The 57,671-nt window shown below is 66.7% G+C and carries 50 protein-coding genes and 1 pseudogene (2 of these 51 running past the window's edge); 17 read left to right on the top strand and 34 right to left on the bottom strand.

The window, feature by feature from the left end:
* The 8 genes from ACQPW1_RS13000 to ACQPW1_RS12965 all read right to left on the bottom strand — a co-directional run.
* Positions 1-571, bottom strand: partial view of an FAD-dependent oxidoreductase gene (locus ACQPW1_RS13000; RefSeq protein ID WP_433662968.1) — the 5' end (the start) only. Its footprint begins 1,055 nt before the window's first position; 571 of the gene's 1,626 nt are visible here — the first part of the coding sequence; its start codon is at positions 569-571; its stop codon lies off the left edge, out of view.
* Position 572: 1 nt separating this feature from the next.
* Entirely contained in the window at positions 573-1,577 is a 1,005-nt protein-coding gene (locus ACQPW1_RS12995; protein ID WP_433662967.1) for an AurF N-oxygenase family protein, read from the bottom strand.
* A 225-nt stretch (positions 1,578-1,802) separates the two neighbouring features.
* The gene (locus ACQPW1_RS12990) at positions 1,803-3,014 is read right to left on the bottom strand and encodes an Hsp70 family protein (protein ID WP_433662966.1); all 1,212 of its coding nucleotides are present in this window, start codon (positions 3,012-3,014) and stop codon (positions 1,803-1,805) included.
* A gap of 814 nt (positions 3,015-3,828) precedes the next feature.
* Positions 3,829-4,824, bottom strand: a complete 996-nt coding sequence (locus tag ACQPW1_RS12985) for a sulfate/molybdate ABC transporter ATP-binding protein (protein ID WP_433662965.1) — start codon at positions 4,822-4,824, stop codon at positions 3,829-3,831.
* A complete protein-coding gene (gene cysW, locus ACQPW1_RS12980) occupies positions 4,821-5,627 on the bottom strand; it encodes a sulfate ABC transporter permease subunit CysW (RefSeq protein WP_433662964.1) in 807 nt (268 codons plus the stop codon). The genes ACQPW1_RS12985 and cysW overlap by 4 nt, the downstream gene beginning before the upstream one ends.
* On the bottom strand, positions 5,624-6,502 hold the full coding sequence (gene cysT, locus ACQPW1_RS12975) for a sulfate ABC transporter permease subunit CysT (RefSeq protein WP_433662963.1): 879 nt from the start codon (positions 6,500-6,502) through the stop codon (positions 5,624-5,626). The genes cysW and cysT overlap by 4 nt, the downstream gene beginning before the upstream one ends.
* Positions 6,503-6,533: 31 nt before the next feature.
* Positions 6,534-7,580: a sulfate ABC transporter substrate-binding protein gene (locus tag ACQPW1_RS12970; RefSeq protein ID WP_433662962.1), complete on the bottom strand. Its 1,047-nt coding sequence runs from the start codon at positions 7,578-7,580 to the stop codon at positions 6,534-6,536.
* Positions 7,581-7,782: 202 nt separating this feature from the next.
* Positions 7,783-7,872: an Ms4533A family Cys-rich leader peptide gene (locus tag ACQPW1_RS12965; protein WP_379282534.1), complete on the bottom strand. Its 90-nt coding sequence runs from the start codon at positions 7,870-7,872 to the stop codon at positions 7,783-7,785.
* 71 nt (positions 7,873-7,943) lie between these two features.
* Between ACQPW1_RS12965 and ACQPW1_RS12960 the strand changes: the two genes are divergently transcribed.
* Complete coding sequence (locus tag ACQPW1_RS12960; RefSeq protein WP_433662961.1) at positions 7,944-8,999, top strand: M48 family metallopeptidase; 1,056 nt, start codon at positions 7,944-7,946, stop codon at positions 8,997-8,999.
* Between the two features lie 73 nt (positions 9,000-9,072).
* Here the strand turns inward: ACQPW1_RS12960 and ACQPW1_RS12955 are convergent, their stop codons facing one another.
* Positions 9,073-9,339, bottom strand: a complete 267-nt coding sequence (locus ACQPW1_RS12955) for a hypothetical protein (RefSeq protein WP_433662960.1) — start codon at positions 9,337-9,339, stop codon at positions 9,073-9,075.
* 137 nt (positions 9,340-9,476) lie between these two features.
* Here ACQPW1_RS12955 and ACQPW1_RS12950 point away from each other — a divergent pair, with 137 nt between their 5' ends.
* The gene (locus ACQPW1_RS12950) at positions 9,477-11,474 is read left to right on the top strand and encodes a glycoside hydrolase family 15 protein (protein WP_433662959.1); all 1,998 of its coding nucleotides are present in this window, start codon (positions 9,477-9,479) and stop codon (positions 11,472-11,474) included.
* Positions 11,475-11,486: 12 nt separating this feature from the next.
* Here the strand turns inward: ACQPW1_RS12950 and ACQPW1_RS12945 are convergent, their stop codons facing one another.
* A complete protein-coding gene (locus ACQPW1_RS12945; RefSeq protein WP_433662958.1) occupies positions 11,487-13,322 on the bottom strand; it encodes a dynamin family protein in 1,836 nt (611 codons plus the stop codon).
* 76 nt (positions 13,323-13,398) lie between these two features.
* A complete protein-coding gene (locus tag ACQPW1_RS12940; RefSeq protein ID WP_433662957.1) occupies positions 13,399-15,639 on the bottom strand; it encodes a hypothetical protein in 2,241 nt (746 codons plus the stop codon).
* Between the two features lie 384 nt (positions 15,640-16,023).
* Here ACQPW1_RS12940 and ACQPW1_RS12935 point away from each other — a divergent pair, with 384 nt between their 5' ends.
* From ACQPW1_RS12935 to ACQPW1_RS12925, 3 genes are read left to right on the top strand one after another with little or no spacing between them, the layout of a single operon-like run.
* Positions 16,024-16,395: a hypothetical protein gene (locus ACQPW1_RS12935; RefSeq protein WP_433662956.1), complete on the top strand. Its 372-nt coding sequence runs from the start codon at positions 16,024-16,026 to the stop codon at positions 16,393-16,395.
* Positions 16,396-16,418: 23 nt separating this feature from the next.
* The gene (locus tag ACQPW1_RS12930) at positions 16,419-17,108 is read left to right on the top strand and encodes a response regulator transcription factor (RefSeq protein WP_433662955.1); all 690 of its coding nucleotides are present in this window, start codon (positions 16,419-16,421) and stop codon (positions 17,106-17,108) included.
* Complete coding sequence (locus tag ACQPW1_RS12925; RefSeq protein ID WP_433662954.1) at positions 17,105-18,460, top strand: sensor histidine kinase; 1,356 nt, start codon at positions 17,105-17,107, stop codon at positions 18,458-18,460. Before ACQPW1_RS12930 ends, ACQPW1_RS12925 begins: the two co-directional genes overlap by 4 nt.
* A 3-nt stretch (positions 18,461-18,463) precedes the next feature.
* Here the strand turns inward: ACQPW1_RS12925 and ACQPW1_RS12920 are convergent, their stop codons facing one another.
* Together ACQPW1_RS12920 and lepA are read right to left on the bottom strand one after the other, a co-directional pair.
* Entirely contained in the window at positions 18,464-19,048 is a 585-nt protein-coding gene (locus ACQPW1_RS12920) for a Uma2 family endonuclease (protein WP_433662953.1), read from the bottom strand.
* Between the two features lie 109 nt (positions 19,049-19,157).
* Positions 19,158-21,071 carry a translation elongation factor 4 gene (gene lepA / locus ACQPW1_RS12915; RefSeq protein ID WP_433665219.1) on the bottom strand — a complete coding sequence of 638 codons (1,914 nt, stop codon included), beginning with the start codon at positions 21,069-21,071 and terminating at the stop codon, positions 19,158-19,160.
* Between the two features lie 234 nt (positions 21,072-21,305).
* Between lepA and ACQPW1_RS12910 the strand changes: the two genes are divergently transcribed.
* On the top strand, positions 21,306-21,857 hold the full coding sequence (locus tag ACQPW1_RS12910; RefSeq protein ID WP_433662952.1) for a type II toxin-antitoxin system PemK/MazF family toxin: 552 nt from the start codon (positions 21,306-21,308) through the stop codon (positions 21,855-21,857).
* Positions 21,858-21,932: 75 nt separating this feature from the next.
* Here the strand turns inward: ACQPW1_RS12910 and ACQPW1_RS12905 are convergent, their stop codons facing one another.
* The 4 genes from ACQPW1_RS12905 to ACQPW1_RS12890 form a co-directional block, all read right to left on the bottom strand.
* Positions 21,933-22,718 (bottom strand): aquaporin, encoded by a 786-nt coding sequence (locus ACQPW1_RS12905; RefSeq protein ID WP_433662951.1) that lies wholly within the window; start codon positions 22,716-22,718, stop codon positions 21,933-21,935.
* 98 nt (positions 22,719-22,816) lie between these two features.
* Entirely contained in the window at positions 22,817-23,659 is an 843-nt protein-coding gene (locus ACQPW1_RS12900) for a transglutaminase family protein (protein WP_433662950.1), read from the bottom strand.
* Positions 23,656-24,627, bottom strand: a complete 972-nt coding sequence (locus tag ACQPW1_RS12895) for an alpha-E domain-containing protein (RefSeq protein ID WP_433665218.1) — start codon at positions 24,625-24,627, stop codon at positions 23,656-23,658. Before ACQPW1_RS12895 ends, ACQPW1_RS12900 begins: the two co-directional genes overlap by 4 nt.
* 7 nt (positions 24,628-24,634) lie before the next feature.
* On the bottom strand, positions 24,635-26,332 hold the full coding sequence (locus ACQPW1_RS12890) for a circularly permuted type 2 ATP-grasp protein (RefSeq protein WP_433662949.1): 1,698 nt from the start codon (positions 26,330-26,332) through the stop codon (positions 24,635-24,637).
* Between the two features lie 326 nt (positions 26,333-26,658).
* Between ACQPW1_RS12890 and rpsT the strand changes: the two genes are divergently transcribed.
* Both rpsT and ACQPW1_RS12880 read left to right on the top strand, forming a co-directional pair.
* Positions 26,659-26,919: a 30S ribosomal protein S20 gene (gene rpsT / locus ACQPW1_RS12885; RefSeq protein ID WP_396989280.1), complete on the top strand. Its 261-nt coding sequence runs from the start codon at positions 26,659-26,661 to the stop codon at positions 26,917-26,919.
* A 163-nt stretch (positions 26,920-27,082) separates the two neighbouring features.
* Entirely contained in the window at positions 27,083-27,334 is a 252-nt protein-coding gene (locus ACQPW1_RS12880; protein WP_150403050.1) for a hypothetical protein, read from the top strand.
* Here the strand turns inward: ACQPW1_RS12880 and ACQPW1_RS12875 are convergent.
* A complete protein-coding gene (locus ACQPW1_RS12875) occupies positions 27,318-28,244 on the bottom strand; it encodes a helix-turn-helix domain-containing protein (RefSeq protein WP_433662948.1) in 927 nt (308 codons plus the stop codon). The genes ACQPW1_RS12880 and ACQPW1_RS12875 overlap by 17 nt on opposite strands.
* Positions 28,245-28,368: 124 nt before the next feature.
* Here ACQPW1_RS12875 and ACQPW1_RS12870 point away from each other — a divergent pair, with 124 nt between their 5' ends.
* The 3 genes from ACQPW1_RS12870 (at position 28,369) to ACQPW1_RS12860 (ending at position 30,745) form a co-directional block, all read left to right on the top strand.
* Positions 28,369-29,439: an aldo/keto reductase gene (locus ACQPW1_RS12870; RefSeq protein ID WP_433662947.1), complete on the top strand. Its 1,071-nt coding sequence runs from the start codon at positions 28,369-28,371 to the stop codon at positions 29,437-29,439.
* 89 nt (positions 29,440-29,528) lie between these two features.
* On the top strand, positions 29,529-30,209 hold the full coding sequence (locus ACQPW1_RS12865) for a maleylpyruvate isomerase family mycothiol-dependent enzyme (protein ID WP_433662946.1): 681 nt from the start codon (positions 29,529-29,531) through the stop codon (positions 30,207-30,209).
* A 62-nt stretch (positions 30,210-30,271) separates the two neighbouring features.
* On the top strand, positions 30,272-30,745 hold the full coding sequence (locus tag ACQPW1_RS12860) for a GNAT family N-acetyltransferase (protein WP_433662945.1): 474 nt from the start codon (positions 30,272-30,274) through the stop codon (positions 30,743-30,745).
* A 213-nt stretch (positions 30,746-30,958) separates the two neighbouring features.
* Here ACQPW1_RS12860 and ACQPW1_RS12855 read toward each other — a convergent pair.
* The 4 genes and pseudogenes from ACQPW1_RS12855 to ACQPW1_RS12840 all read right to left on the bottom strand — a co-directional run.
* Positions 30,959-32,155 (bottom strand): annotated as a pseudogene (locus ACQPW1_RS12855) (LCP family protein); the annotation flags it as partial.
* Positions 32,156-32,951: 796 nt separating this feature from the next.
* Positions 32,952-33,920 carry a DNA polymerase III subunit delta gene (holA, locus tag ACQPW1_RS12850; protein ID WP_433662944.1) on the bottom strand — a complete coding sequence of 323 codons (969 nt, stop codon included), beginning with the start codon at positions 33,918-33,920 and terminating at the stop codon, positions 32,952-32,954.
* Positions 33,921-34,183: 263 nt separating this feature from the next.
* A complete protein-coding gene (locus tag ACQPW1_RS12845; RefSeq protein ID WP_433662943.1) occupies positions 34,184-36,775 on the bottom strand; it encodes a ComEC/Rec2 family competence protein in 2,592 nt (863 codons plus the stop codon).
* A 307-nt stretch (positions 36,776-37,082) separates the two neighbouring features.
* Positions 37,083-38,747, bottom strand: a complete 1,665-nt coding sequence (locus tag ACQPW1_RS12840) for a ComEA family DNA-binding protein (protein WP_433662942.1) — start codon at positions 38,745-38,747, stop codon at positions 37,083-37,085.
* Between the two features lie 153 nt (positions 38,748-38,900).
* On the opposite strand from ACQPW1_RS12840, the gene ACQPW1_RS12835 reads away from it, so the two are divergent.
* Positions 38,901-39,683, top strand: a complete 783-nt coding sequence (locus ACQPW1_RS12835; protein WP_433662941.1) for a DUF5984 family protein — start codon at positions 38,901-38,903, stop codon at positions 39,681-39,683.
* A gap of 175 nt (positions 39,684-39,858) precedes the next feature.
* Here ACQPW1_RS12835 and ACQPW1_RS12830 read toward each other — a convergent pair whose 3' ends face one another.
* From ACQPW1_RS12830 to ACQPW1_RS12780, 11 genes are all read right to left on the bottom strand, one after another.
* Complete coding sequence (locus tag ACQPW1_RS12830; protein ID WP_433662940.1) at positions 39,859-40,698, bottom strand: DegV family protein; 840 nt, start codon at positions 40,696-40,698, stop codon at positions 39,859-39,861.
* 3 nt (positions 40,699-40,701) lie between these two features.
* On the bottom strand, positions 40,702-41,418 hold the full coding sequence (gene octT / locus ACQPW1_RS12825) for a diglucosylglycerate octanoyltransferase (protein WP_433662939.1): 717 nt from the start codon (positions 41,416-41,418) through the stop codon (positions 40,702-40,704).
* 538 nt (positions 41,419-41,956) lie between these two features.
* Positions 41,957-42,616: a histidine phosphatase family protein gene (locus ACQPW1_RS12820; protein ID WP_357382963.1), complete on the bottom strand. Its 660-nt coding sequence runs from the start codon at positions 42,614-42,616 to the stop codon at positions 41,957-41,959.
* A gap of 49 nt (positions 42,617-42,665) precedes the next feature.
* Complete coding sequence (gene rsfS / locus ACQPW1_RS12815) at positions 42,666-43,082, bottom strand: ribosome silencing factor (protein WP_396967624.1); 417 nt, start codon at positions 43,080-43,082, stop codon at positions 42,666-42,668.
* Between the two features lie 107 nt (positions 43,083-43,189).
* Entirely contained in the window at positions 43,190-43,831 is a 642-nt protein-coding gene (nadD, locus tag ACQPW1_RS12810; protein ID WP_150403063.1) for a nicotinate-nucleotide adenylyltransferase, read from the bottom strand.
* Positions 43,832-43,920: 89 nt separating this feature from the next.
* Positions 43,921-46,353 (bottom strand): hypothetical protein, encoded by a 2,433-nt coding sequence (locus ACQPW1_RS12805; protein ID WP_433662938.1) that lies wholly within the window; start codon positions 46,351-46,353, stop codon positions 43,921-43,923.
* A gap of 3 nt (positions 46,354-46,356) precedes the next feature.
* Positions 46,357-48,207, bottom strand: a complete 1,851-nt coding sequence (locus ACQPW1_RS12800) for an HSP90 family protein (protein ID WP_433662937.1) — start codon at positions 48,205-48,207, stop codon at positions 46,357-46,359.
* Between the two features lie 91 nt (positions 48,208-48,298).
* Entirely contained in the window at positions 48,299-48,640 is a 342-nt protein-coding gene (locus ACQPW1_RS12795) for an MmcQ/YjbR family DNA-binding protein (RefSeq protein ID WP_433662936.1), read from the bottom strand.
* Positions 48,641-48,649: 9 nt separating this feature from the next.
* Positions 48,650-50,077, bottom strand: coding sequence for a vWA domain-containing protein (locus tag ACQPW1_RS12790; protein ID WP_433662935.1), 1,428 nt, complete (start codon positions 50,075-50,077; stop codon positions 48,650-48,652).
* A gap of 4 nt (positions 50,078-50,081) precedes the next feature.
* Entirely contained in the window at positions 50,082-50,981 is a 900-nt protein-coding gene (locus ACQPW1_RS12785) for an AAA family ATPase (RefSeq protein WP_433662934.1), read from the bottom strand.
* A gap of 44 nt (positions 50,982-51,025) precedes the next feature.
* The gene (locus ACQPW1_RS12780) at positions 51,026-52,291 is read right to left on the bottom strand and encodes a glutamate-5-semialdehyde dehydrogenase (RefSeq protein WP_433662933.1); all 1,266 of its coding nucleotides are present in this window, start codon (positions 52,289-52,291) and stop codon (positions 51,026-51,028) included.
* 81 nt (positions 52,292-52,372) lie between these two features.
* On the opposite strand from ACQPW1_RS12780, the gene ACQPW1_RS12775 reads away from it, so the two are divergent.
* The 5 genes from ACQPW1_RS12775 (at position 52,373) to ACQPW1_RS12755 (ending at position 57,547) form a co-directional block, all read left to right on the top strand.
* A complete protein-coding gene (locus ACQPW1_RS12775) occupies positions 52,373-52,588 on the top strand; it encodes a DUF2510 domain-containing protein (RefSeq protein WP_433662932.1) in 216 nt (71 codons plus the stop codon).
* A 10-nt stretch (positions 52,589-52,598) separates the two neighbouring features.
* Positions 52,599-53,477, top strand: coding sequence for a ribokinase (locus tag ACQPW1_RS12770; protein ID WP_433662931.1), 879 nt, complete (start codon positions 52,599-52,601; stop codon positions 53,475-53,477).
* A gap of 313 nt (positions 53,478-53,790) precedes the next feature.
* The gene (locus ACQPW1_RS12765) at positions 53,791-55,161 is read left to right on the top strand and encodes a glutamine synthetase (protein WP_433662930.1); all 1,371 of its coding nucleotides are present in this window, start codon (positions 53,791-53,793) and stop codon (positions 55,159-55,161) included.
* Between the two features lies 1 nt (position 55,162).
* Positions 55,163-56,233 carry an amidohydrolase family protein gene (locus ACQPW1_RS12760; RefSeq protein ID WP_433662929.1) on the top strand — a complete coding sequence of 357 codons (1,071 nt, stop codon included), beginning with the start codon at positions 55,163-55,165 and terminating at the stop codon, positions 56,231-56,233.
* 90 nt (positions 56,234-56,323) lie between these two features.
* Positions 56,324-57,547, top strand: a complete 1,224-nt coding sequence (locus ACQPW1_RS12755) for an RtcB family protein (RefSeq protein WP_433662928.1) — start codon at positions 56,324-56,326, stop codon at positions 57,545-57,547.
* Between the two features lie 39 nt (positions 57,548-57,586).
* Here ACQPW1_RS12755 and ACQPW1_RS12750 read toward each other — a convergent pair whose 3' ends face one another.
* On the bottom strand, positions 57,587-57,671 hold the final stretch of the coding sequence (locus tag ACQPW1_RS12750) for a hypothetical protein (RefSeq protein ID WP_433662927.1). The gene runs 398 nt beyond the window's last position; 85 of the gene's 483 nt are visible here — the last part of the coding sequence; its start codon lies beyond the right edge, outside the window — the gene reads right to left on this strand; its stop codon occupies positions 57,587-57,589.

Here is a 57,671-nt window from a genome sequence, read left to right as displayed (position 1 = left end):
GGTACGAACCGAAGCCGTGCTGGGCCGAGATGATGTCGAACAGCTCGCTGACCTTGCGGGTCTTGTCGTGATCCGGCGCGACGCCGTGCCGGGCCAGGCCATACGGCACCGGCAGGCGGTCGAACACGGTCACCGACACGTCGGGCTGGGTCAGCAGCTCGTCGGCCGCGTACATCGCCGACGGACCCGATCCGACGATCGCCACCCGCATGGGCTGTAACGACCCACCCCGCCGGCTCCGCCGGCTGCCGTCCCCCAGCCGCTCGGTGCGAATCTCGGCCGCGGGCACCGGCTTCGCCAGCAGCGGCCGCGGCCGGGTCTGCCGGTAGAAGTCGGCGTTGATCTCGATGAACGGCTTCTGCTCATCGGTCAGCTTCTTCGCCGACACGATCGCGTCGACCGGGCACGCGGTGGCGCAGGCGCCGCAGTCGACGCACGCCTGCGGGTCCACGTACAGCATGTCCGCGGTCAGGAAATCGGGCTCATCCGGCGTCGGATGGATGCAGTTCACCGGGCAGGCGTACACGCAGGACGCGTCGCTGCAACAGGACTGCGTGACGATGTAGGGCACGTCAGCCGGCCTTGGCCGCGCGCAACGGCTCCGAACGGTAGCGGGTGGTGTGGCCGTCGATCTTGAGCAGCTTCCAGACTGCCTTGGAGATCGGGTTCATCAGGCCGATGTCCTTGGCCAGCGTGCGCACGTCACCGAAGAAGTCGCTGAACTCCTGCTTGGATTCCTTCGACCCGTAGAACAGTTCCTTGCGGACGTAGTCCGGGATGTCGAATTCGCGCCAGAAGGACCGCGGCGGGGTGAAGATCGAGCGGCCGAGGATGTACATGACGATCGGCATCGCGATCGACAGGATGAACTTGCTGCCCGGCTTCGCCTCGGGCACATGGATTTTCAGGAATTCGTGCGCGAAGGAGATGTGCCGCGCCTCTTCGGCCACGTGAATGGCCATCACACCGCGCATGATCGGGTGCACGTCCTCGCCGGAGCGCAGGATCGCCTTCTGGATGTGGTCGATCGGCTCCTCGCCGGCCAGCACCGCCATGAAGAACAGGTTCGGGAAGAGCGCGGCGACGGGGGCGCCGAAGTACTTGAACTTCCGGACGAGCGGGCCCATGCCCGGTACGTCCTCACCGATCCGGTTCACCATCTCCTGGAACATCAGGGTGTGGTTGTGCTCCTCGATCATCTCGTGGGAGCAGTAGCGGAATTCGGGGGAACCGTTGGGCAGGCCGAAGTTGTGCGTGACCATGCCGCTGATCAGGATCGTCTCGAACTGCAGACCCACCTTGGCGACGTTGGCCTGGCGGTACTTGCCGATCGCGATCTTGCGCTCGTCGGTCTGCGCGAGGTACCACGGGTGGCGGCCGAGCGGGTCGGCCGAGACCGGGAGGATCCACCGCTCCGGGCCCGCTTCGGGGGCGAAGTCGGGGTTGTCCCAGTCGATGTCCTCGAACGGGTCGAAGTGCTTGTTGACCGAGCCTTCGGAGAGCAGTAGCAGCGTCGAGGCGTACTCCTGCGCCTTCGCCAGATCGGAATCGACCGGGGGCGTCACGGCTGTAGACATCGTCGTCGCTGCCTCTCCTCGTAGTGCGTTTATCTGTATCCCATAGTTACACCTACGGGCAGGCACGTCAAGCGAGGAAGACATACGCGTCGGAACGCGAGAGGCCGCCGCCACCGATTCCCCCCACGGCGGGGAACCAGTGGCCGCGGCCTCACTCGACGCAGCCGGCTGGCCAGGTGGATCCGGCGGCGGCCGCCCTCGTCACTACCGCCACTGGATCACCCGTCAATACAGCCCGAGCTGCGCCAATCCCACGACAACGCCGTCGGCGGGCAACGCGAGCGCCATGCCGACACCGGCGACGGACAGCCCCGCCGCCAGCGCCACCCTGGTCAAGCGCTGCTTGGTCCGCTGCGACAACACCATCGCCCTGGTGGCCGCGCGCCGATGTGCGCCGGGGCGGCGCTTGCCGTGGTGCTTGCCCGCCGATTCCTCGGCGGCGATGGCAGTACTGCGGCCGATGAGCGCCGCGCCGTCCGCGATGGTGCGCTCCGGATCGGGCGCGGTGATCACCGGCCGGGCCAGCTCGCCCGCCAGTACCTGGGCCACCTCGACCGGCCGGGCCGCGCCGCCGACCACGAGGACGCAGTCGACGTCGGCCATGGTCACATCCGCCATGCGCAGGCAGCGGTAGACGAGTTCCAGCGAAGCCCGCACGTGTTTGGTGCGTAACTCGTCCGCGGTCGTGCCGGTGACCGAACCGGATATAGAGGCCGACGGCAATCCGTGCCCGGCACGCGAAGCGACCAGCGCGCCGAACGCCCGGCCGCCGTACTTGGCGGAACGCATCGGCTCGCCGACGATCGGGTTGGTCGGACAGCCCGCGCCGACCCGGACCAACGTGACATCGAGGCTTGCGCCACCTAGGTCGTAGACCAGCGCTAACCCAGGCATGAGCGGACCGCGGTCGGCTTCCAGCCAGGTCGCCGCCGCGATCGGTTCGGCGACCAGCTCGACCTGGTCGAGGCCGATGGCGTCCAGCGACGCCCGCAGATCGCCGACGTGCGTCTCGGTGTAGCGCGCCGGATAGGTCAGCACGATCCCGACGCCGGAGCTGTGCCCGTCGTAGTGCGGATGGTCCAGCAGCGTCTCGGTGATCAGGCTCTCGGCGACCACCGCCACCAGGTCCGCGGGCGAAAGGGCACGGTGGCCGACTCGCGCCGACATGATCGAACGCTGGGTGAGATCGGCGAATTCGATGATGGCGCGCCCGTGCCGCGGGATCATGCCGACCCGGGCCAGACCTGTGCTGTCGAAAGTGAGTGTCGTTCGGCGGGTGATGGATTGGGAGCGTTGGGCCCACCGGCGACCCGGTGGAGCTGAGGGGGATGGCAGCTGGCGAAGCCAGCGGGGCGGGTAAGCGCCGTCTGAACCCTCCTCCGCGAGCGCAGAAACCGTGTTCACCGTGCCGATGCTCAAACCGAGACCAACCGCCATCGCAATCCTCTGATCGCCGAGCCGATTTGCTTCGAACTCTGTCCACGCAACCACTCCGCGACCGGCCTGCCAACCACCGGACACCCTGTTGTCCGCAGCCCGCCTGTTTTGGAACAGGTTGCATAGCATAAGCATCCGTCCTGGTCACCTGCCCTGGACGGCGGCGAATGCGATGGCGGCCGGATCTCACTGCGACACGCCGATATTCGAGGGTGTCCCGTCCGTGTTTGCGGAGGTTCCGAACAACCGCCCAGACGTCAGGCATCGCTCGCGAATACACGTTCTCACATGCTGCGATAGCCCCTAACAATCCCCCGAACGCCTGACACGCGACCGCTGGAGGCGGATACTGTCTCGACTCGCCGGGGGTGAAATGGCGACACACCGCGCGGCGCATCCTCGATGCCCGCCCGGATTCGGGCTCCAGCGCAACTTTGTACCCGGTGTCGCGGCCGCAATCGCTCGAGAGAACCGACGGATTTCCTTGCGCCAGCACAAGATCAGCAACGTTTCAGCAGCCGGATGATCTACCGGACCGGCGCGGCCTGAATTCGCACTGTCCGACCGGTTGCTGTCTCCCACAAGATCCACAATGCCATCGGCCTACTCCTGCCACTGCGCGTAGAGCGTCAGAAGCGGACCGCATGCGCCGACCGATCCAGATCGTCCGATGCACGAAAGATCAAGGCGTCCAGGAACTTTCCGGTCACGCACCGACGATCGGTCATCCGTTCTGGCGCAACCGCTTTCGAAGTCGGATGCCGAGCCGAAACCTATCGGTTCGACTGCGGCAGTAGAGAATTGACCGTCTCCCCTACTGTGCGGGCAACTCCGGGATTCGGGTAGCCCGCGCGTAAACCGTTTCACCATCGGACAGCCGCAACGCCTCCGCGTCACCACGGGTCACCTGAGCCGCGAACAGATCACCGGTCGCCGCGTTCCGCAGCTCGACCCGCACCTCGAATCCGAGGTGCACAACCCGTTCAACGGTCGCCCGGGTGACACCCGCCGAATCGGCGGTCCCCTCGTGCTCGGCCTGCGACATGCTCGGCTCCCGACCGACCCGAATGTCGTGCGGCCGCACCAGATGTCCATTGAGCCGCGCCACAGCACCGAGGAAGGACATGACGAACTCGTTGGCCGGTCGGTCGTACACGTCCTCCGGCGTACCGATCTGCTCGATACGCCCCTTGTTCATCACCGCGATCCGATCGGCTACGTCCAGGGCCTCTTCTTGATCGTGCGTGACCAGCACAGTGGTCACATGGACCTCCTCGTGCAGCCTGCGCAGCCAGGTGCGCAGATCGGCGCGCACCTTGGCATCCAGCGCGCCGAACGGCTCGTCGAGCAGCAGCACCTGCGGGTCGACGGCCAGCGCACGGGCCAATGCCATCCGCTGCCGCTGCCCGCCGGACAACTGGGCCGGATAACGGTGCTGGAAGCCGTCCAGACCGACGATGCCGAGCAGTTCGTCGACCCGCTTGGCGATCTCGTTCTTGGGACGCTTACGGATCTTCAGGCCGAACGCGACGTTGTCACGCACGGTCATGTGCTTGAACGCGGCGTAATGCTGGAACACGAAACCGATATCGCGCTTCTGCGGCGGCACCCGGGTCACGTCGTTCCCGGCGATCAGCACGATGCCGGAGTCGAGCGATTCGAGCCCGGCGATCGAGCGCAGCAGCGTCGACTTGCCGGAACCCGAAGGCCCGAGCAGCGCGGTCAGCTCGCCGGTCGGGATATCGATGGTGACGTCGTCGAGCGCGGCGAACGAACCGTAGTTCTTCTTCGCATTGGTCACGGTGATCATTTAGTGCCCCGTTTGCGTTCGAGGAGGGTCATCAGCAGGAGTGTCACGAGGGCGAGGCCCATCAGCAGGGTCGCGGCGGAGTAGGCGCCGAAGGTGTTGTGGTCGTTGATGTATCGGCCGTGCACCAGCAGCGTCAGCGTCTGCGATTTGCCGGGCTGCGCGGACGACACCATGATCACCGCGCCGAATTCGCCGAGTGCGCGCGCCACGGTGAGCACCACGCCGTAGGTGAGGCCCCAGCGGATCGCGGGCAGGGTGATCCGCCAGAACGTCTGCCAGCGGGTGGCGCCGAGGGTGGCGGCGGCCTGTTCCTGGTCGTCGCCGATCTCGTGCAGCACCGGCTCGACCTCGCGCACCACGAACGGCAAGGTGACGAAGATGGTGGCGATCACCATGCCGGGCAGCCCGAAGATCACCTTGAAGCCGGCACCCTCCAGGCCGCCGAACCAGCCGTGCGCACCCCACAGCAGGATCAGCGCGACGCCGACCACCACCGGCGAGACCGCGAACGGCAGATCGACGATGCCCTGAACGAGCGTGCGGCCAGGGAACTTTCCGCGCACCAGTGCGAGCGCGGTGAAGATACCGAAGATGACGTTCAACGGGACCACGATCGCCACGATGATCATGGACAGCTGGAACGCCGAGATGGCCGCGGGCGTGGTGATCGAGTCGAAGAACGCGCCGATGCCCTTTTCGAAGGTGCGCAACAGAATGATGATCAGCGGCAGCACCAGCAGCACCGCCAGGTAGCCGAGTGCGATGACCCGCAGCGAAATGCGGGAGGGCCAAGACAGATTCATCGCGATTCCTGTTCCTTGCGCACGCTACGCTCGGCCAGCAGTCGCAGAATCAGCAGCGATGCGAACGAAATGGCCAGCAGTGCAACCGAAACCGCGGCCGCGTTGATCGGCCGATCGATCTCGATCTGCTTCTGAATGTACTGCGAGGCCATCTCGGTCTTGCGCGGAATCGCGCCGCCGATCAGCACCACCGAGCCGTATTCGCCGATGGCACGGGCGAAGGCGAGCCCACCACCCGAGATGATCGCCGGACCCAGCGTGGGTAACACGATGCGGCGGAAGGTGGTCCAGTTGTCCGCACCGAGCGAGAGCGCGGCCTGCTCGACCTCCCGGTCGGCCTCGATGAGCACCGGCTGCACCGAGCGCACCACGAACGGCAGCGTGACGAACGCCAGCGCGACGATCAGGCCGGGCTGAGTGGCGTTGAGGTGGATATCAATTGGGCTCTGCGGACCGTAAAGGGACAGCAGCACAATGCTGGCCACGATCGTCGGCAGCGCGAACGGCAGATCGATCAGGGCGTTGACGATGCCCTTGCCGGGAAACTCGTCGCGCACCAGCACCCAGGCGATGAGCGTGCCCATCACCACATTGATCACCGCGACCACGATCGAGACGAGCACGGTGATCCGCAGCGAGTCCACCGCGGCGGGCGCGCTGATCGCGTCCCAGAAGCCGGACCAGCCGTCGTCGAACGAGGTGACGGTGAGCGCGGCCAACGGGAGCAGCACGATGATGCTGAGCCACAGCACCGCGATGGCGATGCCGAGCGGACCCACCGAGCCGGTCACCCGCAGCCAGGACCAATTGAACCGGCCTGCGGCGGGGGAACCGCCGGGAGTCGGCTGGCTCCCGGCGGTGCTGCTGTCAGTCACAGTCGTCCAGTATCCCGTGCGCCGGAGCCGGTTACTTGGTGGCCTTGTCGTAGATCACCGCGACGGAGCCGGTGTTCGGGGTGAACAGCTCCTTGTCCACGGCCTTCCAGCCGCCCAGGTCGGCGATGGTCCAGAGCTTCTGCGGGGTCGGGAAGTCCTTGGCGAAGTCGGCCGCCACCTTCGGGTCGACCGGGCGGAAACCGGCTGCCGCCCAAGCCTTCTGCCCCTCGGTGGTGTAGAGGAAGTCGCGGAAGGCGATGGCCTTCTCCTGGCTCTTGCTGTTCTTGAGTACCGCGACCGGGTTCTCGATCTTGAACGTGGTCGGCGGCACGAAGTGCTCGATCGGGTCACCGTTGCGCTCGGAGAAGATCGCCTCGTTCTCGTAGCTGAGCAGCACGTCACCGGTGCCCTGCAGGAACGTTTCGGTGGCTTCGCGGCCCGACTTCGGCTGCACCTTCACGTGGTCCTTGGTCACCAGCTGGCTGAGGTAGTCCAGGCCCGCCTGCGCGTTCTTGCCGCCGTCGGACTTGGCCGCGTACGGGGCGAGCAGGTTCCACTTGGCCGAGCCGGAGCTGAACGGGTTCGGGGTGACCACCTCGACGCCCGGCTTGAGCAGGTCGTCCCAGTCCTTGATGCCCTTCGGGTTGCCCTTGCGGACCACGATCGCGACGACCGAGCCGAACGGGATTCCCTTGGTGGCGTCGGCATTCCAGTTCGCGTCGACCAGGCCCGCGTCTACCAGGCGGGTGATGTCGGGCTCGACCGAGAAGTTCACGATGTCGGCCTCGGCGCCGTCCTTGACCTTGCGGGACTGATCGCCCGACGCGCCGTAGGAGCCGTTGACGACGACGTTCTTGCCCTTGTCGGTCTTGTTGAACTCGGGCACCACCTTGTCGAAGCCGGGCTTCGGGACGGCATAGGCGTAGAGGTTCAGCGTGCCGCCGCTGCCGTCGGCGCCACCACCCCCGGCGGTGTCACTGGCTCCACCGCCGCACGCGGTGAGGGCGACCGCCGCGAACGCGGTGAGTGCGGCGACGGCGGTACGTCGGCGCGGGGAGAGCCAAGATTTGCGAGACATCGGGGTGGACCTTTCCTACGGACCGCCGACTCGGGACCTCGAGCCGCGGAGAGAACTGCTGTTGGATCGGTAGACCTGCCGCATCGATGCGAGCGGTGGCGTGACGGTCGGCCGGGTAGGCCGTCGGGATTCGGGGACGTCTGCGAAAAGGTTGCACGCCAGTCTACGAGGGAGGGACGCGCAAACGTGCCCGGTCAACCGATCAGCGACAGAGAATGTCGGCGACCGCGAGATTGCCGACCGCGATCAACGCCAGTTCATGGCGGACCTGCGGGACGCAACTCGAAGACACGGGCAGACTGTAGCAGAGGCCACGGCCCGAGTTCGAATCACAGAGTTCCAGGAAGACGGGGGTTTCATCCCATGACTAACAGCCCGGATCGCGTACGTACGAGGTTCCCCGGCATCAGCACTCGGGCGTGGGAGCACCCCGCCGACCGCACCGCGTTGGTCGCGTTGCGAACGCTGCCGGGTTTCGACACCGTGCTGCGCACATTGTCCGGTTTGCTGCAAGAACGCCAGCATCGACTTCTGTTCCTCGCGGCGGCCGTTCGAGTCGACGAACGACAGTTCCGTTCGCTGCACCAATTGCGCGAAGACTGCGTCGCGGTCCTCGACGCCCGCACCACGCCGGAAATGTTCGTGATGCAGACGCCGGAGGTGAACGCCCTCACCATCGGCATGGACCAGCCGTTCATTGTGCTGACCACCGGTTTGATCGAGCTGATGGATACCGAGGAGTTGCGTTTCACCATCGGCCACGAGCTCGGCCACGCGCTGTCCGGGCACGCGGTGTACCGCACCATGCTCATGCATTTGCTACGAATCTCCGCCAGCCTCGGCTGGATGCCGGTGGGCGGCTGGGCTTTACGCGCGATCGTCGCCGCGCTGATGGAATGGAGCCGCAAATCCGAGTTGTCCGGCGACCGGGCCGGACTGCTGTGCGTCCAGGATGTCGATGCCTCGGTGCGGGTGCACATGAAGCTCGCGGGCGGCACCTGGATCAAGGAGATGAACCACGGCGCGTTCCTGGCCCAGGCCGACGACTACGAGCGTTCCGGCGACCTGCGCGACGGTGTGCTGAAGCTGCTCAACCTGGAATTGCGGAGCCACCCGTTCTCGGTGCTGCGCGCCGCCGAGCTACGCCGCTGGATCCAGAGCGGTGACTACGACCGCATGCTGGCCGGCGACTACCCGCGCCGGGACCAGGACAAGAACACCAGCATTACCGAGGAGATCAAGGAAGCCGCGCGCACCTACCGCAACAACTTCGACCAGTCCGAGGACCCGCTCATCCGCACCGTCCGCAACCTCGGTAAGGACGTCGGCTCCGCGGTCGGCACGGTCGGGCAGGAGGTCGGCGAGACCGTCTCCAAGATCGGCAAGCGGTTCAACGACTGGCGGGCCGGCGAGAACTAGCGGGTGACGAGCCAGGCGACGACGACGAGGACGAGCAGGGCGATCAGGGCCAGCTGGACGCGCGAACGAGGCATCAGCGGGCGCCGCTCTGCACGGTCGGGCGGTTGTCGCCGGTCGTGAGGTCGGCGGGCACGGTGTCGGGCACCGCAGGGATCGCCTGCCCGAGGCCGTGCTTGCGATCGATCACCCGTAGCAGCGCGCGTAGCGTCCGGTCCAGCAGGTAGGCGATGGCGAAGCTGACCGGGACCATGCCCACGAGCACGACGAGGAACTGCGGGATGAACGGGAGTCCCGCGACCCACAGCTCGAAGCTGTCCCACCAACCTGCGATCTGATGCACCAGGCCAGCCTAGTGCGTCCACCTGAGAGCTCTGCAAGGTCAAGTTTCGGTCACGGACGCGAGCCCGAACACGCCGCATCGCAGGCGCGACGATACGCACAGTGGACGTGAGGCTCGGCGGGGCCCGAAGATGAGGTATGGCGTCTCCCGAGTCTTCCAGCGATCTCACCGTCGACGAACCGTACGACCTGCCGGTGCTCAGCCACCTGACCGAATCACGGAAGCACGGCGCCTTCCCGCCGATCGACGACTACGCGTTCCTGTCCGACTGCGAGACCAGCTGTCTGATCGCCAGCAACGGCTCGGTCGAATGGATGTGCGTGCCCCGCCCGGACTCGGCGAGCGTCTTCGGCGCGATGCTGGACCGTAGCGCGGGCCACTTCCGGATCGGCCCCTACGGCGTCAATGTGCCCGCCGCGCGCCGCTACCTGCCCGGCGGGATGATCCTGGAAACCACCTGGCAGACCGAGACCGGCTGGCTGATCGTGCGCGACGCGCTCGTGCTCGGCCCGTGGCACAACAACGACCAGCGCTCCAAGACGCACCGGCGCACCCCGATGGACTGGGATGCCGAGCACATGCTGCTGCGCACGGTGAAGTGCGTGAACGGCACCGTCGAGCTGGAGATGAGCTGCGAGCCCTCGTTCGACTACCACCGCGCGGCGGGCCGCTGGGAGTACACCGGCAAGGTCTATGAGGAGGCCACCGCCGTCCGCACCGACGACCCGACCGCGGGGCCGAGCCTGGTGCTGACCACCGATCTGCGGCTCGGTCTGGAGGGCCGGGAGGCCCGCGCCCGCACCAGGATGGCGGAGGGCGACGAGAAGTTCGTCGCGTTGACCTGGTCGGAATTGCCCGCGCCCAAGACCTACGAGGACGCGGCGCAGAAGATGTGGCAGACCACCGAGAGCTGGCGCCAGTGGATCACCCAGGGCAACTTCCCGGATCACCCGTGGCGCAACTATTTACAGCGCAGTGCGCTGACCCTGAAGGGCCTTACCTACGCCCCGACCGGCGCGCTTCTCGCCGCCTCGACCACGTCCCTCCCGGAAACCCCTGGCGGTCAACGTAATTGGGACTACCGCTACACCTGGGTACGCGACTCCAGCTTCGCCCTGTGGGGCCTGTACACGCTCGGCCTCGACCGCGAGGCCGACGATTTCTTCTCCTTCCTGCGCGACGCCACCACCGGTGAGAACGGCGATGCCGTTCCGCTGCAAGTCCTTTACGGCATCGGCGGCGAACGCGAGATCAGCGAGGAGACCCTCGATCACCTCAGCGGCTACGACCGGTCGCGGCCGGTGCGCATCGGTAACGCCGCGTACAACCAGGACCAGCACGACATCTGGGGCACCATGCTCGATGCGGTGTACCTGCACGTGAAGTCGCGCCAGCAGGTGCCGGAAACGTTGTGGCCGTTGCTGGAACGTCAGGTCCGCGCGGCCATCGCGCATTGGCGCGAGCCCGACCGCGGCATCTGGGAGGTGCGCGGCGAGCCACAGCACTTCACCTCGTCCAAGGTGATGTGCTGGGTCGCGCTCGACCGCGGCGCGAAACTCGCCGAGCTGCACGGCCAGTACGAGCACGCCACCGAGTGGTACACCATCGCCGACGAGATCAAGGCCGACGTGCTCGAGCACGGAGTGAACGCCAACGGCGTCTTCACCCAGACCTACGGCGGCGAAACCCTGGACGCCTCACTGCTTTTGGCGGTGCTGACCCGCTTCCTGCCGCCGGAGGACCATCGGATCCGGGCCACCGTGCTGTCCATCGCGGACCGGCTCACCGACAACGGCCTGGTGCTGCGCTACCGCACCGAGACCACCGACGACGGATTGTCCGGTGCCGAAGGCGCTTTCACCATCTGCTCGTTCTGGCTGGTGTCCGCGCTGGTGGAGATCGGCGAGCTGCAGCGCGCCAGGCACCTGTGCGAGCGGCTGCTCGGCTTCGCCAGCCCGCTGCGGCTCTACGCCGAGGAGATCGATCCGCGCAGCGGCCGCCACCTCGGCAACTTCCCGCAGGCCTTCACCCACCTGGCGCTGATCAACGCGGTCACCCACGTGATCAGGGCCGAGGACTACCGGAATGCGGGCGGCTTCCAACCCGCCCACTCCCCCGCGAACAACCCTGGGTAGCAGGGCTTTTCGTCAGACGGTCAGACTGTCGGCCTGTTCCCGCAGGCCGCGCAGTTTGCCGAGCTGCTCGTCGACGTCGGCGATCCGCGGGCCGCTGTTCTCGCCGTACTTCTGATAGGCGGCCTCGGCCAGGCGGAGCGCCTCGTCGGCCTGCTTGGCGACGTCGGCGGCGATCTCGGTGAAGTGGTCACGCAGCACCCGCTGCATGGCGCGCAACCGATTTCGCGATTCCTTGCTCACCTGGAAGATGACGTCGTCCATCAACCGGGCCACCGCGACCTTCGCCTCGGCGCGACGACGGGAGGTGCGATTCTTGCGGTCGTCCCACAGCACGTTGATGCCGAGCAGCACGCCCGCCGCGCCCGAATACCAGTTCACCAGGCCCAGGCCGCTGAACGCCTCGACAATCGGCGGATTACCACTGCCGAGCAGGCTGGTGGCCAGACCGACCATCAAGATGCCGCCGTAGGAGCCGCGCAGGCTGGTCAGGAACTGCTGGGTGACACCGGCTTTCGTGCTTTCCAGCGGCTCGAGCGGCTGCACCGCCTCGAGTACCTCACCGGGGTTGTCCAAGCGCAGATCGGGCAGCGGCGCGGCTCGGTTGTCCGCCAGGAACTTCGAGGCCACCTGCTCGCACAGTTCGACCGAGCGATAGTGCGCCATCACGAAGTTCTCTTCGACCGCCTCGCAGATCCGGGCGTCGAGGTCGGTGCCGAATTCCTTCCAGCGGCGGGCCGGATCGGTCTTCATGATCTCGGCCTCGGCGTCGCGCACCAGGCTGCGCAGCCGGTGCCGCAGGTCGTGTTCGATGTCGGCCATCAGCTCGGTGCTGCCGTCGACCAGGGTGACCTGCCAGTTCGCCGTGCGCTGGCGCAACTGGTCGGCCCCGTCCCTGGCCCGGACCAGCTGGTCGGTGATCTCGTCCCGGCGGCGCGGATCGCGCAGCGACTCGACCTCATTGCGCAACGTCAACGCGAGATGGTCGCTGACCAGCCGGATATCCTGCACCGCCGCTTCCAGCGCGACGCTGTCCGCGCGGGCGACCACATAGTCGCGAAGGTGGTCGATCAGTTGCGGCACACCGGATTCGATGTCGCGCTGGTAGTTGCCGGACAGTCCGGCCTGCCGGTGCAGTTCCGCGGACACCGGCGCCACCGCGAAGCCGAGGCCGGCCGCGTCGAGCAGTTCCCGGTTGCGCTGCTGGGTGTGCGACCAGTGGGAGAACTGGTCGATCTTGTTCAGCACGCAGATGACGGTCGGGCAGATCTGCTGGATGCGCTGCAGGTAGGCGATCTGATCGACGGTGAGCTCGGTGGCCGCGTTGGTGACGTAGAGCACCGCGTCGGCGGCGGCGACCATCGACCAGGTGGTGTTGTCGGCGCCGCGGGTACCGGGCGCGTCCATCACCACGACCCCGTCGGCGAGCAGCGAACTCGGCTGGGTGAACTCGGCCCGGATCACGCCGAAGCCGGAGATGGCCGGACCGGGATCGAGCGGATCCACCGGCTGCCGCTCGGTGCGGCCGTCGACCGAACGGACCAGCGTCGCAGTCGGTTCCGGCCCGTACTCGACGATGACGGGCACGCTCAGGTCGCTGTCGGTCGCGCTGACCGACGCGCCGACCAGGCTGTTGACCAGCGTGCTCATGCCGTTCTTCGGCTCGCCGACGACAACGAGGCGGACCCTGGGGTCGCTGACCCTGGCCCGGACCATGCTCAGGCGACTGCCCAGATCGTCCCGGCCCGCGAATCGGGTGGTCTCCCGCAGTTCGTCCAGAATCCGGATCAGCGGCGCCATCGCGTCCGGATGTTTCACCGTCGCGGCCTTCAGCCCGGCTGCGGCAGACAACCTGCCTCCTTACATGCGTTTGCTCTTGATCGACATGGACGCCCCCTTCACCCCTTGATCATCAAAAAGCCCCGGGTTACATCAACGCTATGTCCAAGCCGCCCGGCACCATGTGGTGGGTCTCGGCCATCGTCGATTCCGGCATCAGACCACCGGAGAGGCCGCCGCCCGAGGCGACCGCCAGGGTCGAGTGGTCGGTGTAGAAGGCCTGGTCCTGGATCGGGACCATGGTCGAGTCGACCATGTGCGTGCTGTTGATCGGATCCGCGATCGCGTGCGGCTTCGGGTCGATCGTGGTCGGTGGCTTGTAGGTCGGCACCGGCGCCTGCGTCGGGGGCTGGTAGGTCGGCACATCGTGGGTCGGCACCGGCACGTCGTGCGTCGGGACCGCGGTCGGTACGTCGTGCGTCGGCACGTCCGCGGTCGGTATGTCGCGGGTCGGCACCGACGGCTCCGGCTGGGTGGCCGTCGGCACGTCCCGGGTCGGCACGGTCGGCTGCGTGGTGACCCCGCCCGTTCCGGTCCCGCCGCCGTTACCGGTGCTCGGTCCGGTGCCCGGCGTGGTCACGTCGTCGCCATCCGACGGCGTGGTCGGCGGGTGCGTCGGCTGGCTGCCCGTGGTCGGCGGAATCTTGGTGGTCGGCACGTCCGGACCGGTGCTGATGCCGCCGGGGGACGTGGACGGGTGGCCCGCGCCCGGCACCTTCGTCGTGATGTCCGGGGTCTTCGGCACGCTCGGTGTGCCATCGGTCGGCACCACCGGGACCGGGACGGTCTTGGTAATGGTCGTCGGGTTGTTCGGCGTGGTGACCGAAACATCCGAGGGCTTCGTCGGATCGGTCACCGGGGTCGGCTTCACGATGGGCGTCGGCCGGGCCTGATCGAACAGCGCGGGCGTGGCGGCCGCGGGCACGGTGAGCACCGACGGACCTTCCGGTGCCGTAAAGACATTCGCGATCGGGGTGCTCGCGACGTCCGGCTGGATCGTCGTCTGCAGCGGGGTGGCCGCCACCGGCTGCGCGGCGCTCGCCATGGGGGCCACGACGACCGGTGCGACCGCGGCGGTCGCCACGGGTGCGGCCGCCATGATCGGAGCGGGCGCGGCGAGCGGCTGCACGACCGGCTGTGGCGCGGCGGCGGTCGGTGCAGGCGAGTGGTTCGCGTGATTCGAGTGGGTCGAGGAGGTGCCCGGGGTGGTGAGCCCGCCGAGGATCCCTGGATTGCTGTGCTGGCCGTAACCGGCCATGGTCGGATCGGTCACCGCGTTGCCGGTGCCATCGGGCACATGCCCGAGGCCGCTGCCGAGATAGTCGGTGAACTGGTCGAGCTGGTCGCCCACGTGGCCGACGCCGACGTCCACCTTCATCTCGGAATTGAAGTAGATGCCCTGCGGGCCGATGCCGAAGTCGACGGACCACTGCGTACCGGCGAAGATCCCGACGGGATCACCGCCGCCGTCGCCGACACCGTCGAACGGGCCACCGGCGGTCGGGCTCGCTTGCGATCCGGGCAGGTCGAAGGCGCCGGAGCCCGGCGCGACGAAGCCGTTCGCACCCGGCAGGCCGAAACCGTGCCCGGCTTGGCCGAGACCGTGGCCGGGCAGGCCGAAGCCGTGGCCGCCGGGCTCGTCGAGATCGTTCGAGACACCGCTGGTACCCGGCAACTGCATACCTCTGAACGCACCGGCATCCGCACCGGGCAGGCCGATGCCGCCGGGCGCTTCGGGCAGTCCCATGCCCGGCTGGGTCGACGCGCCGGTTCCGGGCAGGCCGAATCCGGACTGGCTCGACGGCGTGGAGGTGCCGGGGAGTTCCATGCCGTGCTGGCCCGACGCACCGCCGGGCAGGCTCGGCAGTGCCATGCCGGACTGGCCCGCGTCGGTGCCCGGCAGCTGGAAGCCCGCGTCGGTGCCGTTGTAGTCACCGTCGAGGGTCGGCAGCGGCAGGCTCGCGCCGTGATCGGTGCCGGGCAGGGCGAAGCCGGGGGTGTTGGTGGCGTGCGCGACGGTCGAGTTGCTCGGGTGCGGCGGGTTCAGCGGCGCGGGCTCCACGACCTGGTCCGGGAAGGTGATCACCGGCGAGGGGATGTCGGAGTCCGGATCGGTGTTGTGCGCCCAGCCCGCGTTCCTGCTGTCCGCGTGTGAGGAGCCGGGATGGGCCGGGACGCCGCCGCCGTTCGCGGCCACCAGCGCGCCGCCGGTGACGTAGGCGCCCGCCCGCGCGACCCGCGCGACGCCGGTGGCTACTCGATAGGCGGTGTCACCCGTGCGCTCAGCTGCCTCGGTGGTGTCGTCATCGAAGGGCAGGTCACGCGTCATGAAAGCTCCATCTCGGGTTTCCAGCAGCCATCCTCACATGCCGGCCAGGCCGAGTGAAGATCACCTAACACTATTTCGGGAAAACCCGACTGTCACATTCTCCAGGACTGTAGAGACTCCACCGGTGGCGAGCAACACAACCCTGCCATCCCGAAAACCAGAACGGAAGCCCCATTTCTAGTGGGTTACCGAACCGGACGCGGGCTCCAATATGCACCATGACCTGGTCAGATTCTGCCGCCCTTCCATCGCGCCGCACCGAGGCCTACGGGACCCTAAGAGTTCTCTAACGATTGCTCAACAAGTGGTGAAGATCCTTTGCCTACCGTCGATTTCATCGGACCAGTCGGACCGACAAGCATCGATCTGAAGGAGTCACCCCTCATGACTGCACTCATCGGACGCCGCATCGCGGCCGTGCTCAGCGGGACCGCGCTCACCGGCGCCTTGGTCGCTGGCATGGCGGGCGCCGCCTCGGCCCAGCCGGGACCGCCGCCCATGCCGACGCAGCCCGGTCCGCGCATCGCGATCGACCCGGTGCCCGGCGAACCTATCGTCTGCCCGCAGATCGGTCCGGACGGCTCGGTGGTGATCACCCACGGTGCAGGTGAAGAGGGACCGTGGGTCACCATCGAGCGCGATTTGCCGCCGGGTGCCGTGCCCGCGACCCCGCTCGACACCTTCCCCGGCGTCCCGGCCGACGCGGTGCCCGCGTACCCGGCCGAGCCGGGGTGCGTCGTCGCCAGCGTCCGCTGACCGACCGGGACTAATGTTGATCCATGACCGGACACCGGATCTTGGTCGTGGACGACGAGGTTCGTGTGCTCGCGTCGCTGCGACGCGGGTTGGAACTCTCCGATTTCGAGGTGGTCACCGCGGCCGACGGCGCCGAAGCGCTGGCGATGGTTCGGACTGCGGCGCCCGACGCCATGGTGTTGGACGTGAATATGCCGACGCTGGACGGTGAAGGCGTGGTCACGGCATTGCGCGCGATGGGCAACGACATCCCCATCTGTGTACTCAGCGCGCGCAGCGCCGTGACCGATCGCATCGCCTGCCTAGAACGTGGCGCCGACGACTACCTGACCAAACCCTTCGACCTCGGTGAACTGGTCGCCCGGCTGCGCGCACTGCTGCGCCGCCGGGTCACCACCGAACGGCCCGGCGCGCAGGTGCGGGTCGGCCAGGTGCAGATCGACCTGGCCGGGCACCGGGTGCTGGCCGCGGGCACGCCCGTCGACCTGACCAAACGAGAATTCGAGGTGCTCGCCATGCTCGCCGACAACCCGGGCATCGTGCTCGGCCGCGAGCAAATCCTTTCCACGGTATGGGGTTACGACTTCGCCACCGACACCAATGTGGTGGATGTGTTCGTCTCCTATCTGCGGCGCAAGCTGGAAACGCCCGGCGCGCCACGGGTGGTGCACACGGTGCGCGGCGTCGGCTTCGTCTTACGGGAGCAGCCGTGAAACGCTCGCCGTCGCTGCGTACCCGGGTGGCCGTGGTCTCCGGCGTGGTCGCGGCGCTCGTCGCGCTCACGCTTACCATCACCTTCGCCGCGTTGTTGAACGCGACGGGTGAGCGGCAGTTGGATGAGACCGTCTCGTCGATGGCAGTGCGAGTTGCGCCGCCGTTCAAAGGCGTTCCGGCGGAACGGATCCCGGGCCCACCGGCCGCCGCGCCACCGCTGGCCGCCCCGCTACCGTCGGCAGGCGCGCCGCCCTCCCCCGCCACGACCGAAGCCCCCTTCGCGACCGAAGCGCCTTATGCGGCAACAGACATTCCCGATGAGGCCACCGTCGCCCGGCGCGGCGACCTGCCACCCGACGTGGCGATCACCCGCGTCGACGGGCTACCCGGCGTGCTCGTCTCGCTGGACCCCAACCGCGATGTCGTCGCCTCGGCCATCCACCGCAGCCAGCTCATCGGCCTCGGCATCGGCGTCGCGGGCGCACTGACCGCCGCCCTGCTCGGTTGGTTCCTGGCCGGTTACGCCGCCCGGCCACTGCGCAGGCTGGCCACCGCCACCCACGGCATCGACACCCTCGAAGAACTGCCGCCACTATCCGGCCGAGGTGCACGAGAGGCGGAGGAACTCTCCGACGCCATCACCCGCATGCTCACTCGACTCGAAGCCGCGCACCGCGCCACCAACCACGCTCTCACCAGCGCCCGCGACTTCGCCGCCGTCTGCGCCCACGAGCTGCGCACTCCGCTCACCGCGCTGCGCACCGACCTACAGGTGTTGGCCACCAAGGAGATTCCCGCCGAACAACGCGGCACCATCCTCACCGAGGTGCTCTTCGCCGAACAACAGATCGAGAACACACTCACCGATCTGGAGCGGCTCGCGATAGGCGAACTCACCGAGCCCGACATCTTCGAACCCTTCGACCTCTGCGAAACCCTCGACCGCGCAGCCCAAGACGCGCAACGCCGCCACCCCGACGTCCGCATCGACCTCACCGACTGCGAACCCGTCACGGTTACCGGCACCCCCGGCGGCCTGATGCTGATCGTCACCAACGCGGTAGCGAACGCCGTCCAACACGGTCACGCCGACACCGTCACCATCTCCGTCCACCCCGCGACGGACAACATGGTGGAGATTCTCATCGATGACGACGGCACCGGCATACCGGAAACCTTGTGTCCCAAAGCCTTCGATCGTTTCGTCAAAGGCCCCGGCTCCCCCGGCTCCGGCCTGGGCCTTGCCTTGGTCCGCCAACAGGCCGAATTACATTCCGGCACAGCCGAACTCGCTACGAGTCCGTTGGGAGGTACGCAGCTACGCGTACGAATCGAAATACGAAGTACCTGAACCTCAGTCGGCCAGATCTTTCAGCTCTTCTGTATCAAGAGTGATACCAACCGGCGCTGGCAATGCCACCTCGAGCCCAATGGCATAGCTGTGCACGTCTTGGTAGCCGTTATCTTCAGGTTGGCTGTAGACGACAACTGCGCCCGCGTCGCGGTCGATGAGCAGGTAAATCGGGATCCCTGCCTGGGCGTAGGCAATGGGCTTGTCCACTCGATCGCGCCGGTTGGTGTCCGAATCGTGTGATGTCACCTCGACCGCCATCAGGACGTCCTCGGTCGATGCCCATTCACCCGCCCCTCGAAATGCGTGCAGAGGCGCCAGAATGCCGTCGGGGCGTGCGCGTCCCTTCCGGTACGGCCCGACCGCCAGGCCCTGTCCGATGACATGCAGAAACATCTTCGGATGCAGCGGCATCAGCAGCAGAAGCAACCAGTTGAGAATCTCACCATGGTCGCCGTCAGGCATTCGTTTGACCCCCAGTCGTCCGCCGATAAATTCGAGCTGAACACCCTCGAGTTCATGAGCCACCGCACGTGCGATCGCCTCGAACTCCTCGGTCAGGAATGTGTCCTCATGCACCGCAGTCATCGCCATCCTCCCTGGTTCAGCACCGCTCGCCGACGCATTCTGCCTCATAGCTCACCACCTACTAGGCATTATCGCTCGATTCGCCGACGCATGCCGGATCCAAGGCCTACTACTTGCCCTTCGGCTTGTCCGACGCGGCGTCCGAGGACAGCGCAGCCACGAAGGCTTCCTGCGGAACCTCCACGCGCCCGATGGTCTTCATCCGCTTCTTGCCTTCCTTCTGCTTCTCCAGCAGCTTGCGCTTACGGCTGATGTCGCCGCCGTAGCACTTGGCGAGCACGTCCTTGCGGATGGCGCGGATGTTCTCGCGGGCAATGATTTTCGAGCCGATGGCGGCCTGGATGGGCACCTCGAACTGCTGGCGCGGGATGAGTTCGCGCAGCTTGGTGGTCATCTTGTTGCCGTAGGCCTGCGCGGCGTCCTTGTGCACGATGGCGCTGAACGCGTCGACCGCCTCGCCCTGCAGCAGGATGTCGACCTTCACCAGCGCCGCGTCCTGCACGCCGGACTCCTCGTAGTCGAGGCTGGCGTAGCCGCGGGTGCGTGACTTCAGCGAGTCGAAGAAGTCGAAGATGATCTCCGCCATCGGCATGGTGTAGCGCAGCTCGACGCGGGTCTCGGACAGGTAGTCCATGCCGCCGAGCTCGCCGCGGCGGCTCTGGCACAGCTCCATGATCGAGCCGATGAACTCGCTCGGCGAGATGACGGTGCACTTCACCATCGGTTCGTAGACGTGCCGGACCTTGCCCTCGGGCCAGTACGACGGGTTGGTGACGACATGCTTGCTGCCGTCTTCCATCTCTACGGTGTAGACCACGTTGGGCGCGGTGGAGATCAGGTCCAGGTCGAACTCGCGCTGCAACCGCTCACGGGTGATCTCCATGTGCAGCAGGCCGAGGAAGCCGCAACGGAAGCCGAAGCCAAGGGCCACAGAGGTTTCCGGCTCATAGGTGAGTGCGGCGTCGTTGAGTTGCAGCTTCTCCAGCGCGTCGCGCAGGTCCGGGTAATCGGAGCCGTCGACCGGGTAGAGACCCGAGTACACCATCGGGCGCGGCTCGCGGTAGCCGACGAGCGGTTCGGTGGCACCGTTGCGCGCCGCGGTCACCGTGTCACCGACCTTCGACTGGCGCACGTCCTTCACGCCGGTGATCAGGTAACCCACCTCGCCGACGCCGAGACCCTGGGTCGGCTTGGGCTCCGGCGAGACGATGCCGATCTCCAGCATCTCGTGCGTGGCGCCGGTGGACATCATCTTGATCTTCTCGCGCGGCGTGAGCCTGCCGTCCACCACGCGGACATAGGTGACGACACCGCGATAGGTGTCGTAGACCGAGTCGAAGATCATCGCGCGAGCGGGCGCGTCGGCGTCGCCGACGGGCGCGGGCACCGTCTTGATGACCTCGTTGAGCAGCTCGGTCACGCCGACACCGGTCTTGCCCGACACCCGCAGCACGTCGTCGGGTTCGCAGCCGATGATGTGCGCGATCTCGCTCGCGTAGCGGTCCGGATCGGCGGCGGGCAGGTCGATCTTGTTGAGCACGGGAATGATCGTCAGATCCTTGTCCAGCGCCAGGTACAGGTTCGCCAGCGTCTGCGCCTCGATGCCCTGCGCCGCGTCGACCAGCAGCACCGCGCCCTCACAGGCCTCCAGTGCGCGCGACACCTCGTAGGTGAAGTCGACGTGGCCCGGCGTATCAATCAGGTGCAGCACGTAATCCGTGCCGTCGACCTGCCACGGCAGCCGCACGTTCTGCGCCTTGATGGTGATGCCGCGCTCGCGCTCGATGTCCATCCGGTCCAGGTATTGGGCGCGCATCGCCCGCTCCTCGACCACACCGGTCAGTTGCAGCATCCGATCGGCCAGCGTCGACTTACCGTGATCGATGTGCGCGATGATGCAGAAGTTCCGGATCCGAGACGGATCGGTGAACGTCGTGTCGGCGAAGCTGGCGGGCACTCCACTCCTCAGGGTATTGGCAAACTGCCGTCTATCGTCCCATGAGCAGTGCGAAGCTTCCGCCAGCGGTGTGCTCGAGCGCGGCAGGCCTGGCGTTTCCCTGCCGATAACAGTGGGCGCTCACACACTTGGTGTCACCTTGCTATAGACCAGTTCCGCGCCATGAATCGCTTCCATCCCTGCTCGCGAGGGCCTTGGCCGGACCTGGCCGTCCGATGCGGCATAGCAAGCCCAAATCAGCAAATTCGTAGTTGCCGCGGGGCAGATGAGAAGACGGCGGTGCGCCGTTATATTGCGAATATGGCCCGAAGTTGGAACTCCCTCGGCAAGCAGCTCGGACTTATCGCGAAGGAGCAGGGTCCCAAGATCGTCAGGCAGCAGGGACCGAAGCTCGTCGAGCGCTTGGTCGGGTCGCTGGCTTCGCGGCGGACGCCCGCGGTGAAGGTGCGCCCGACCGCGTCCACCCCGGTGCCGACGGCCGAGCGCGCCCGCCAGATCGTGTACTCGCCGCAGCTGGACGGGCGGGCCGATCCCGGCGAGATCGTGTGGACCTGGGTGCCGTTCGAGGAGGATCCGAGCAATGGCAAGGATCGGCCGGTGCTGGTGGTCGGGCGGGATCGCCGGACCCTGCTCGGGCTGATGCTGTCGTCGAAAGCGGACCGGGCGCACGACCCGAACTGGGTCGGCATCGGCAGCGGCAGTTGGGATCCCGAGGGCAGGCCGAGTTGGGTTCGATTGGACCGGGTGCTGGACGTACCGGAAGACGGCATCCGCCGCGAGGGAGCCATCTTGGCCCGCAAGACATTCGACCTCGTCGCCCACCGGTTGTGCGCCGAATATGCCTGGCACTGAATCGAATACGTGAATCGCGTGGCGGAATAGCAACGGGCCCACCGACAGCCTTGTCGATGGGCCCGTCGCGTCAACTCAAGAGAGCAGGTTGCGCGAGCGGCCGAACAGCAGGCCGTACACCAGCGCGCCGAGCGCGCCACCGATCAATGGGAACACCACGAATGCCCAGACCTGACCCATCGCACCGTCCTGATAGGGCGCGACGGCGAGGCTGCGGGCCGGGTTGACCGAGGTGTTGTCCACCGGGATCGAGATCAGATGGATGACCGCCAGCGTGACACCGATCGACAGACCGGCCAGCGGCACGTCGGAGAGCTGATCGGTCGAGGCGAGCACCACGAAGACCAGCAGCGCGGTCAACATGACCTCGATGATGATCATCGCGGCCATGCCGTATCCGTTCTGCAGCACGATCTCGCCGAGCGGACCCTTTTGCGCCGACGGGCTGTGATGCCCCCAGCCATTCGCGCCGAGCCCGTCGACGGCGCGGTCATAGGACGGCAGATTCTTCGCCAGCGCGAACAGCACCAGCCCGGCCAGAAATCCGCCGATCAACTGCGCGATCCAATACCCGACCGCCGTGACCGCGCTGATCCGGCCGAGGAGCAGATGCCCCACTGTCACCGCGGGATTCACGTGACAACCGGAGATCGGCCCGATCGCGTAGACGAGGAACAACAGCGTGAGCCCGAAGGCCAGCGCCACCCCCAGCGCCCCGACCCTGGTCCCCGCCAGCACCGCGGTACCGACACCACCCATCACCAGAACAAAGGTGCCGAGTGCCTCCGCGCCCCATTTCTTGGTGTCGGGAATCGGTCCGTATTCGGCGACCTCTTCGACAAACTCTTGAGCCGTTGACATCTGTCCACCTTCCGCGTTCGGAGACAAGGAGGTATTGCCAGCCGTGGTACCGCTGAGAAAACAGTGCCGTTCAAGATCAACGGGTTTCATTACGGACGCTACGCGAGTCGGGTGATCTCTACAACGACCTCGAGATCCGTGGAGCCACCTCCGGAGAATATGCCTTTCAACGGCGGCACATCCGCGTAATCCCGGCCGACACCGACCGAGATATGTTGTTCGTTGATGGCGATATTGTTGGTCGGGTCGTAGCCCCACCACGCGCCGGTCCACGCCTCTACCCAGGCATGCGACTGGCCCGCCACCGTCACGCCGATTTCGGCGGCCGGATTCGGGTGCAGGTAGCCGGAGACGTAGCGGCTGGGAATGCCCATGCTGCGCAACAGCACCAGGGTCAGGTGCGCGTAATCCTGGCAGACACCCTGCCGCTCGGTGAACGCCTGCACCGCCGAGGTGTGCACCGAAGTGGTGCCCGCGAGATAGGTCATCTCCCGGTGCACCCATTCGGCCGCGCGAACAACGGCTTTCGCCGGTGGCAGCCCTTTCGCCAATTGCTTGGCAATACTGGTCAGCTTCCGATCGCTCGGCACATACGAAGTGGGCGCGAGCATTTCGTCGAAACGGTCGGCGATCCGACCGTTGCGCAATTGATCCCAGTCGAGTTCCTCCGCCGGACCGGCGAATGGCTCGGTCTCCACCACCGACGAGCCGGTGACCTCCAATTCGGTATGCGGAGCATGTAAGTCGAACGCGGTGACCGCGGTGCCCCAGTAGTCGGTGTAGCGGTAGGAGCGGGTGGAGGGCTCCGTCTCGACGCGATTGAGGATCACGTTCTGCCTGCCGTCCGCGCGCGGCGTGAGCCGAGCCTCGTTGAACGACCGGGTAACCGGCGCGTCGTAGACATAGCCGGTGGTGTGCACCACCCGGATTCGCCAGCTCATACTTCCCCCTCCACCTGCACTTGGCCGTCCCGGTTGCTGTGCAGATCGGTCCACGCCACCCAGGGCGCCGCGTGGAAGTACTGCAGCGCGATCGCCTCGCTGACCTCGCGGCACGTCTTCTGCAACGACGTCAGCCGGTTCTGCAGGTCCTCCAACAGCACACCGGGCGGCAGGAATTCGAGCTCGCTGCGCGCCCGCCCCAGCAGGCGCTGCGCCTCGTGCCTGGCCCCGACCCGGCTGCTCGGCCGCTGATCCAGTTCGGCCAGACAGGTTTCGGCCACCCGCACCGAGTGGAACACCGAACGCGGGAAAAGCCGGTCGAGCAGGATGAATTCGGCAACCAGGTTGGCGTCCAGCGCGCCGCGGTGGGTGCGCAGGTAGGTGTCGTGCGCGCCGGCCGAGCGGAGCACGGTTACCCAGGCAGGCGAGGAGGTTCGGTCGCCTGCACGCGAAAGCAGCAGCCGCACAGTCATATCCACGCGTTCGATGGAACGGCCGAGCAGCAGGAAGCGGTAGCCGTCGTCGCGGCTGAGCGTGGAGTCGGACAGTCCGGCAAACATCGCCGCGCGGTCCTGCACGTAGTGGAAGAACTCGTGCGGCCCGAGACTTCGCGCCGCTTTCTCCGCGACCGCCAACCCGATATAGGTGGCGTTCAAGCATTCCCACATCTCGCTGGACGTGACTTCCCTTGCACCCCTGGCATTTTCGCGGGCGTTGGCGATCGAATCGATGATCGAGCCGCCGTCGTGGCTGAAGGCGACGAGATCGGTGACCGACCAGACATCCAGGGTGCCTTCCGGAGGCTCGATGCCCAGCACCCGCAACAGGACTCGGGAGGTGCGATCCGGATCGACGGTCGCGTCTTCCAACAGCTGATGTACCGCGACGTCGAGAATCCGCGCGGTGTCGTCAGCGCGCTCGACGTAACGTCCAATCCAGTACAAGGATTCAGCGTTGCGGGCCAGCATCAGCGCATCACCGCCCTTGCCGCTGCTGTTGAGTTTGTCCGCCCGACGATTGGCGTTGTTCGTGCTCCGATAGTCGGCCACCTTGCGACTGCCGCTGCTCCTGTTGTTGTTGCTGCTGTTGCTGATTCGCCTGCGAAGCCGTCAGATCCCGGCCGACCTCCCGCGAATCCGATTGCGGCGGTTCACCGACCAGCTCCGCGCCCGCCAGTTCCCGATCGGCTAGCGAATCCCGACCGGACAACACCCAGGTGTCCTTACTACCGCCACCCTGACTGGAATTGACCACCAGCGACCCCTCCGGCAGCGCCACGCGGGTCAGCCCACCGGGCAACACCCATACCTCGTCACCGTCATTGACCGCGAACGGCCGCAGATCGACATGCCGCGGCACCAACTCATTTCCGACCTTCGTCGGCACGGTCGACAACTGCACCACCGGCTGCGCGACCCACCCGCGCGGATCCGCCTTGATCCGGCGCCGCGACGCCTCCAATTCCCGCGGCGACGCATCCGGCCCGATGACAATGCCGTAACCACCGGAACCCTCGACCGGCTTGACCACCAATTCCGCAATCCGATCGAGTACCTCGTCGCGTTCGTCATCGAGCCAGCAGCGATAGGTGTCGACGTTCGGCAGCACCGGTTTCTCGTTGAGGTAGTACTCGATGATCGTCGGCACGTAGGCGTAAATCAGCTTGTCGTCGCCGACGCCATTACCGACCGCGCTGGAGATGACCACATTCCCCGCCCGCGCCGCATTCAACAGCCCCGCGACACCGAGCACCGAATCCGGCCGGAAATGCATGGGATCCAGGAAGGTGTCATCGATCCGCCGGTAGATCACATCGACCTGACGCTCCCCCGCCGTGGTCCGCATGTAAACAACGTTGTCGCGGCAGAACAGATCCCGCCCCTCGACCAGTTCCACACCCATCTGCCTGGCCAACAGCGAATGCTCGAAGTATGCCGAGTTGTACACACCGGGCGTCAGCACGACCACCGTCGGATCGGCTTCGTTCGGCGCGGCAGATGCGCGCAGCGCCGCGAGCAGGTGACTCGGGTAGTCGCCGACCGCACGCACCCGATGCGAGGAGAACAGATCCGGGAAGACCCGAGCCATGGTGCGCCGGTTCTCCATCACATACGACACACCCGACGGAGAGCGCAGATTGTCTTCGAGCACCCGGAAGTCGCCGCGCTCATCGCGGATGAGGTCGATGCCCGCCACATGAATACGCACCCCATTCGGCGGCACCAGCCCCGCAGCCTCGCGATGGAAGTGCTGACACGACGTGACCAGGCGTTTCGGAATCACCTCGTCGCGCAGGATGTTCTGCTCGCCGTACACATCGGCGAGGAACAACTCCAGCGCGACCACCCGCTGCTTGATCCCGCGCTCGAGCGCGGCCCACTCGGCGGCGGCGATTACCCGCGGCACCAGATCCAGCGGGAACGGCCGTTCCTGGCCGGACAGCGAGAAGGTGATGCCCTGGTCGATGAACGCACGATCCAGCGCGTCCGAACGCGCCGCGAGGTCCGACACGTCGATCGGCGCGAGCGCGGCGAACAGTCCCTTGTACGGCTGCCGCACCCGCCCCGCGCCGTCGAACATCTCGTCGAACGCGTCGGCGTAGCGGCCTGGCCGATAACCCTCGAATAGCCCGGGCGGCGCGACCTTGCCGTTGCCGGCGGCCCGCCCGTTCATACCGACCGGTCTGTATGCGACGGATCGCGCCGAACGTGGCGGCGAGGCGGGAGTCATGCAAAAATCGTGCTACATGCAGCGGCAATGCTGTGTGTGACACAGGTAAATTTCTCGCATCACTAGTCCGCTACTGGCGATATCCCTGGTCGTAACGCCGACCGGTCGGTGTCCTCCGCCAAGGCGGCCCGGTGCTGATTTCGTGCGCCGAGCGGCGGCTGGTATCTTTGAGCTTCGGCGTTGCGTTGCCCGTTTATCGAGGGTGCGACGCACGCGTAGGAACTTTTCCAGCACATACCACTCAGCGACAGGAACACGAGGAAACAGGCGTGGCCAACATCAAGTCCCAGTTGAAGCGGATCCGTACCAACGAGGAAGCGCGCAAGCGTAACCAGTCGGTCAAGTCCGCGCTGCGCACCGCGATCCGCAGCTTCCGGGAAGCCGCCGCGGCCGGCGACAAAGAGAAGGCCGCCGCGCAGCTCCTGACCGCGAGCCGCAAGCTCGACAAGGCTGCCTCGAAGGGCGTCATCCACGCCAATCAGGCCGCCAACAAGAAGTCGGCCCTCGCGCTGGCTCTGAACAAGATCTGATTTCTCCGGTACCGATCCGGTACCACATGCATTGACGCAGCCGCCGTGGCCTCGACGACCACGGCGGCTTTTGTCGTGCTCATCCCCCGGTCAGCGCACTGTTCATGCTAGGGATTCCGGATCGGCCCACAGCCTGTCGGTGGTTCCAGCTACCATTCGGCGCATGGTTACCGTTTACGCCAATCAGACCGTGGTCCGTGGCGAGGATCTGCCCGATGTGATCCGGGCCGCCGAGGTCCTCGGCCTCGGGGTGAAGATCGAGAACGTGATGGTGCCCATCGACGATGAGGGCAATTACTCGTTGGAGTGGGTCGTCACGCGTGACGACGAAGTACCCGTGTACGACGACTGGGAGGGCCGCTATGAGGAGTCCGAGGAAGACGAAGAGGAGCTAGTACTCAGCTCTGTGGAGTGAGTCCTGGCGATGTCCGATCGACCAACGGCGCCGGATCGGCCACAAGCCGGTCCAGCGCCGTCTGAGAATCCGCATCTGCGGCGCGATAGATGATGATGCGCTGGTCAGGGTCCTGCACCGGCATCAGCACCTCGTAATTGACCACCAGCTGCCCGACAATCGGGTGGCGCAGCGGCTTGGCCCCGCGTCCGTTCACCTTCACGTCGTGCTGAGCCCATGCCTGCGCGAACTCAGCGCTGCGGGTGAACTCGGCGATCAGATCGCTGAGCACCTGATCCTCGGGATGAGCCGCCCAGGCGGCCCGCAGATCGGCGATGCCCTCGCGGATGATGCGCTCCCGCTCCACGTAGAACTCACGCATGCTCGGCTCCATCAGGCACAGCCACATGGAGTTGCGATGCCGCGGCGGCAACGTGTCGAAGTCGATGATCAGCCGCGACATCTCCCGGTTCCAGGCCAGGATGTCGTAGCGATGGTTCACCAGCATCGCCGGTAGCGACGAAAGATCGTGTACCAGCACGGCCAGCGCGGGCGCGGGCACCGTGCTCGGCTTTCCGGCGTTCGGCTGCCGCTGCTGGGCCAGATCGAACAGGTAGGCGCGTTCGTCGGTATCCAGCCGCAGTGCCTGCGACAAGGCCTCCAGCACGTCCGCGGACGGACGCAACCCACGTCCCTGCTCCAGCCGGACGATGTAGTCGGTACTGACCCCCGCCAGCTCCGCGACCTCCTCGCGCCGTAGCCCCGGCGTGCGCCGCGCCTGCCTACGCGCTGGCAGCCCTAGATCACCGGGCGTCAAGCGTTCGCGCCGGTCCCGCAGGAAGGCCGCCAATTCCTGTGTCGGATTTGCGGCGCTCACCGGCGTCCCATTGCCGCGCCCTGCGCTCCCTGTCGCGTTCACCGTTCCAGTCATCACCCTCGATATTACGGCTGCATAGGACTGGCTTTCCCAGGAAGAACCTTCCCTTACCCATCTATCTGCCCCGTTCCAGACTGGGTTTCACCAACAACGATGCACCAACGACAAGGAGCTGGACATGTCCGGAGCCCTCACCCTCGATACCTACCGGCTGCTCGGCCGCTCGGGTCTTCGGGTGTCTCCGCTGTCTCTCGGCACGATGACCTTCGGCGCCGACTGGGGTTGGGGTGCCGATAAAGACGAGGCGCGCAAGATCTTCGACACCTACCTCGATCGCGGCGGAAACTTCATCGACACCGCGAGCCAGTACACCAACGGCAGCTCCGAGCAACTGCTCGGCGAATTCACCGCGGACAATCGCGAAAGCCTGGTGCTGGCAACGAAATACACAATGCTGCGCCGCCAGAACGACCCCAATTCCGGTGGGAACCACCGCAAGAGCATGTTCGCCTCGGTCGAGGCGAGCCTGCGCAGGCTGAACACCGACTACATCGATCTGCTGTACCTGCACGCCTGGGATTTCATGACCCCCGTCGACGAAATCCTGCGTGGCATGGACGATCTCGTGCGTTCGGGCAAGGTGCTCTACGTCGGCATCTCCGATGCGCCGGCCTGGCAGGTCTCCCGCATGCAGGCGATCGCGGACCTGCGCGGCTGGTCGCCGCTGATCGCGTTGCAGATCGAATACAGCCTGATCGAGCGGACCGTCGAACGTGACCTCATTCCGATGGCGCGCGAACTCGGCCTCGGCGTGATCCCGTGGTCGCCGCTGGGCGGCGGCGTGCTCACCGGCAAGTACACCCGTGACGACTTGAAGCTAGAGGCGGCGGGCTCGCCCGAGGGCACCCGCAAGAACGTGGTGGCGGGACAGGGTGCGCTCACCGAGCGGTCGCTGGACATCGCCGACGTGGTCAAAGAGGTCGCCGCCGAGATCGGCAAGTCGCCCGCACAGGTCGCGCTGGCCTGGACGTTGCGCAATCCCGGCGTGACGTCGCCCATCATCGGCGCCCGCACGGCCACCCAGTTGGAGGACAACCTCGGTGCGCTCGACGTCAAATTCGATGCCGGACAACTGGATCGGCTGCAGCAGGCGAGCGCCATCGAGCTCGGCTTCCCGCACGACATGCTGAACCTGCCGATGACCCGCACTGTCGTTTCGGGTGATCTGAAGGTTCAGGGCCGCTCCTGAGCGACGGACTTACGCGGCGGTGCGGGCATTGCTCGCACCGCCGCGTAATGCTGAGCGGGCACGTCTTTCCGGCCTTGCGGTGAGATTCGGTGCCGCACGCCGTCAATACCGGTGACACCACCGAACCGGAGGACATCGTGGACCGAGATCAGACCCTGGCGTGGGTGCGAGACGAACGGCTCGCTCTCGCCGACTTCTTCGCCGACCTGGACGAGCACGAGTGGCACGTGGATTCGCTGTGTTCCGGCTGGACCGTGCACGAGGTGCTCGCGCACGTCACGCTGTCCAGCACGGACACCCTGTGGGGAACGCTCGTCGGCATTGTCCGGGCCCGCGGAGATTGGAACCGGATGAACGCCGACCAGGCGCGCAACCATGCCGCGCAGTTCACCCCTGCCGAGCTGATCGGGCAACTGCGTGAATCGGCCGGATCGGCTCGGCGGGCGCCCGGTGCGAGTCCGCTGGATCCGTTGGTTGACATGGTGATTCATGGACAGGATGTCGCGCGGCCGCTGGGCAGGGTTCGGGAGATGCCCGCCGAGCAGGCGTGTGCCGCGCTCGACCATGTCCTGCGCAGTCCGTTCTACGGTGCGCGCAAACGGTTGCGTGGAGTTCGACTGACTGCCACGGACGCAGAGTGGACGGGTAGGAACGGTGCCGAGGAGATCCGTGGGCCGCTGAGTGACCTACTGCTTGTCGCGACGGGACGTACCGCGGGGTTGGCCGCGCTGACCGGACCGGGAGTGGAGCGGGTTACTGCCGCCTTGTGAGAGTCGGCCGGTCGCAGCGTCATTCGACGACCGCTGAAGTCGGGGTCGCTAGCCTTGCCGGTATGGATCTGGTGGCACGGGCCTACGGCAGTCCGGATGCGCAGAAGTTGATCGCGGAGGTCCAGCAGGAGTACGTGGTGCGCTACGGCGGGCCGGACGCGACCCCGACCGATCCGGCGCAGTTCGAACCTCCGCTCGGCACGTTCCTGGTCGGTTATCTCGATGGGGTTCCGGTGGCCTGTGCAGGTTGGCGCTCCCACGACAGCGATGAGCCCGGGTTCCGGGACGGGGATGCCGAACTCAAACGGATGTATGTGTCGGTCGAGGTTCGCGGGCGCGGTTTGGCCAGGCAGCTGCTGGCCGCCATCGAGCAGAGTGCGGTGGCGGCCGGGCGGCGGCGAATGGTCCTGGAAACCGCGGATATGCAGCCGGAGGCCATCGGGCTCTACGTTTCCTCGGGCTATCTGGCGATTCCCGGGTTCGGTCTGTACCTCGACGAGCCCGGGAGCCACTACTTCGGCCGGGGTTTACCCTGAACTGCCGCGATTCCGCCATGGCTGCCCCATGTGGCGCCGATGATTCAGACTGTGCCGCAAGAGGTTCGGGCTAAGCGGGCGAGACGAACGCGGCGGCTTTCGAGCGCGTCCGGGCAATCAGTTGACGCAGGGGATGGTGTCGCCAGTGATGGTGGCGTCGACCGGCTTTCCGACATCCGGTGTCGGCATTGCGGATTCGGCGCTCGGGTCGGTGGTCGACGGCGTCTGCGGGCGGGCCGGGTTGTACAGCGCGACAGTGGGATCCGGATCACCGAAGGCCGCGCGGACCTCGCGGCGAATGGCCGCCGGGTCGATGATGTTGACGTCCTGGCCGTTGATGTTGTCGTAGCGAAGCACTGGCAGCGTGCGGAATTCGACGGCCGGGCTGTCCGACGAGCCGAGAGTGCGCAGGAAGTCGGTGATGTTCCAGCCATCGGACAACACGATATTGCGATGCGCGACATCCATTAGCGCAGAGAGCTTTCCGACATCGGTGAATGTGCCAGCCTTGCGCAGATCGAGCGCCACCGAGGTGAGGAACGCCTGCTGACGGTGTGTCCGGTCGAGGTCACCATTCTCCAGACCATGCCGTTGCCGGACGAAGGCCAGCGACTCCGACGGATCGAGCCGCTGCCTACCAGCCGGGAAATCGGCACCGGAGTAGTAGCTGTCGTTCACCGGCTTGTTGAGGCAAACCTCAACCCCGCCAAGCGCTTTGGCCAGGTCATAGAAGCCCGCCAAGGTGACCTCACCGAACCGATCGATCGGCACCCCGGTCAGATCACGCACCGCCTGCACGATCGACGCCCGCCCCGCCTCACGCCCCGCCCGCTCCAGTGCCTTGCTGTCGGAAACGCCCTGGCTGATCAGCTGATCCTGAACGGCCGCCTTCTTCAGCCCGTAAGCTTCCTTGATCTTCACATTGGTATAGCCGGGAATCCCGGAAACCTTCACGTAGTCATCGCGCGGAATCGATACTGCGACAATCTTTTTCATATCCGCCGGAATATGCACCAGGATCAACGTATTCGCGTTGTACCCGCCCTCTTCCCCGTCCCCCGCATGCAACTGATCGAGGATCGCCTTCGGCAGATCATTCCCATCCTGATCCTTACGAGTATCCAACCCGATCAACAACACATTCATATCCCCGGCCAATGACCGCGGCGCATTCACGCCCAACGCCGCCGACCGGGTAAACCCCTTATCGAACCGCCCCTCAGTGGCCCACCCCACCGCAGTCCCGGCCAACACCACCGCCGACAACCCGCCGGCAAGGACTTTCAGAACAATCCACCCCACCCGGCGCTCCGGTCGCCGATGCACACCCCTCCGCCGCCGTCGACCGTGCCACGCACTGGGCCGCCGGGAAACATCAACCGGAATGCCCGGTGCAGTTCGCTCGTCCATAATCAAATCCAGTTTGACACGATTCTGATAGCTGTCGATTGGCTGGATTCTCTGCGAAAGCGCTGGCCAGACCCCCGCAAGCAACGAGAAACGCTATTGTCGACGACTCCAATCGACCCAACCAGGACCGGACAAACCTCGCCTGACGTTGCGATCTATCACAGCTACCCAGCAAATACCCAAACCATCCGCGCCAGCAGAGTTCGCCCGATTGCAGACCATTGAGTTCTCCCCCACATGTGTCTCAGCACACATCCAGCATCGCTAATCGAGCGTCCGCGAGCCAGCCGAATACGCCGCATCCGAACTCCATCGCGCCCCGTCGAACAGAGCAAAGAACCAAACCATGATCAACGGGACATGGTGGCGACATTGTTCCCTCGTGCAGGTCGTGGTGCAACACGTTGCCTGCGGCCAACTTCTACTCGGACCGGCCAACTCTTGTGCGATCCGCGTCAATTCCTACACCGACCGGTCTATCTCGTGCGCAACGCCGTTCACGCTGACAGAAGGCGATCCTGCCAGCCGATTCCGCTTCGCAGGCTGGCCGATTACTGTGCAGGCCAGTCGCTTTCATGCGCGGCGATGGCCAGCCGTGCTGGTCTCGGCACAGTGTGAACCGGCCGGTCAATCGTCGCGAGAGCTCGTGTACTCCTGCGTGCGCTGGCCGATTTCACGCAGGGAGTGATCCATCACGTAGGTCCTGAGGCAACGGAATCAATCGGTCACCTGCCGCGCGGCCGATCAATTGCTTTGCGGGCCAGCTGATTTCGTGCGCAGCGGATGGCCGTTGTCGTCAGCCTGCGGAGTGCAGGTCCAGGATCTTGGTGAGGGCGTGTTCCAGGGCGTAGTTTGCGTCGGCCGCGCCACCCTTGACGTCGGCGTTGAGGGCGGCGACGACCTGGAGGGCGGATCCGATGGTGGTGGGGGTCCAGTTGCGGGCCTGGGCCTGGGCCTTTTTGACCTTCCAAGGCGGCATGCCGAGCTGTTGGGCGAGTTTGAATGGGTCGCCGCGGCCTGCGGAGCCGACGCGGGCGATGGTGTGTACGGAGTCGGCGAGGGCGTCGGCGAGCAGCACGTGCGGGACGCCACGGTCGTTTGCCCAGCGCAGCGCCTCCATTGCGCCGGGACGGTCGCCGGCGACAGCGAGCTCGGCCACGTCGAAACCGGAGACCTCGGCCTTGCCGGAGTAGTAGCGGTGGACGGCGGCGACATCGATCTTGCCGCCGGTGTCGGAGACCAGCTGCGAACAGGCCGCGGCGAGCTCGCGCAGGTCGGACCCGACGGACTCCAGCATCGCCTGCACCACGTCGCTCGCGACCCGCACCCCGGCGGTCCGGAACTCGCCACGCACGAACTCCACGCGCTCGGCCGACTTGGTGATTTTGGCGCAGTCGTGCACCACCGCACCGGCCTTCTGCAAGGCGGGCACCAATGCCTTGGCTCGTCCGCCACCCGAATGCAACACCACAAGGACCACACCCTCGGGCGGATCGCCCGCGGCGGCAGTGATCACGGCGACCGCGTCCTTGCCCGCCTCGGCCGCCGATTCCAGGATGATCACCCGGTCCTCGGCGAACAGCGACGGACTCAGCAACTCGGCCAGTTCCGCGGTGCTCGCGTCGCCTGCCCGCATCCGGTCGACCGGCACCGCGTCGGCATCCGGCGCGAGCGCGCGGACCTGCGCGGTGACTTCCGCCACCGCACGCTCGACCAGCAGTTCCTCATCCCCCAGCGCCAGGTGCAGCGCAGGACGCTCGGTCATGACGCCACCTCGCCGACGCTCGCCTCCGCCACCGGCGAAGGCACGCCGTGTCGATGGTCCACTCGCTGACGCTCGCTGGGCTCGGTCACGGCAGCGATCCTACGGTCCCCCACCGACAGACCCACGCCGCAGGTTCCGCGTGTTCACCGAGCACCCCGCAGAACTCAGCAACTCGCGTCCACGACACGCCAGGTCAACTCGGCATCGAGTCGGTCGAAGTGTTCGCCCACCTGCGTTCGCGGCAGCCACACCACGTAAATACGTCATCGAGAGGTCACCACGCGCAGCGATTGCCCGTCGCCCAGGACCAGTACGTCGCCACGCTGGTCGGTGCGTGCCACGGTGCTGCCGAGGGCGGACAACTCGGTGAGGATTCCGGCATTCGGATGGCCGAAAGTGTTCTCGGCACCGACGCTGACCACCGTCAGCCGCGGCCGTACAGCGGCGAGGAATTCCGTTGTGGTGGTGCGTGACCCGTGGTGCGGGAGCTTCAGAATGTCCGCTTGGAGCGAGACACCGGTTTGCATAAGTGCACGTTGCGCGGGAGCCTCGATGTCCCCGGTGAGCAGGATGCGTCCAGCGGCCGTGGTTGCAGCGAGGACGATCGAACGGTCGTTGGCGTCCTCGGCCTCAGCGCCGGGGGTTGGCAACGGTCCACCTACCTCGGGTGCGAGCACCTCCAATTCGACTGTGCCGAAACGGAATACCTGCCCATCCGACAGCTCCAGGAGCGGGATGCCAGCATCGTTGGCAACCGCCACGACCTTCGCTAGTCCCTCCACTCGCGCTGCTGGCCCATGCCTGTCGCTCGGCGAAGATCGCTCAACTGCCGACGTGCATCGCTTCTCCGTTGGCTGGCACGAACTGTCCGTCGGCTGGCATTGCGTTTCTGCCGTGCCAGCCGTAGAACCGGATCCGCCACTCATCGAGTCGCTCCCACTCCGTGTCGAATCACGCTGATCCTCTGGCGATCCGCAGCCACCGCTTGCCGATCCGGCACCGAACTCGGGAGGTCCCACGGAGTCGGAACCTGATAGCGCAGTCTGTGCCGCCTGCACATCTTCAGCAACCGATCTTCCACCGACGCTCGGCGCTAACCCCTCGAGCTCATGCAATCCGACTGCCACTGCGGCCACGGCGCGTCCCTCCAGCGCACCGCTGAGGCCACCGATGTGGTCGGCGTGCGGGTGTGTCAGCACCAGGAGCGCGATACGTGAGATGTGCAAGCGGTCCAAGCAATTTCGGATCGGACGTGGTTCTGGACCGACATCGATCACCACCGCTGTGCCTGCACCAACAGACAAGACAAGCCCATCACCTTGCCCCACGTCACAAACGGCCAACACCCAGCCCGCAGGCGGCCAGCCGGGGTGCCAGATCCGCACCGGGATCACGACCGCCGCGACACCGAACGCCACGGTCAGGATCACCCTGCGTATCTCGGCGAAGCGCAACACAAGGATTCCCGTCGTGACCACCACGAAGGCGATCAGTCCGCCGAGCACTCCACTAGGCACCTCGATAGACGAGCCAGGCACGTCAGCCGCATGTTCGGCCACGAACAGCAACCACCACATCGGCGGCGCGACACAACGCACTACGAGCTCGGCCAGCGGCGACCAGATACAGGACAGCACAGCGCCTACCGCACCGATCACCGTAATCGGCGCAATGACCGGCTCAACCAGAACATTCGCGAGAATCGCGACCAGACTGAGCTTTCCGTCCAAGGCGACAACTAGCGGCGTGGTGACCACGAAAGCAGCCGCCGCCACCGCGACAACCTCGGCGGGCAACCGTCGCCAACCCCGCGCCCGCAGCCAGTCCGCCCAGCTCGGTGCCAGCAGGATCAATCCGGCGGTCGCGCACACCGACAAGGCGAAGCCAGCGGATAACGCGAGTGCGGGCCACACGGCGAGCAAGCCGATATTGGCCGCGCAGAGTGCGGGTAGCGCCTGTTTTCGACGTCCGGTCACCAAGGCCAGCAAGGTGATCGCGCCCATCGCCCCGGCCCGCAACACGCTCGGATCAGGCCGCGCGATGATCACGAACATCACCAGCGCCGCCCCCGCGACCACCGCCCCCGTGCGCGGACCGAGAGTCAGCACCCGCACCACCAGGAGCACCGCCCCGAGCAGAATGGTGAAATTGGCACCGCTGACCACGCAAAGGTGTGCGAGACCTGCGATTTCGAACTCCTCGCGCAGATCATCAGGCAGCGCGGAGTCGTCTCCGTCGACCAGCGCGGGCAACAATCCGGCCGGTTCCGCAGGCAGCGCTCGGGATGTCGCGGTCGCGAAATCCGTACGCACCGAACGAGCTACGCGTTGCCACCACGGCAACGCGCCGACAACCTTCGGCGGCCCCTGGGCCATCAGCATCGCCACCGTGAGATCACGACGCCCCGGTAGCTCCACCCGCGCCTGAAACTCGACCGCCTGCCCAGGCGCCAACTCGCCCCACCCACCACCGGACGCCAGGATCACCACCGCCCCACCCGCCCGTACCGTCGTCTCGCCCAGTCGATACTCGTTCAGACTGGCCCGCACCACCCACCGGCTACCCCCGAACGAGTTGCCGCGCACCGGCTTCGGATCACCGTTCGGCGTCGCCACCACCCGCACCGAGACCCCCGCCGCCGCCCGCAACGGATGCGTCGTCACCCGATGCTCCCGCCACGCCGCAGCCACTGCAAACCCGGCCGCCAACAACACCGCCGCCAGCGCAACTACAGCCACCGCCCGCCGCCGCTCCCCCCGATGCGCCATCCCCCACAACAACAAAACCCACAACCCGATAGCCACCATCACCAACGCCACCGCAAGAACCAATCCCGCCACCCACCCAGCCGTCACCGCCACAATCGTTGCCCCCCAACAACAAACCGCCGCAGGCAACAACCGAGCATCGATCGCCTGCGGCTCATCGCCATCCCCCAAGTCACCGCGCTCCCCATCATCGCCACCAGAAACACCCCGACCCGCACCATCACCACGGCGACCCGGCCCCCTTCGCCGACCGGTTACGTGCCGACCGGCAACTCTCAGCTCGCCACCCTGGCCGCGTTCAGTCATGTCGTCACCGCGCATGCCGTCACCGCGTCGCCGAGGTCTTGCGGCCAGTACCGGGCTCGGCCAGTGCACGGCCGCCGCTCCGACGACCTCATACCTTCACCAGCTCGCGCAGGCGGGACAGGCGGGTGGGGCCGATGCCGTCGACTTGACCGAGTTGGGTGACGTCGGTGAAGCGGCCGTGGGCGGTGCGCCAGGCGATGATCGCCTTGGCCATTACCGGACCGATGCCAGGGAGGGCTTCGAGTTCGGATTCCGTCGCGGTGTTGAGGTCGACGCGGCCCGAAGGGGTTGTGGGATGGGCGGATCCGGAAGGCGCGGCGGAGGGGCGGCCACCCGCGTTGATCGTCGCGCTGCCCAGTTGTGGTGGGCCCGGGTTCGGCCCGGGCGGGCCGACGAGTACCTGGTCACCGTCGGCCAGCCGCTGCGCCAGGTTGAGTCCAGCGAGGTCCGCGCCATCCTGCGCGCCGCCTGCCGCCGCGAGGGCGTCGGCGACGCGTGATCCGGCGGGCAGCCGCACCAGACCGGTGCGATGCACCAAACCGACCACGCTGACCACCAATTCGGTACCGGGTGCCGCACCTGGCTCGCCGGGTACCGGTACGGCGCCGGGCGATGCGGCCGTGTTCGGCGGCACTGCACTCGACATCCGCGCAACGGCAGGAGTTGCGGTCGTCCGCACCGCAGGCAACGGTGGCACCGGTCGAGCAACGGGCCGCTCGCGGAATATGACAACAGCGGCCACTACCATCGCCACCACCCCGATCGCCAGCAGCGTGCACAAACCCCGGCGTCCCGGATCGAGCCGAATCCCCCGAAACCGCTCCGGCACAATCCGATCCCGCCACCCCGCACCCGCAGCAGGATCGTCTAACCACTTCGGCGAACGCACCTCACCGAAATCGTCATCCTCGTCGTCATCGGCCTCGGCTTCCGTTTCGGACGGCAACTCCGCGAGATCCCACCGCCCCGCACATCGAGCAGGTGCCCGGCGCACAACGGAAACCACCGCATCCACCTGTCGATCCACCGGCGACTCGACATCCGCCTCCGATCCCACCCGGTCGAAATGCGTCAGGCCTCCCGAATCCACCTCACCCCACGGCCGGGTCACATTCCGCACACCATCCACCGACGAGCCGACTCGATCCTGCGACGCCAGGCTCATCGAAAGTGCCGAGGATCCCTCCTCACCCGACCATCGATCCGCGTCTTCCGATGGCTGCGCGCGTACCCAGGACGCTGTGTACTCCGAACCCACCTGACTCGCACCCGAGCCCACGTCACCCGATCGCTCATCCACACCGCGAACGGCAGCCGCTGACAACTCGTCGTGTATCCGCGACCCCGATCGCTCGGAGTGCAGCGGGCTCAGCGCGGCATCCGATCGCCGATCCACGCTGTCAGCGACAGTCACCGCGGGCTCGCTCGGTACTCGCGACCCCGCGCGCTCAGGCACCACCAAGTGTTCGTCGGAGCCCGGTCCAGTCGACCGCCAATCCGCGCCGGGCACCAGACCTACCGACGTCCGCGCATGCGCCAACCGGACTTCGTTCAGTCGGTCACGCGTCAATGCGCCGATGCCGCCCGATCCTCGAGCCGCCGCGGGCAGCGCACTGGCCAGATGTGCCCGGCGGCCGGCTAAAGGGCGTGCGGCTTCGGCTGCACCCGCGATTCCCGTACGGCTGGCGCCGACGCGGCTGGTCAGTGCGCCCAGCCGTCGCTGAATCCGCTCGCGTTCGTCCTGTCGTGACATGGGGGCGACGGTAGTTGTGGGCGACGGCGAAAGGTCATGGCCGAACAGGGAATTCAGCTGCCCTGTTGATAACTGCTGGGGTGTGCACAACTCGCCGACGGCGCGCAGATCGGTGGGTGGGCGTGGCGGGCTGGGAGGTGTAAAACTTGGCGGGTGATCCGATTCCGTTTCGGCTTGACGCCGCTGGACCGAGTCGGGCCGTGGGGAGATCAGTACCGGACTCTGCACTGGTTCGCGCTCACCGAGGGTTGGTACTACATCGGTCTCGGCGACCATGACCTCCTGCGCGTCTCCGCGCGCACCGCGGAGCTACTGCGGACCCAGGCCGGGCACCGCGAGACTCCGCACGACTGTTACGTCGAGTATTACGTTGCCCGCCTGTGGGAAGACGTACTGACGCTGCTGCCGAGCGCACTGGAGCCGGTGCCCGCCGATCTGCTCGACTTCGTCGACACCGAACCCACAACCTGGTCGTGGGCGGACACACCCGAGGTCGACGCCGCGTCGACCTGGTACGGCGACCGCACCCTCGACACCGGTTACCTCTGGTTCGGCCCGCACCTGCGGTGGTGGCGAACAGTCGATGACAGCTCCGATTCCGTCACCGTCGCTTGGCGCTACCCGGTGGATCCGGAGAGCGAAATCGAATTCACCGGTCCCCTGACCGGCCGGATCAGCATGCCGACCGACGAATTCCGCACAGCTGTCATCGAATTCGACCGCAACCTGCTGGCCGCGATGAACGAACGCCTCCGCGAATTCGAATCATCCGGTCCGCCAGAAGGTATCGAAATCGACCTCGCCCTACTGGAGCACGAGCAACAGGATCGAGCGCACTGGCTGGCACAGACATTAGAGCGTCGGCCCGACACCGACTGGGAAGCCGTCCGCATCGGCGCCCGAACCCTCCGCCAATCCTCATCCGCAGTCCACTGACCTTGCCGCCAAGTCCCCAGCAATCACCCGTGAGTGGCACACCACCGAGACCCCTTCTCGCGCTTCGCCACAGCCATGTGCCACTCACCGAACAGACAGCCACCAAACGGGACATGAGGGCGGCGCTCCCCCGCGATTTGCCGCCACCGTGTCACGTTCGGCGCAACAACCGGGGCTAGGCGCCGCCGGGGAGGACCAGGACGCCTACCGCGCCTATGCCGAGGTGGACGCCTAGGGCGGGGCCGAATTCGGCGATGATGAGTTCGCGGATGCCGGGGATGAGGTCGCGGAGTTGGTTGGCGACGGTTTGGGCGGCGTCTTCGGCGCCGAGGTGCTGGACGGCGACGGCGGCACCGTCCTCGCCTGCCGCGTCGACCGCTGCCGCAACGAGTTTCGCGAACGCCTTGGAGCGGGTGCGGACCTTCTCGCGGAGTTCGAGGCGGCCCTCGACGATCTGCAGCAGGGGTTTGGAGACCAACTCGCTGCCGAAAAAGGCTGCGGCGGAGCTCAATCGGCCGCCGCGGCGCAACTGTTCGGTGCGGTTCACCAGGATGAACGTGCGCGCTCGGCTCGACGCGGCGACCGCGGTGTCGTAGACGATGTCCAGCGGCGACCCGGCGCGGGCCCGGCGCGCGGCGGCCAGTACCGGCAGCCCGGTGGCCAGGCCTGCGCCGAGCGAATCGACGAGGCGCACCTGGTCGGCGGCGTCCATATCGCGGACGGCCTGCCTGCCCGCTTCCCAGGTTCCCGAGAGTTGGCGCGAAATATGAACCGCGACAACGCCATCGCCGCCGCTGAGCTCCCACGCCTGCTCGTATACGGCGCGCAATTCACCCGGCGATGCCGCCGAGGTGGTCACGGTGTCCGAGGCATAGTCGATGTCGACTGGATCGACACCCTCGCGAATCGCGCGGTCACCGATCAGAACATGGAGGGGTACGACGGCGATATCGAGCTCGGCGGCGAGTTCGGCAGGGAGGCTGGCGGACGAATCTGTCACGACCACAACGGCCACGGACTACCGAACCTCCTGCAAGGTCTTGACCATCGCGTTGGCCACGGCGGCGTGCCCGGCCCAGCCCCAGTGGATGCCGTCGGGGTTCGCGTCGCCGGAGAAGATGTTGTCGCGCACGGCTTCACCGAGATCGACCAGCGGCACCGAGGTGCGCGCCGACCATGCCCGCAGCGCCTTGACCGCGGGCTCACGTCCGGAATGCACACGCCCGTAGGCATCACAGTTGTGCACGGACGGCAGCACCGCGACGAACGGCAGCTCGGGTCGCAAGTGCGCCAATGCTTCTCGCGACTGCTCCAGATAATCGACACTCACCTTGGGCGGAAGCGCAACGGGGCGACCGAGTTTCGACAGCTTGGGCTGCAGCCAGGTGTAGGTCGAGCGGACGACACGACGCAAGGCGGGCGGACGTACATAGCGAATCAGCTCACGCAGCGCGGTAGGCAGCGGCGAGGGCAGGGAGTCCATGCCGCCGACCGCGAACACCACCGCACCGGCGCGCGGCACCGCCGCCCACACCCGAGGATCACCGATCAACGCCCAGTACGCGTCCCGGCAGGTCCAGCCGATCCGCCCGATCACCTCGACATCCCAATCCAGCTCGGCCCCAACAAGGTTCGGCCAGATCTGCGGATGATCAGCAGGCAGACCACCTTTGGGTCCGAAGTAGGACAACGAATCCGCGATCACCAGCAGCACGGGCCGCCCGGAAGTCGACACACCATTCGCAGCGGCGGAACCCGCTACCGCAGTAGCGAATTCACCTTCCGACGAATCAGGGTCGACCCCGACACCAGATTCCGGTGCCGAAGCACCGGAACCAGCGGCCGCGGCGGCAGTCTCGCCTTCCGTCTGCGCCGAACCTGCGCCAACAGCTGCAACGGATCCAGCAGATGCCGAAACCGAGTCAGCCGGAGCGATCGCATCAGCAGCAGCTACTTTCGCCGCGACCTCGCCCGAATCCACTGCGGCACCATCTGATTCGCGCGCCTCACCCTCAACAGATCGCACCACAGAATCAGCAGTCACAGCAGAAGATTCGCCGACCGACCGATCAGGAGGTGGATCAACCGAACTGGCGGGCGCGGAACCTTCAGGTTCGGACGGCGCCTCGGCCTCGTCCGTGCCCGACTCAGCAGTTTCGGGCTCCACCACCGGCGGTACCGGAGGCGGGCCGAATAGCGCGTCCGGGACGGAACGTTCCGGTTTGGCCGACGCCTTCCGGAACAGTTCATCCGGCACCTGCCGAATCGGATCTTCAGAGGACATCCGGGGCCACCTTCGCCGATGCATTCCACACGTCAAGGCGCCAGCCGGGCTGGTCGATGCTCGGACCGTGACTGCTGAGCTGCACCCAGCTGGTGTTGGCCAGTCCGCCGAGGACGGGCCAGTTCGCTGGGGGCAGATCGAGCAGCGCGGCCGTGAGGCCGGCGATCAGCCCGCCGTGCGCCACCAGGATGATAGTCCGGCCGGGCCAGTCCTGCCGCTCGACAAGCAGTTCCCGCACCACGGGCAGCGATCGCGCGCCGACCTCGAGTTTGCTCTCCCCGTTCGGCGGCCGGTAGGTGGCGTCGAGCCGCCAGGCCTGGCGCGCGCCGGGATAGTCGGCGTCGACCTCGAGGTGGGTCAGCCCCTCCCAGTCGCCGAGATCGGTTTCGCGCAGTCGCGGATCGGGCACCACGTCGAGTGACGTGTGATCGGCCAGCGCGGAAGCGGTCTCGAAGGCACGGCGCAGATCCGACGAGATGATGGCAATCGCGTTGTGCGAAACCAGTTCGCGCGCAGCCTCTTTCGCCTGACGGCGGCCGAGTTCGGTGAGATCGGTGTCGATCTGACCCTGCATCCGGTCGGCGGCATTCCATTCGGTCTGCCCGTGCCGCAACAGGATCAGGTTGCGCACGTGGGCGTACTTACTCACGGCCGCGCCTCTCTGACGCTCGACACTGTCTTACCGATGACTCGCTCGTTCACTCGGTGTCGCTCTCCGCGTCGCCATTCACCGCCGCGGCCCGCGCGTCCGGTCCACCGATGCCGTCCACCGGCACCACCGGGCAGTCCTTCCACAACCGTTCCAGCGCATAGAAATTGCGCTCGTCGTTGTGTTGGACGTGCACCACGACATCGACGTAATCGAGCAGCGCCCAGCGCCCCTCGCGGGTGCCCTCGCGTCGAACCGGCTTGTGCCCGGCCTCGCGCAGCTTGTCCTCGATGTTGTCCACGATGGCGTTCACCTGACGCTCGTTCGGCGCGGAGGCGATGACGAAGCAGTCGGTGATCACCAACTGCTCGGACACGTCGAGCACCACCACGTCGAGCGCCAACTTCTCGTCCGCCGCCCGTGCAGCAACCTGCGCGATCTCGACCGACTCGACAGATGCACTCATGCCTGCACCTCGCTGGCGCTCGGCTCCGGCATGACTGCATTCGCAGCTGTGTTGTCGGTTCCCTCGCTACGCTCGGTCACTGCCTGCCCCCCGCTACGCTCGCTCACTCAGCTACCTTCCGCTCCTGCGGGCACATAGAGGTGCCGCTTAGATATGTACTGCACCACGCCATCGGGGACGAGGTACCACACCGGCCGGTTCTCGGCGGCGCGGCGACGGCATTCGCTCGACGAGATCGCCAGCGCCGGGATTTCGACCATGGTCACCGCATCGGCCGGAAGATCGCGCAGATGCTCCTCGAGATGATCGGTATTCAGCTCGTACCCCGGACGGCTCACCCCGACAAACCTCGCCAGTTCGAACAGTTCGGCCCAATCCTGCCATGTCAGGATGTTGGCCAGCGCATCCGCTCCGGTGATGAAGTACAGCTCGGCGTCCGGATGCCGGTCGCGCATCTCCCGCAGCGTGTCGACGGTGTAGGTGACCTTTTCCCGGTCGATGTCCGCGCGGCTGACCGAGAAACTCGGGTTGGAGGCGGTCGCGATGACGGTCATCAGGTAGCGGTCCTCTGCCGGACTGACCTGTTTATCCGCCTTCTGCCAGGGCTGACCAGTGGGGACGAAGATCACTTCATCGAGCGCGAACCGATTCGCGACCTCGCTGGCGGCGACCAGGTGACCGTGATGGATGGGGTCGAAGGTACCGCCCATCACGCCCAGTTTGCGGCCGCGCCGACCTGTCTCTTGCATGAGTGCTGAGCTTAACTGGTCGGCTGCGAGCGGCCAGGAGCGGCGCGGTCGACCGTTGACGACCGTTCGAACACCTGCCGCCCCGGTCGCTATTCACCCGCCAGCCAGTACCCGTCCTCCGCGTCGAGCATCTCGCTCAGCTCCCGGCGAGTCTGTGCGAGCTCCTCGGCTATCTCCGCGTTGGACGAGCCGCTGTCCAACTCGGTGATCAACGCCTGCATCGCGCTGAACCACGGCCTGCCCGGTGCCGTGTCGGACGCCCACAACTGCAGCCAGGCCGCCGACCGCACACAGCGGGCCCGGGACACCACGTTCCCGAGGTCTTCGAACAGTTCCGCGGCCCGCTGATATGCAGCCACGGCTGCCGCATCCTGGTCGCAGTAGTCCAGCGCGGTGGCGGCCGACATGGCGAGTGCGGCGTGCAGTTCGCGGCGGTCGGGATCGTGCTCGACCAGCTGGGCGGCCAGGGCGAACTGGCGTGCGGCGTCTTGATATCGGTGCAGCGCGTTCAACGATTCGCCGAATTGGGCACGGACCGCGGCTAGTTCGGCCGGAGGATAAGGAACCTCATCCGTCGCCTCTTCGAAGAGCGCGACGGCTTCACCATGCCGCCGTCCGCGATGGAACGCGCGAGCGGCAATCACGGTGTGGTGCAACAGATCCGGCTCGGACAGCCCCTCCCACCTGGCGGCGGCGCGCACTGCCGCATCCGCCAGGTCGAGCTCGCGATCCGGTTGTCCGGCGATCGCGATGACCAGTTGCGAACTGAGCCGCGCCAAGTGCTCCGCAGGCAGTATCCCGGCACCGACCGTCAACGCTTCCCGCAGCCGAGCCTCGGCCTGCTCCGGAGCATCGGCCAGCCGGGCGGCACCGAGCTCCGCCAACCGCTGCACCTCCGCGGCACGATCAGCGGAGGTGAGACCCTCGGGCCACTCCTCGGGGAAGGCGGCAGCCGTTCGTACAACGCCACTGGTGAATACAGCGCCCGGCGAACCGACCCCAACGCCGAAAACAGAACCTGCCACTGAAACGACGCCACCCGCCGGAATGCCCACACGAGCGGCACTATCCGCAGCAACCCGACCACTCGCGGGAGCCGAACCGCCTGACGAGGACGCTCCGTCAGCGGGGGCTACACCGCCCACAGTCGCGGCACTCCCCGCTACCTTGACACCGGCATCCGTGAACGCCGTACTGCTCGCAGCAGCCGCGCTGCCCGGACGACTCCCATCCGCAGCAGTTACACCGCCCTCTGGAATCGCACCACCCGCGGGCGCGACACCGCCCGCAGGGGCAGGATCCGTAAAGGCCGCTCCACTCAGACGAGCCGCGTCACTCCCATGCGCAGCGCCTTCGCCGTCTGCGTCATCGCCGCCCGCAGGCACCGCGCCTTCTACTGCCTCAGGCACTGCCGAAACCCCGTTGGCCCGCGGAAATCTACTGCGTAGACCAAGCGGAAGCCGTTCCAGGAGTGGTTGTCTCGCCAGTCGCGCGGCGATCTGGGTACTGACCGCCGTGTTTCCGTTGCGTAGGTCGTATCGCGCGCACAACCCCGCGATCTCTGTATCGAGCTCTGCCAGTAGCGAATCCACCGTCTCGCCCGCGACCTGCACGTAGCCGAGGCCGAGGGTGACGAGCCTGCGCAGAAGCACGCAAACACCGGTGATGAACGCCAGTCGGGCGCCGACATCGGCGCCGGGGTCGGTGAGCCAGCGGACGTGTTCGGCCAGGATCTCGAGTCCGCGACCCTCGTTGCCGGTCAGTGCGCAGAACTCGATGTGCAGTGCTACCGATGGCCGCAGACTGTCGTTGTGCCGGACCAGTGGGTAGCCGGTCAGATGTGCGCCGCGGGCGTCGGCGATGCGGCTCGTGCGCATCAAGGGCAGCAGGGCCTGGGCGAGCACGCGATGTGGCTCTTCCGCGCAGGTGCGATCGCCGTCGATGACGGATTGCCAGTGTGCGAGCGCACCCTCGTCGTCGCCCAAAGCGGCTCTGCCGGTGCCCCATTCGTTGCTTTCGCACGCGTCGCAGTCCGACATGCCGTCCCGCGGCGCCCCCAAAGCTTCCTCGTGCAGCCGCGCACCGTCCTCGACGTCCCCCAGCTTTCGCGCCAACTCGGCGCGCAAGGCGCGGACCGGCCGCAGGCTGTAACCGTGCTGGCGATAACGGTTTTCGAGCTCGTCGAACCAGCGGCAGACGGTCGGCAGCGGCACCGCGGGATTGTCGATCAGCCCCCAGGTCATCCATTTGAGATACCAGTGCACCGAATGCGTCAGCGAGCCCAGTTCGGCCGGGAACTCGTCGTAGATCCGCAACAGCCTGCCGTAGGCGACCGGCGCCAGATCGCGCTCGCTCGCGTAGGTGTAGGACTCGGCGAGCTCCAGCAGCACTCGACCTTCGAGGTTCCGGTCTGCGCCCGACTTCGCCGCCGCCGCAAGCATTTCCAGCCGTTCGACGCGTAGTCGTCCGTGCGGCAACGAATAGACCTGTGCCAGCGCCTCATTGATCTCGGCGGTGTCCACGTTTCACTCCGTCTCTTCGCCGGTGCCTGCGGCGCGCTGCGTTGCCCAGCTGAGGAATTCGCCGAAGGCGCGATTGAGTAGCGCGGTGTCGGCGGGCCGCAGTGGGCGGTGGGTCATCAACAGCGCTTGCCCGTAAAGGGATTCCACCGCCGTCTTGAGGAAGGCCGGATCGCCGATGCGGGAAAGCCTGCGCACGACCGGGCTGTGATAGTTCAGCACCAGCTGGGCGCGCGGCACCGCGGCATCCAGTGCGCCGAGGATCTCGCTCCACAGCTCGCTCGCGCCGAGCGCGGTCTCCGCCCTGGTGCGTTCGTTGCGCGCACCGCGTCCGTCCAGGTACAGCGCGGGTACCGAAACCGGTTGGAAGGCACGCACTATCACGTCGCAGGACAGCGGATCCAGCACCGCGCGGGCGATGGACAGGACCGGTGTCAATGCCAGTTCCTCGGCCGGGTCGACCGGATCCAACGCGGCGGTGATGGCGTCGGTGTCGAGGTCGATCACCTCCACACCCGGCAACAACTGCGGCAACGACGCGACCAGTTCCCGGTCATAGGCGTAGCCGCCGTTGATGATTCCGATCCCCTGTGCCGCCGCGGTCGACGCCACCTGACGGAACTCCTCCACCGTCGAGGTCACCCGGATCACGGGGTGTTTGCGCGCGAACTCCGTCAGCGGGAGTCGCCCATCGGTGGTCTCGAAACTCAAGTGCGGCAGCATGATCCGAAACAGCTCGGCCGAATGGCGCGCCATCGCCTTGACGCCGAGGGAATGCACGGCCAGGAACGCGGCCAACCGCTGCGGCTGCTCGGCCGCGATCTCGGTGAGCCAGTCGCGTATTCGGTCGCCGAGCACCTCGCGGATGATGGCGAGCCGTTCATCCTCGTAGAGCCCCTCGCGGGACGCGGTCGGCCGCAACGAGTCGGTGTCGATCACGCACCGCACGAAGAATGCCCAGTCCGGCAGCAGTCCGCGCACCGCGTCGCCGAGCAGCATGCCCTTCAGGTAGACCCGGTGCGCGCTGCTCTCGGCCGGATTGCCCGGCTGTGCAAGCACATACGCGACACCGCTCACACCGGCCAGTTCCGCGTCCAGATCGATGACGTCGAGCGGATCGAATCCGAGTGTGCGCTCGCCGGATTCGAGCAGCGCGTCGCGCCGCTCCATGGCCGACGGGTAGTCGCGATGCCACACCGGCGGTCCGTCGGTGACCGGCACGATGATGCCGTCGGACTCGACCGTCACCGCGTACGGGAGCAATGAGCCGTATTCGCGGGCGAGTTCGATCACCCGGCGCGGCACGAACCACGATTCCGCGCCGGCCCGCGGCGTCAGGTGCACCGTGGTACCGGGATCGGGATGGTCCGCGGGCGTCAGCAGCCGCACCGAGTAGGTGCCGTCCGCTGCGGCCAGCCATTCGACCGGCGCGGCCGTGCGATCGTCGGCGGACCGGGTGACCACGCGGATCTGCTCGGCCACGGTGAAACATGCCAGCAGGCCGATGCCGAACTGCCCGAGGAACTCTCGCCGTGCACCCTCGATGTCGTCCCGCTTCGACGATCGGCCGATGGTCGCCAGGAACCGGTGCACATCCGCCTCCGTCAGCCCCACCCCGGGATCGGTGATCCGCAAGCCGGTCGCATCGATGCCGATCCGAATCGCCGTAGGCGCCAACCGGTCCTGCTGAGCACGCGCGGTAACAGCGTCGACAGCGTTCTGCAGTAACTCACGCAGATAGACCCGAGGACTGGAATACAGGTGGTGAGACAGTAAGTCGACGATCCCCCGCAGATCCACCTGAAACGTATAGCTGTCCTCCACCGCCGCCACACCATTGGGCGTTCTCTCCACCATGGTGCGCAATCCTTGCGGCACCGCCCAATGTTTCGCTTAACGAACGCTGATGGTGCCGGTCCGATCCGCGGCAGGGCGCCTTCTCAGCTGGTCAGGCGGTTGGACGCTTGGACTTCGGCAGTTTGCTGACGATCGCGTCGTAGGACTGGTCGACTAGTTCTTGCAGTTCGTCGTCCGGTACGGCACCAGCCAGCTTGACTACGTTCCAGCCGTATCGCCCGATATAGGCGGAGGCCGAGACGTCATCGGGGTACACCCGGGTCAGTTCGTCGGCTTCCTCTCGGGTGCGGCCGCACTTGAGGCCTACCGAAGTGTCGCCGAGGAAAGCGAAGATCTTGTCGCCGACCTTTGCGACTACGTCGCCTTCCCATGGTTCGTCCTGCCAGGCACCGGGTTTCGCGAGGCAGTACTTCAGGAGTTGGGCGTTGTCCATGTCCGCTCCTCACACCGGAAGTAGGAGTGACACCACGGAGGTCAGCTGGCTGGCGGAGCGGCATTCGTGCATCTCGATCACCTGGCGGTACTTGTCGGCGGCGGAATCGCCTGAGCCCCAGTTGGTTTGCATCTCCGGGTTGAGCCAGTGCGCGTGCTTGGCGGTGCGCACGAGTGATCGCAGCGTTTCCAGTTCGGGGTCACGGTAATTGGTGCGGGCGTCACCGAGGATCAGCAAGGAGCTGCGGGCGGTGACGGCGTCGGGGAAGTCCCTGGCGAATCCGGCCAGCGCGTTGCCGTAGTCGGAGTGCCCGTCCATCCCGACGACTCGCGCCTCGGTGAAGATCCGGTTCATCGCCTTGTCCAGCTGCGTGCGCGGATCGAAGAACTGGGTGACCTCGTCGGTCTGGTCGACGAACGCGAAAATCCTTACCCGCGAGAATTGTTCGCGCAACGCGCTGACCAGCAGCAGGGTGAAGTTGCTGAACCCGGCGACCGAGCCGGATACGTCGCACAGCAGCACCAGCTCCGGACGACCGGGCCGCGGCTTGCGGTTCACCAGATCGATGGGCACGCCACCGGTCGACATCGACTTACGCAATGTCTTACGAAGGTCGATCTCACCACGCCGGGAATGCCTGCGCCGCACCGCAAGTCGCGAGGCGAGGATGCGCGCGAGTCGCTGTGTGCTGCGCCGCATCTCGATCAGCTCGGATTCCGAGGCACGCAGGAAATCGACATCCTCGGATTGGCGCGGGACACCATAACTGGCCACCCGCTCACGACCGATCCGCTCGGCCACTCGCCGCCGAGTCTCCGCTTCCACCGACGCACGGAACGCGTCGATGCGACCACGCGCGGCCCGCCGGGTGATCTCGGTGTCGAACGCACTGGTATCCGGCCCGGCGGCCAGTCCGGCGAGGATCTTGGCCAGCAAGGTCCGTGGCTGAACATCTTTCAACGCTTGATAGGCCGAGAACGACGACCCACTCGCGGACTGGTACTGCCCGAGCTGCTCGACCAGCTGAGCGGCCAACGCGTCCAGTCGAGCATCGCCCGCTTCCTGCATCAACAACTCCGTGAGCAGTTCGCGCAGCGCCGCGATGTCTACCTCACCCGTCGGTGTCCTGGGAATCTCGACCTCGTCGCGGGCACCACTGCGCTCCCCGATCGCGATCGGGAACCACAGATCGAAGAGCCGGTCGAACGTCGCACGATGCGTGGTCCGGCGCAACAGCGAACACGCCAGCCCCTCGCGCAGCACGTCACGGTCGAGCAAGTCGAGCACCGTGACCACCCGGCCCGCGTCAACGGTTTCCGAGGGCCCCACCGGAATACCGCGCTCACGCAGCGCTTCGACGAACCCGACGAGATGGCCGGGCAGGCCGTGCGGCGCGGTCAGTTCCGCATCGGGCGCGGGCTGCGATCGCGCGGACATCGGTTCAGGCCAGCTTCAGCTCGGCCAGCGCACGCTGGTGATCGCTCTGATGCTTGAGCACGACACCGAGCGTGGCCCGCACGGCGGAGTCGTCCAGATCATGCATGCCGAGCGCCAGCAACGTGCGACCCCAGTCGATCGACTCGGCCACCGAGGGCAGCTTCTTCAGCTGCATGCCACGCAACACGTGCACGATCCGCACCAACTGCGCGGCGACGGCGGCGGACAGCTCAGGCACCCGGCTGGCCAGGATGCGGCGCTCGAGCTCCTCGTCCGGGAAGTCCAGGTGCAGGTAGAGGCAACGACGCTTGAGCGCCTCGGACAGCTCGCGGGTCGCGTTGGAGGTCAACACCACGAAGGGCTTGCGGGTGGCGACGATGGTGCCCAGCTCCGGAACGGTCACCGCGAAATCGCTGAGCACCTCGAGCAGCAGGCCCTCGATCTCGACGTCGGCCTTGTCGGTCTCGTCGATCAGCAGCACCGTCGGATCGCTGCGCCGGATCGCGGTGAGCAGCGGCCGCGATAGCAGGAATTCCTCGGTGAAGACGTCGGCTTTCGTTTCTTCCCAGTCATTCTTTGAAAAGTCACGGCCGCTGGACGCCTGGATTCGCAGGATCTGCTTGGCGTGATTCCACTCGTAGAGCGCGCGGGCCTCGTCGACGCCCTCGTAGCACTGCAGGCGGACCAGTTCGGCGCCGGAGGTCTGCGCGACCGCCCTGGCCAGTTCGGTCTTGCCGACACCGGCCGGACCCTCGATGAGCAGCGGCTTGCCGAGCCGGTCGGCCAGGAACACCGAGGTGGCGGTGGCCTTGTCGGCGAGGTAGCCGGTGGTCGCCAGCTGATCGATCACGTCGTCGACCGAGGTGAAGATCGGCTCCTGGGTCGTCTCGGGGGTGGGGGCCACGTGCAGTCCTTCCTTGGGAACGAGCGCCGCTCGCTCCCTATTACCTATACCGGCCGGATCTGGCCGTCGCCCCACACGATCCACTTGGTGGAGGTCAGCTCCGGTAGCGCCATGGGTCCGCGGGCGTGCAGCTTCTGCGTGGAAATGCCGATCTCGGCGCCGAAACCGAATTGCTCACCGTCGGTGAACGCGGTTGAAGCATTCACCATCACGGCGGCGGCGTCGACTCGGCTGGTGAATTCGCGGGCCGCGGCCAGTTCAGCGGTGACGATGGCCTCGGTGTGCCCGGTACCCCAGGTGTTGATGTGCTCGATGGCCGCGTCCAGGCCGTCGACCACCTTGAGCGCGATATCGAGGGTGAGGTACTCCTCGCCCCAGTCCTTGCTGTTCGCGGGCACCAGGCCGGGCAGGTCGCCGTGCACGGTGACGCCGTGCCGTTCCAGCGCCTCGATCAGCTTGGGCACCGCGATGGTGGCGATCGCGTCGTCGATGAGCACCGTCTCGGCGGCATTGCAGACGCTGGGACGGCGGGTCTTGGCGTTGATCAGGATCTGCTCGGCCATGTCCAGGTCGGCAGCCGAGTGTACGTAGACGTGGCAGTTGCCGGTGCCGGTCTCGATCGTCGGCACGGTGGCGTCGCGGACGACGGCACTGATCAGACCGGCGCCGCCGCGCGGGATGACCACGTCGACCAGGCCGCGCGCCTGGATCAGGTGGGTGACGCTGGACCGGCCCGCGCTGGGCAGCAGCTGCACGGAGTCGGCCGGAAGATTCTGTGCGACAAGAGATTCCCGCAGCACAGCGACGAGCGCGGCATTGGAGTGCGCGGCCGAGGAAGACCCGCGCAGCAGCACTGCGTTGCCGGACTTCAGGGTGAGCCCGAACGCGTCGACGGTGACGTTCGGCCTGGCCTCGTAGACCATGCCGACCACGCCGAGCGGCACCCGGACCTGGCGGGTTTCGAGGCCGTTCGGCAGCACCGAGCCGCGCACGATCGTCCCGATCGGATCGGGCAGCCCGGCCACCTGACGCAGGCCGGAGGCGATGCCGTCGATGCGGGCCTTGGTGAGCCGCAGCCGGTCGATCAGCGACTCCTCGACGTTCGCCGACTGCGCCGCGTGCACGTCCTCGGCGTTGGCGTCGAGCAGCGCGTCGGCCGCGGCCAGCAGCGCGTCGGCGGCGGCATGCAGTGCCTCGTTCTTCTGCGCGGTGGTCAGCTGGGCCAGCACCCGCGACGCGACCCGAGCCTTGCGTGCGGCCTCGTGCACCACCTCGCGGACATCCGGCTCGGTCGTCGTTCCTACCGTCATGGGTACAGCCTACTGACCCGGTCCAAGGCAGAATCCACCGCTGCGCACCACCCCGACCACAGCTTGTGGTCCCATACCAACGTGGTTGTTTTCGAGCTGGTACTCGTCACGTTGCTCGTGATCGCCGTCGTGGTCGTCGGTCTCGCCGTGGTCAACGCCAGGTCCAGATCCCAACGCCAGACCCTTCCCCCACCGGTCGCCGGTCCCGGCTGGTACCCGGACCCGACGAATCCGAACATCGTCCGCTGGTTCGACGGGCACCAGTGGACGCAGCAGACACAACAGCGCCTCTACTAGCTTTGACGGCATGGCCGAAAAGACGGACGTTCCCTCGATCGCGGTGCTCGGCAGTATCAACATGGACCTGGTGACGACCACGGATCGACGGCCGGTGCCCGGCGAGACGGTGCTCGGTACCGGCTTCGCGATGGTGCCGGGCGGGAAGGGGTCGAATCAGGCGATTGCCGCGCGGCGGGCCGGTGGTTCCGTGCAGTTTCTCGGGGCGGTCGGTGACGATGTGTTCGCGGCCGAATTGCGGCGCGTGCTGGCGGATTCGGCGGTGGGGGTCGAGCGGCTGCGGACGGTGGCGGGCCCGAGCGGTGTCGCCGCGATCGTGGTGGACGGCGGTGGCGAGAACAGCATCATCGTGGTCGGTGGCGCGAACGCGCGGATGACCGAGCTCACCGCGGCGGACCTCGAGGTGATCGCCGCCGCCGATATTCTGCTGTGCCAGTTGGAGATTCCGATCGATACGGTGGCGGCCGCCGCAGGGCACGCCCGCGCGAACGGCACCACGGTGCTGCTCAATCCGTCTCCCACTCAGGACCTTCCGGCCGAACTGTGGGCGAATGTCGATGTGGCGGTGGTGAATTCGGGTGAGGCCGAACAGCTCGGCGCCGCCCTCGACCCGGTCGCCCACGTGGTCGTGACCCGCGGTGCGGACGGCGCGACCTATCGCGGACCAGGCGGCAAACAGCTGTCCCAGCCGAGCCCCAAGGTCGACGTCATCGACACCACCGGCGCGGGCGACACCTTCACCGGAGCACTGGCCGCCGCCTGGCACCAAGGCCCCGAATACGCCCTGACCTGGGCAGGAACCGCAGGCGCGCTCGCCACCACCAAGCTCGGTGCCAGCACCTCGATCCCCACCGAAGCCGAGATCCGCGCCGCCCTCCCCGCGAAGTAGCGATCGCCGCAACATCCGCACCCGCTCTGGGCGCCCGTAGTGGGTGCAGGTCCGGAGAAAGAGCGCGGATCTCGAGCATCGGCGGCCCGGTCCGTGCCCGCAGCTAACCATGCGTGCCGCTGCGGATGTTCGACGTCTGTGGACTGCAGCGCGTCGACGGGCACAGTGAATCTGTGCGCGAATCCGTTGGCGCACATCGTGATCGGCCCGGCAGCCCGGACATGCCTATCCAGACGACACGGTCCGGGCGATCGAACCGCCACAGCTGGAAACGCGCCGCCGAAGTACCGCCCGCCGACTATCGTTGATGTTCATGCCCACGATGCCGGAGCGCATACCGTCCGACGGCGACAACGAAGCACTGATCGGCAGGCTGGACGCCGATATCGTCGCGCTGACCTTTGTCGACAACGCCGGGATCACCCGGGTGAAGACGGTGCCGATGCGGCGGTTGGCGCAGGCGGCGCGGCACGGGGTCGGGGTGTCACCCTGCTTCGAGACGTTCGCCTTCGACGACCTGATGACGGTCGGCAAGTACCTCGGCGGACCCGACGGTGATCTGCGGCTGGTCCCGGACTTGGCGGTGCTGACCGAGCTCGCCTGCCAGCCCGGTTGGGCGTGGGCGCCGACGAACAAATACACCCAGGACGGAACACCTTTCGCCGCATGTCAGCGCGGGTTCGCGACCCGGCAGGCCGAGGCGGCGCAACAGGCCGGGATTCAGCTCTCGATGGCGTTCGAGACCGAATGGTCTGTTGGGCAGGACGACACCAAGGACTTCACCCCTGCCGTCGACGGACCCGCTTACGGCCTGGTGCGACTCGGGCAAGTCGCCGACTACGCACGGGAACTGGTCGCGATCCTCGACCGGCAAGGCATCCTCGTCGACCAGTTCCATCCCGAATACGCGCCGAGTCAGCTGGAGCTGTCCGTCCAACCATCCGATCCGGTCGGCGCCGCCGACGACGCGGTGCTGGTGCGGCACACGATAAGGCAAGTGAGCCTGCAGTACGGCTGGCGCGCACTGCTCGCGCCCTGCCTCGAGCCGGGCGGCACCGGTTCCGGTGCGCACCTGCACTTTTCCGCACAGGACGACGATGGTCCCCTGTTCGCCACCGGCGACGGCCCGCATGGAATGCGCCGGACGGGTGAGGCTTTCCTCGCCGGGGTGCTGCGCGAGCTGCCCGCACTCGTCGCGGTAGGCGCAGGCAATCCAGCGAGCTTCCTGCGCCTCGTTCCGTCCCGATGGGCGGGTGTCTGGCAATGCTGGGGCCGGGAAACCCGCGAGGCGGCATTACGTTTCGTCACCGGCGTGCGCGGCACCGAAGAATGGGCAGCCAATGCCGAGGTCAAATGCTTTGATGCGACCGGTAATCCGTATCTGATCGTGGGCTCGGTGATCGCCGCCGGACTGGCCGGAGTGGCCGAGGAACTGCGCCTGCCCGCCGAAATCAGCGGCGATCCCGTCGCATTCGATGCCGAACAGCTGATGATCTCCGGCGTCCGCAGACTGCCCACCCGGCCCGCCGAGGCGGCCGACCGGCTGGCGGACTCCGCGGTGCTGGCCGAGGCGATGGGCCCCGAACTGCACGACGCGCTGCTCACCGTGCGCCGCGCCGAGGCCGACCGCTATCAGAGCACCAGCCCGGAAGAACTTGTCGCACTGACCCGTTGGCGGTTCTGACGTGCTGACCGACGGTCTCACCCTCACCGACCACCACTGTCACGGCGTCGTCCCGCACGATCTGGACCGGCCCGGATTCGAGCGACTACTCAGCGAGGGACCAACAGGCAGCTTCGATTCCGCGATCGGTCTCGCGGTACGCCGGTGGTGCGCACCGGCACTCGACCTACCGCCGCACGTCGGCCCGGACGCCTACCTGACCCACCGAGCCGAACTCGGCTGGCGCGAGGTCGCCGTCCGACTGCTCGGCGCCACCGGCACCACCAGCTGGTTCCTCGACACCGGATTCGGCGGCGGCACAGCGGAATTCAGCCCACTCACCGACGGCGAGGTGCGCGAGGTCGTGCGCATCGAACAGGTCGCCGAGCAGGTCATCGCCGAGGTCGGCGCGGGCAAGACGGTATTCGATGAGATCGAAGCTCGCCTGCGCGATCGTGTCCGAAATGCCGTCGGGCTCAAAACAATCGTCGCTTACCGGTGCGGCCTGGATTTCCCGCTGCGCGATCGACCACCGAAAACCTTGATCCCCGAGCACCGCCTCAACGATCCGGATCTGCTCGGCTGGCTGGTCGGCCTCGGCGCCCGCATCGGCGCCGAATTCGGCCTGCCCTTGCAATTCCACACCGGTTTCGGCGATACCGACCTGCGGCTACATCGCGCGGATCCATTGCTGCTCACCGACTTTCTCCGGAAAACCGCGAATACCGGCCTCACGGTGATGCTGCTGCACTGCTGGCCGTTTCATCGCAACGCCGCCTACCTGGCGCACGCTTTCGGACATGTCCGCATGGATATCGGACTCACCGTCCCCTACGTCGGGCACCGCGCCCAATCCGTGCTGGCCGAGGCACTCGAACTCGCCCCGTTCCACTCGCTGTGCTACTCCTCGGACGGCTACGGCCTGCCGGAACTGCACTTTCTGGGCGCCTTCTGGTGGCGCCGCGGCCTCGGCAGTCTGCTCGACGAATGGATCGCCGAGGACCTGATCACCACCGCCGACGCCGAACGCCTGGCCGCTGGCATCGCGCACATCAACGCCGAGGATGCCTACCCGCGCACCCCCGCCCAGTAGAAATACTCGACCGCCCCGCGTATTTATTCGAGTGCACTCGGCCGTTTCGATCTTTACCGTTGGTCAGGAATACCAACGAAAGGATCGAGAATGTTTCCCGTCGAGCTGCGCGGCACCCGCGCGCAGACGCTTATGTGGGCCGAAGAGCACGCGGTCGAGCAGGCCGCGCTGCAGCAGCTGCGGAATATCGCCGCGCTGAAATGGGTCCATGGCGTCCGCGTGATGCCGGACGTGCACCTCGGCAAGGGTGCGACGGTCGGCTCGGTGATCGCGATGAAGGACGCGGTGTCCCCGGCCGCGGTCGGGGTGGACATCGGCTGCGGAATGGAGAGTGTCAAGACCGACCTCACCGCCGCGGATCTGCCGGACGACCTGCGTTCGCTGCGGTCCCGGATCGAGGCCGCGGTCCCGGTCGGCTTCAACGCGCACGACAGCGCGGTCAACGTGACCAAGCTGGGCGGCGAGGTTTCCGCGCTCGGCGCGAGCACCGCGACGCTGCGGGCGGGCTGGGACAGCTTCTGGGGCTCGTTCTCCTCGCTGGATGAGGGCGTGCAGAAGCGAGAGTCCAAGGCGCACAAGCAGATGGGCTCCCTGGGCGGCGGCAACCACTTCATCGAGGTCTGTCTCGACCAGGACGACGCGGTGTGGATCCTGCTGCATTCGGGCAGCCGCAATATCGGCAAGGAGCTGGCCGAGCGGCACATGGCCGTGGCGCGGACGCTGTCGCACAACGTCGATTTGCCGGATCGCGATCTGGCCGTATTCCTTTCCGGTACACCGGAAATGGATGCCTACCGTCGCGACCTCACCTGGGCGCAGGAGTACGCCGCACGTAACCGCGCGGTGATGCTCGCCCTGGTGTGCCGGGCGGTGCGCGACGAATTCGCCACGCGCCAGGTGCGTTTCGAACAGCCGATCTCCTGCCACCACAACTATGTGGCCGAGGAGCTCATCGACGGCATCCCGATGCTGGTGACCCGTAAGGGCGCGGTCCGGGCGGGCGCGGGCGATCTCGCGCTGATTCCGGGTTCGATGGGCACCCGCTCATATGTGGTGCGCGGCAAGGGAAATCCGGCCTCGTTCCAGTCGGCCTCGCACGGCGCGGGTCGGCGGATGAGCCGTAACGCGGCGAAGAAGCAGTTCACCGTCGCCGACCTGGTCGCACAGACCGAGGGCGTCGAATCGCGCAAGGACGCGGGCGTGGTGGACGAGATCCCGGCCGCGTACAAGGACATCGATGCGGTCATCGCCGCACAACGTGACCTGGTCGACGTCGTCGCGACGCTGCGGCAGGTGCTCTGCGTCAAGGGCTGAATTCGGGCCGCGCCCACCAGATGTGGGCGCGGCCTCGATTCACCTGCGCCGCAGCGTGGCCGCGAAGGCCGCGCCGAGCAAGAACATGCCGGTGAGTAGCGCGAAGCCGTTCAAAACCCAATTG

The sequence above is a fragment of the Nocardia sp. CA-128927 genome (genome assembly GCF_050955855.1).
GTDB lineage: Bacteria > Actinomycetota > Actinomycetes > Mycobacteriales > Mycobacteriaceae > Nocardia.
The sequence above is the reverse complement of the archived record's forward strand: the minus strand, read 5'-3'. Positions and strand labels throughout refer to the sequence as shown.

What these genes read in the sequence shown, in the direction of transcription:
- ACQPW1_RS12995 (WP_433662967.1), bottom strand. Translation starts at nt 1,577, where the DNA reads ATGTCTACAGCCGTGACGCCCCCGGTCGATTCCGATCTGGCGAAGGCG.
- ACQPW1_RS12990 (WP_433662966.1), bottom strand. Translation starts at nt 3,014, where the DNA reads ATGGCGGTTGGTCTCGGTTTGAGCATCGGCACGGTGAACACGGTTTCT.
- ACQPW1_RS12985 (WP_433662965.1), bottom strand. Translation starts at nt 4,824, where the DNA reads ATGATCACCGTGACCAATGCGAAGAAGAACTACGGTTCGTTCGCCGCG.
- cysW (WP_433662964.1), bottom strand. Translation starts at nt 5,627, where the DNA reads ATGAATCTGTCTTGGCCCTCCCGCATTTCGCTGCGGGTCATCGCACTC.
- ACQPW1_RS12970 (WP_433662962.1), bottom strand. Translation starts at nt 7,580, where the DNA reads ATGTCTCGCAAATCTTGGCTCTCCCCGCGCCGACGTACCGCCGTCGCC.
- ACQPW1_RS12960 (WP_433662961.1), top strand. Translation starts at nt 7,944, where the DNA reads ATGACTAACAGCCCGGATCGCGTACGTACGAGGTTCCCCGGCATCAGC.
- ACQPW1_RS12950 (WP_433662959.1), top strand. Translation starts at nt 9,477, where the DNA reads ATGGCGTCTCCCGAGTCTTCCAGCGATCTCACCGTCGACGAACCGTAC.
- ACQPW1_RS12940 (WP_433662957.1), bottom strand. Translation starts at nt 15,639, where the DNA reads ATGACGCGTGACCTGCCCTTCGATGACGACACCACCGAGGCAGCTGAG.
- ACQPW1_RS12935 (WP_433662956.1), top strand. Translation starts at nt 16,024, where the DNA reads ATGACTGCACTCATCGGACGCCGCATCGCGGCCGTGCTCAGCGGGACC.
- ACQPW1_RS12930 (WP_433662955.1), top strand. Translation starts at nt 16,419, where the DNA reads ATGACCGGACACCGGATCTTGGTCGTGGACGACGAGGTTCGTGTGCTC.
- ACQPW1_RS12920 (WP_433662953.1), bottom strand. Translation starts at nt 19,048, where the DNA reads ATGACTGCGGTGCATGAGGACACATTCCTGACCGAGGAGTTCGAGGCG.
- ACQPW1_RS12910 (WP_433662952.1), top strand. Translation starts at nt 21,306, where the DNA reads ATGGCCCGAAGTTGGAACTCCCTCGGCAAGCAGCTCGGACTTATCGCG.
- ACQPW1_RS12905 (WP_433662951.1), bottom strand. Translation starts at nt 22,718, where the DNA reads ATGTCAACGGCTCAAGAGTTTGTCGAAGAGGTCGCCGAATACGGACCG.
- ACQPW1_RS12900 (WP_433662950.1), bottom strand. Translation starts at nt 23,659, where the DNA reads ATGAGCTGGCGAATCCGGGTGGTGCACACCACCGGCTATGTCTACGAC.
- ACQPW1_RS12895 (WP_433665218.1), bottom strand. Translation starts at nt 24,627, where the DNA reads ATGCTGGCCCGCAACGCTGAATCCTTGTACTGGATTGGACGTTACGTC.
- ACQPW1_RS12890 (WP_433662949.1), bottom strand. Translation starts at nt 26,332, where the DNA reads ATGAACGGGCGGGCCGCCGGCAACGGCAAGGTCGCGCCGCCCGGGCTA.
- ACQPW1_RS12880 (WP_150403050.1), top strand. Translation starts at nt 27,083, where the DNA reads ATGGTTACCGTTTACGCCAATCAGACCGTGGTCCGTGGCGAGGATCTG.
- ACQPW1_RS12875 (WP_433662948.1), bottom strand. Translation starts at nt 28,244, where the DNA reads ATGACTGGAACGGTGAACGCGACAGGGAGCGCAGGGCGCGGCAATGGG.
- ACQPW1_RS12870 (WP_433662947.1), top strand. Translation starts at nt 28,369, where the DNA reads ATGTCCGGAGCCCTCACCCTCGATACCTACCGGCTGCTCGGCCGCTCG.
- ACQPW1_RS12860 (WP_433662945.1), top strand. Translation starts at nt 30,272, where the DNA reads ATGGATCTGGTGGCACGGGCCTACGGCAGTCCGGATGCGCAGAAGTTG.
- holA (WP_433662944.1), bottom strand. Translation starts at nt 33,920, where the DNA reads ATGACCGAGCGTCCTGCGCTGCACCTGGCGCTGGGGGATGAGGAACTG.
- ACQPW1_RS12840 (WP_433662942.1), bottom strand. Translation starts at nt 38,747, where the DNA reads ATGTCACGACAGGACGAACGCGAGCGGATTCAGCGACGGCTGGGCGCA.
- rsfS (WP_396967624.1), bottom strand. Translation starts at nt 43,082, where the DNA reads ATGAGTGCATCTGTCGAGTCGGTCGAGATCGCGCAGGTTGCTGCACGG.
- nadD (WP_150403063.1), bottom strand. Translation starts at nt 43,831, where the DNA reads ATGCAAGAGACAGGTCGGCGCGGCCGCAAACTGGGCGTGATGGGCGGT.
- ACQPW1_RS12800 (WP_433662937.1), bottom strand. Translation starts at nt 48,207, where the DNA reads ATGGTGGAGAGAACGCCCAATGGTGTGGCGGCGGTGGAGGACAGCTAT.
- ACQPW1_RS12795 (WP_433662936.1), bottom strand. Translation starts at nt 48,640, where the DNA reads ATGGACAACGCCCAACTCCTGAAGTACTGCCTCGCGAAACCCGGTGCC.
- ACQPW1_RS12790 (WP_433662935.1), bottom strand. Translation starts at nt 50,077, where the DNA reads ATGTCCGCGCGATCGCAGCCCGCGCCCGATGCGGAACTGACCGCGCCG.
- ACQPW1_RS12780 (WP_433662933.1), bottom strand. Translation starts at nt 52,291, where the DNA reads ATGACGGTAGGAACGACGACCGAGCCGGATGTCCGCGAGGTGGTGCAC.
- ACQPW1_RS12770 (WP_433662931.1), top strand. Translation starts at nt 52,599, where the DNA reads ATGGCCGAAAAGACGGACGTTCCCTCGATCGCGGTGCTCGGCAGTATC.
- ACQPW1_RS12765 (WP_433662930.1), top strand. Translation starts at nt 53,791, where the DNA reads ATGCCCACGATGCCGGAGCGCATACCGTCCGACGGCGACAACGAAGCA.
- ACQPW1_RS12755 (WP_433662928.1), top strand. Translation starts at nt 56,324, where the DNA reads ATGTTTCCCGTCGAGCTGCGCGGCACCCGCGCGCAGACGCTTATGTGG.